Origin of the sequence: Ectobacillus funiculus (genome assembly GCF_004138295.1) — a bacterium.
Classification (GTDB): Bacteria; Bacillota; Bacilli; order Bacillales; family Bacillaceae_G; genus Ectobacillus; species Ectobacillus funiculus.
The window spans coordinates 1-57671 of record NZ_SCFM01000012.1; the positions used below are offsets into that span (position 1 = coordinate 1).

Below are 57671 nucleotides of genomic sequence, written 5' to 3' on the forward strand. Positions count from 1 at the left end.
AATAAACAGCCATTGCCAGCCAGCTATATCGAACCAATGGATACCGAGTAAAAAAGTAGAGAGGGGAGCACCTAACGCATTCGCACCTGGTATTGCCAGCATGAATCCTGCGATTGCTTTCGCATGATGTTTTGTTTGATAAAAACCACTTAAGTAAAATACCATACACGGATAGAAACTCGCTTCCGCAACCCCTAACAGAAATCGCGCTGTATAAAATTGCAGGGGGGTTTGTACGAAAGCCATGCCCACAGCAAGGAGAGCCCATGTAACCATGATTCTACTAATCCATTTTCTTGCGCCAACTTTTATCATCATAGCACTTCCAGGTACTTCTAACAGGAAATAACCTAAGAAGAAGATCCCTGCCCCAAGTCCAAAAACAGCATTAGAGAAACCTAGGTCTTCGTTCATTTGCAGAGCAGCAAATCCAATATTCACCCGATCTAGTATGGCAATTATAAAACATAAAAATAAAAACGGAATTAATCGTAACGTAACTTTTCTCGTTGTGGAACGTTCTAATGCAAGTTGATTCAAAATACTTCCCCCTTATGCGTTTCCATGGCTGTCCTTTTTCAAAGCTTCATTTTCTCGAGCTTAAAGGTAAACCCTTACGTGAAGCGCTTTCAAAAATACTTTCATTCTGTAATATGAAAAATTCATGTTAATTAAGCCCTCAATACATTTCCCTCTTATGTTATCCATTTTTAATAATTACAAGTGTTCTATCAATCCTCTTCCTGCCATTGTACACCTTACATCTTGTATACTAAGTATACTTTAAATGTGAGTATAACTTTACTAGTATTGTTTGTCAATAACTGTATCCCTAAAATCTCCGACTATGTTGAAGGACTTCTATCTGGAAATTTATCCTTTCCTACAGTGTGAAAAAGAAAAAAATTCCCCTTCATTTTAGATGGGGAATTTTTTTATATAAGAATATATGTATTCTTTCAAATTTCAGAATGTGTGGCAACAAAATACTATCTTGTTTTTATTAATTATTTACAGGGACTTGGGAAGGCTTAACTTCTATGTTAGCTATTTTTTCATAGTATTGGATAATGCCTCCATGGTCGTCCTGTAATTTGCCATCTGCCTTAAGTACATGAAATATTTCTAAAAGCTGACTTGTTAATGGAAGTGGAACATCAATTTCATGTGCTGTATTCATTACATTTGTAATATCCTTCATATTGATGGCTATCGTACCACCAGGGACAAAGTTTCTATTCATAATCTTAGGAAGCTTCTCTTCAAGTACAGCACTTCCAGCAAATCCTCCTCTTATCGCTTGAAACATTTTCTCAATATCAATTCCAGCTTTTGCAGCCAAAATAAGAGCTTCGGACATTGCAGCGATATTAAGATTCACAATAATCTGGTTTGCTAATTTAGCTGTAACTCCACAGCCAACGTCTCCAACTAATGTAACATGTTGCCCTAACACGTATAGAATAGGACTAACTTTTTCAAATACTTCTTTCTTACCGCCAACCATAATCGCTAATGAACTGTTAATTGCTCCAATTTCCCCACCACTAACAGGGGCATCTAAAAAATCAACATCTTTTTTGGCTGCCTCTTCTGCAAGTTGCTTTGAGACAGTAGCTGTGATAGAGCTCATATCGACAATGATTGATCCCTTTTTTGCACCTGCTAAAACTCCCTTTTCACCTAGAACAACTTGTTGTACATGTGTTGATGCAGGAAGCATTGTGATAATCAGCTCACAATTTTCAGCTACTTCCTTCGCCGTATGTTTTGCAGTTGCACCAGCTTCCCCTAAAATTCTCACTGCTTGTTGATCCAAATCATTTACCAAAAGCGTATATCCAGCCTTAATAAGATTTAAAGCCATCGGTCTTCCCATAATACCTAATCCTATAAATCCAATTTTTCTTGTCATTATTCTTTCCTCCCAGCACAATTCTCTGTCCTAGAAAATCGATAGTCACTGCTATTCAGCTAAATATATTATGTCAAACTGATCAATGAACGCTTTTAACATTTTTTACAAGCTTATCAACTTGTCTACTAATATATTTTAGTAGCTAGCTGGATCTCTATTATGAGCTGTGTTTCCATACGAAGTGATTCATATGCTGAACAAGGGATAAGGCTATCCAAAGCGAGATCGAATTAATACATACATGAATTGGAATAGTGTCATTGGAGTCTCTATATCGCTAAGAAATCATATTTGCACCAAAACCATTAAAGGTTTTAATGGTTGATAAGGAAATTCCAGCAGCTAGATAAACGTAGCCACTGGAATCTTATTTAAGATTACTTTTTGGATTAGCTAGATTTTTCTAGTTTTTTTTCGCTATCCTGACTTAGGGCCTTTCCTGATTGTTTGACTAAGACAAGAATAATGAAAGAACCTAAGATCATGCTGCTTCCCATGAAAATCATACTAGTCGTAAAGGATCCTGTTATATCCTTAATGTACCCTACAATGTATGGTCCAAAGAATCCCCCAAGATTTCCAATACTGTTAATGAGTGCAATCGCACCGCCAGCGGCAGCCCCTGTTAAGAAAGAAGGCGGAATTGCCCAAAATGGAGAGTATGCACCAAATGCTCCGCATAAAGCGATAGTCAGAAATACAAACGATAATACAATGCTTGTACTCGCCACATAGCTGCTAATCATCATGGCAATCGCACTTACTATTAAACATACCGCCACATGCCAGCGTCTTTCATTCTTCTTGTCAGAATGGTTCCCAACTAGGAACAACGCTGCCATCGCACACACATACATAAGTCCTAAAATCCAGCCCATATTTTGGGTACTAAGGCCTGTTGTCTCAGATAAGCCTTTCGAAATGGTTGGTAAAAACATGTTGATTCCGTAATAACCTACCATCCAACAGAAATATCCTGCAGATAGTATGAGAACATCACGATCCTTTAAAGCCTGCGCAAATGTATAGTGTTTTACTTGTTGTTTTTCAAGGGCTTCTTTTGTTGTAACATCAATTAACCATTGTTTCTCATCCTTGTTCAACCATTTTACAGCTTCAATCGTGTCATCAAGATAAAAATAACATACAACGCCCAAGATAAGGGATGGAATCGCTTCCAAAACAAACAACCATTGCCAACCTTCCATACCCAACCAGTGAACACTTAGCAAGAAAGTGGAGAGTGGAGCACCTAATGCATTCGCACCTGGTATCGCTAACATAAATCCTGCAATCGCTTTCGCATGATGTTTCGTTTGATAAAAACCGCTTAAATAAGCGACCATACATGGGTAAAAACTAGCTTCGGCAACCCCTAACAAAAATCGCGCTGTATAAAATTGCATAGGGGTTTTTACGAAGGCCATTGCAACAGCAATAAGAGCCCATGTAACCATGATTCTACTAATCCATTTTCTTGCACCAATTTTCGTCATCATAGCACTTCCAGGTACTTCTAACAGGAAGTAGCCAAGGAAGAAGATCCCTGCTCCAAACCCAAAAACGGCATTAGAGAAACCCAAATCTTCGTTCATTTGCAGAGCTGCAAAGCCAATATTTACCCTATCTAGTATAGCGATTACAAAACATAGAAATAAAAACGGAATTAATCGTAACGTAACTTTTCTCGTAGTGGAACGTTCTAACGCGAGTTGATTCAAAATAACTCCTCCTTATGCACTAGCATGCCTTTCTTTTTCCAAGCCTTTGTTTCATTAAGGTTGAAGGTAACTTCTTTCGTTAAACGCTTACATTAAACGCTTACAAAAAATTCTAAGTATTTCGGTTAAATAAAAGATGAGTTCTACCAATAAGATCCTTAATGACTTTCATTGTCATAGCCACCTCTTTTTGAACTCCTACAATCTTTCTATTTACCCTCCCTTTATTTTTGTATTCTTGTTAACTTGTATACTAAGTTACCTTACAATTTAAGTATATCTTTGCTAGTTTTGTTTGTCAACACGATTATAGAATTATTCTAAATCTTATCGAAAACTCTTGATTCTTAAACTGCTGTCACAGCTTAGTATCGGAAATTCACCGACTGGTAAGCCGTTAGACGAAGATAGAGGCGTGTTTGCACTTACACTGTATACTTGTACCTTCTTCTATTAAACTTATAACTAGAGACCGTTTAACAGCATTCTTTAAAGAGATTACAGAAAGATACCTCTATACTGTATTCCTAAAATTTCTCGCTACGTCGAATGGTCTTCCAGCTAGAAATTTATACTTTCTTACAGTGATAAAAAGTTTATAGCACCCTTAGAAAGCGGAATAGGGCCCCCTAATCCACTCACTCGTGAGAGACTAGCGGGCCACTCATTTAACATATGGAAAAACAATATAAAGAGGATTTAAAAGGCCGATATCATAAGAGACGTTATATTTGAGAAAAAAACACCTCATAATTTAATCTCTCCAATACCGATCATATAAGTTTTGCATATGGTTCGTCATGATTTCGACTGCTTCTTGTTCATCGTGATTTGCAATGGCTTGAATGAGTAATTGATGCTCCTTGAAGTTAACATCTCTATAATCTGGTCGAGTTACGGTGCGATCCCGAATAAATGTCCACATTTCCTGTTGTTTCATTGCATTACTAATAGCCGCCATGAGGTTAATAAATAGATCATTGCGGGAAGCCTTCGCAATGCCGCAGTGCAATTTTTCATCTGTTTCTGGCACATATACACCAGCCTTTGTTTCTTCCTCCATCTGTTTGATGGTTGCACGAAGATCCTCTATATCTTCATCTGTAGCTCTTTGGGCGGCAAATCTTACAATAACAGGCTCTATATTCATCCTTACCTCTACGATATCCTCTGGGGATATTGAATCAAAAAAGATGGCCGCTTGGGATGTATCGGATGCAATCTGATTGCTCCTCACAAAAACCCCTTCTCCTTGACGGGAATAAATCATGCCATTTAATTCTAATGCGCTAAGGGCTTGGCGAATAGGCGCACGGCTTACACCAAACTGCTCGCATAGCTCTCTTTCAGCTGGCAGCTTATCACCTACTTGAAATGAACCCGATTGAATTTGCGAAAGAATTTGATTATATATTTGTATATGCAACTTTTTACTAGATACTGGGCTAAAACTAATAATAGTAATCACTTCTCCCCATATTGTTTATAATGTTTCAAGTAATTAAAGATAAAAATTTACATAAAAAACAGTAAGTGTAAGGCTTTAAAAGAAGCATTGTTCAGTGGGAAGACGGCAACAAAAATCTCTATTTATCCATTATCCCTTTAATAATAATATACAGGCATACCGAATCGGGATGCCTGTATATTAAGATGCAATATAAATTAGTCCATGTGTGAACCACCGTTAATATCGATTTCTTCACCTGTAATATAAGATGCTTCTTCTGAAGCCAAGAATGCAATCGCCGAGGCAATTTCTTCTGTTTCTCCTGGTCTTCCCATAGGGATTCCTGCAATCACGTTCTTCGCCTGCTCTTCAGGAAGGGATTTCCAAATATCTGTATTCACAAGTCCTGGCGCTATACAGTTTACCGTGATTCCATCAAGTGCAACCTCACGAGCAAGGTTTTTAGAGAAGCCCAATACAGCAGCCTTTGAAGCAGAATAATGCGGTCCTCCAAATACGCCTCCTCCTCGTTTCGCTGAAACGGAAGAAAGACTAATGATTCTGCCATACTTTTGTTTTTTCATTGTTTCCAATACAGCTTGCGTGCATAGGAATAACCCAAACATATTTACATTAAATACTCTTGTAATGTCTTCAAGCGTCATATCTTCAACAGTTACTTTTTGTGAAATCCCTGCATTATTGACAAGGATATCAATTCTTCCATATTCCTGAAGAATTTTTTCAACCATAGCCTCATTTGATTCTTTGCTCGTTACGTTTAATTCTACGCCTAAAGCTTTTCCACCAGCTTCAGTAATCGCATTCACTGTATCCTGAATGCCATCCATATTCAAATCAGCTACAACAACTGCCGCTCCCTGTTTTGCAAGTGTTAACGCGATTGTGCGTCCAATCCCCCTTTTAGAACCACTGCCAGTAACAATTGCTACTTTATTATCTAATCTAAACATATTCTATTCTCTCCCTTTGCTCTTTTTATTTCAGCATTTCTTTCGCTGTTTTAACTATGTTTTCAATCGTAATTCCATTCATCTCTAACAATTTTTCATATGGCGCAGATTCTCCAAACTTATCTTGCACCCCGATTCTTCTTACAAGCCCTTTGCCTTCTTCTGCTACTACTTCACAAACTGCACTTCCCAAACCATTTAAAATATTGTGGTCTTCAACCGTAATGATTTTGCCAATGTTTAAACATTCAACCACAGCGTCTCGATCTAGCGGTTTAATCGTATGCATATCTAACAGCTTTACAGAAATTCCTTCTTGTTCTAATTGCTTAGCCGCTTCTAAAGCAAGATACACTGTATCACCATTTGCAATAATCGCGATATCTTTGCCGTCTTGAACTTGTTTTGCTTTTCCAATTGTAAATTCTTCATTTTCATCATAGATAAACGGAATTGTATCACGAGTAAAACGAAGGTATACTGGCCCATAGATTTCTGCTGCTTGTGCTACTAATTTTCTAGTAGAATGATAGTCAGCACCCATAATAACAGTCATATTTGGAATCGTTCTTAATACTCCCATATCCTCGATACTTTGATGGCTTCCCCCGTCATTCGCTGGTGTAAGCCCGCCATGAGAACAAGCAATCTTTACGTTTAGGTTCGGATAACAAATTTCTTGTCGGATCTGTTCCGCCATTCGCAATGAGCCAAATACTGCGTAAGTGCTTACAAAAGGGATCTTACCAGTTGTCGCAAGTCCTGCAGCTAAGCCAGCACCATTTTGCTCCGCTATCCCAACATTCACATGCTGATTCGGCAATTGTTGTGAAAATGCTGTAGTTTTACATGACTTACCGATATCAATATCCACTACATAAATATTTTTATTCTTTTTGCCCAATTCGACAATTTCATCACCAAAGGCTTCTCTCGTAGCTTTTTTCATTACAACTTTGTTTGCCGTTACGCTCATTATTTTAACCCCCCGGATACTTCTTCTAGTGCCTGAGCATACTCCTTATCATTTGGAGCAACACCGTGCCAGTTGACTACGTCTTCCATGAAAGATACTCCCTTGCCTTTTACCGTATTACATACGATACACTTCGGCTTTCCGTTCTTTGCTTCTCTCACATCGTCTAATGTTGCAACAATCTCTTCCATAGAGTGCCCATCAATTCTTTTCGTTTCAAAGCCAAATGCCGCAAATTTCTTTTCTAAATCTTGATTTGGCATAATTTCTTCTGTTGTACCATCAATCTGCAAGCCATTATCGTCAACAAAGACAACTAAATTGTCTAATTGATATTTCACTGCACTTTGCGCCGCTTCCCAAATTTGGCCTTCTTGACATTCGCCGTCTCCTACCATAGCGAACACTCGATATGCTTTTTCATCTCTTTTGCCTGCTAATGCCATTCCAACTGCGCAAGAAAGTCCCTGTCCTAAGGACCCTGTAGAAATATCAATACCAGGACACTTTTTCATATCAGGATGTCCTTGGAATGGAGATCCATACTGTCTTAACGTGTAAATCGTTTCATATGGTACATATCCTCGTAAAGCTAATGCTGCATATTGGATGGGACAAACATGTCCTTTTGATAAAACAAATCGGTCACGGTCTTCCCATTTAGGATTATTAGGATCAATATTCATTTCTCTAAAGTAAAGTGCTGCCATTACATCAGCTGCGGATAGAGAACCTCCCGGATGTCCAGATTGCGCCTTGTGAATCATTGTAAGCGCTGTCTTTCGGAGCTCAATTGCTTTTTGCTTTAACTCTTCAATATTAGTAGCTTTCATATCAGTCACCTCATTAAATTATGACTTGCCGTTTTATATTTTAGTTAAAGACTTCTTAGCATTGTTATGTTGTTTACTTGTCTACTAAGTTGCCTTATGAGTTTAGTATAGCACCGATCTAGCATTTGTCAACTTAGTTTTTATCGAAATCAATTTCTTAATTGTAAAAAACTCAATTCTTGCCCCTCAAGATGTTGCTCTCTCTTTTGGATGATCACGGAGAAGAGCTTATGCCATCCAAATGCGATATTACAGTGAAACCTTAGTTATTCTACATCATAGAAACAAAAACAATCCTGTTTTCGGACTGTTAGAAGAGATCGTACAAAGGAAAAAATATTGTTATCGGCTGTAGAAAGATAAAAATATTTTTGTTGCATTCTGTTTTTGTTCTCTCTATTATTGGCACTGTACGTAATTTCTTGTAAAAATAAGGAGGAGTTGTAATGGCAAACGTTACATTTTTAGGGGATTCTGTTACATTACTTGGTAACGAAGTAAAGGTAGGAGAGCAAGCACCGAATTTTACAGTGTTAGCGAATGATTTATCTCCTGTAACATTAGATACTTATAAAGGTGCAGTGAAATTAATTAGTGTAGTACCTTCTGTAGATACAGGCGTATGCGCTGCACAAACACGTAAATTCAATGAAGAAGCTGCAGGTCTTGAGAATGTGAAGGTATTGACGATTAGCGTGGATCTTCCATTTGCCCAAAATCGTTATTGTGCGACAGAAGGTCTTGAGAATGCGGTAACGCTTTCTGACCACCGTGATCTTTCCTTCGGCCAAGCATACGGCGTTGCGATTGAAGAATTGCGTTTATTAGCTCGTGCTGTATTTGTAATCAACAGTGAAAACCAAGTAACATATGCAGAATATGTAGATGAGGTAACAAATCATCCAAACTACGAAGCTGCACTGGAAGCTGCAAAAGCTGCGAAATAAGCAGCACATAAACAAAGAGACTTCTGATTTGAAGTCTCAAACTATCGACAATCCTCTATTCAAAATAAAAATTTAGATAGGGGGTTGTCTCATATATTTTAAATGCAGGATACATATAATTCTCTAACCTTATGATTTAATGCTTCTCTGACACCTCATATAATTCTACACGTGCTGGTTCCCGTAAAAGACCCTCGATACCTACAAAAAACTTCTTGAAATGAGACGTTTCTTCGTGCTGCTTAATAGCTGTTTGATCTTTCCATTTCTCTACAAACACAAAATTTCCATTTTGTTCAGGGTCTTCATAACAATAGTAGCTAATATTCCCCTCTTCGGCTTGAGATGGTGCTGTAACCTGTTTAGCTAATTCAAGAAACTCCTTGCGCTGTTCAGATTTCACATTAATAAATGCATGAATGATAATCATTAAATCTTCCTCCTCAGATCATTTTATAAAAGTAGGTTATGGATAAATTTACTATATTAATTTAGTCACATTACTTACATATGGTCAAATTTTATGGCTAACTGACTAACAAACAAATAAATAAACAGCAGGAAGCACTTTACTTAGAATTTATAAGGTCAGATATTTGAAATTTTTCTAATCTAACTCTTAAGAAAAATAATAAGGAACTGTATTGAAAATTCAAGGATATCGATAAATTTAAGAGTAGATTTATTTTAAAGATGAATGATATACTAAATTTACAAGTTATCTTAGTATACAAGTAGTTAATACAACAACATTAAGAGCCTTTTAACTAAAATCTAAAAATGACTTGTTTTAAGTTTGATTTTGTACACTTGTAAATTTTCTAACAGACCAAAGTTTGTCTCAAACTCTTGAGTTCTTTGGAGTTTTATAAGGAGTAGGTTTTATCTCACCCATGAATGTAAGCGATTTTTTCAAAAGGAGAATTGGATATGTTAGGAACAATGACTCAAACAAAAGCAGAACAAGCATCACCCAACTTATTTGCTGACCTGGAACAACTTGATGTGCTAGATCAATTACTAAAACCAGAGGTTCAGCAATCACTCACTATCTTAGTAGAGCAATTGCCAAAATTGACTGAACTTGTAGGGATATTGACTAAGTCTTATGAGTTTGCCCAATCAGTTGCCACTGATGAAGTATTAAAGAGTGATACTGTTGGGGCGATTCAGGAAATCATGAATCCTTTAACACATTCTGTAAAAAGCATTGCAGCTACTGCTCTTGAAGCAAAAGATCGTGCTGAGGAAAGCAATGAAGTAATCGGTTTGTTTGGCATTCTAAAGATGTTAAAAGATCCGCAAGTACAAAAGCTTTTCCGTTTCGTAAACGCCTATCTTCAAGTTAGTAAGTAAAGAAAGCTCGCCGACTGGCGAGCCCTGCCTTTGGGCGAAGACAGAGGCGTAGTTGCACTTATACTTTGTTCCTAAAATTTCTAATTACGTCGAATTGCCCTTCAGCTAGAAATTTATACTTTCTTAAAGTGGAACAAAATAGTAACCAATAGTTTTTTTGCACTTCAATTCAGTAAGGACGGGGAATAAATTATGTCAAAACATATTGTTATCTTGGGCGCCGGTTATGGCGGACTCCTAGCCGCTTTAAATATTCGCGAATACGTAAGCAAGGCTGACGCACACGTTACTGTAGTAAACCAGTATCCAACACATCAAATTATCACGGAGCTGCACAGATTGGCAGCAGGAAGCATTGCTGAACCAGCCGTGTCTATCTCACTAGAGAAGCTTTTCAAAGGAAAGGATATTAATCTTAAAATTGCAAAGGTTGATTCTTTTTCAGTAGACAAAAAAGAAGTCAAGCTTTCAGACGGTTCCACTTTAACATACGATGCTCTTGTTGTTGGTTTGGGAAGCAAAACTGCTTATTTTGGTATTCCAGGGCTGGAAGAGCATAGCCTAGTATTGAAATCTGTAGAGGATGCTAACAAAATCTATCAACACATTGAAGATCGCATTCGTGAATACGCAAATACCAAAAATGAAGCCGATGCTACCATTTTAATCGGCGGCGGCGGATTAACCGGTGTTGAACTTGTCGGGGAAATTGCTGATAAGCTTCCTAAGCTTACAAAAGGCTATGGAGTAGACCCAAAGGAAATCAAACTATTGCTTGTCGAAGCAGGTCCAAAAATTCTTCCTGTTCTACCGGACACACTCATTGAACGTGCACAGACTAGCTTAGAAGCACGCGGTGTTCAATTCCTATTAGGTCTTCCTGTAACCAATGTTGCAGGTAATGTCGTTGATTTAAAAGATGGTCAGAAGATTATCACGAATACTTTCGTTTGGACAGGCGGCGTACAAGGCAACCCTCTTGTAGGTGAATCTGGCCTTGAGGTCAATCGCGGACGGGCAACTGTTAACAATTACCTGCAATCTATCTCCCATCCGAATGTGTTTATTGCAGGTGACTCTGCTGTTCTTTTCGCTCCGGACGGCCGCCCATACCCGCCTACGGCCCAAATTGCTTGGCAAATGGGAGAGCTAATTGGATATAATGTATTCGCATACTTAGAAAACAAAACATTTAAAGAGTTTAGTCCAGTCAACTCAGGAACACTTGCAAGCTTAGGCCGCAAGGATGCTGTTGCAACAATTGGAGCAAACTCCACTCAGCTTAAAGGTCTGCCAGCAACTCTAATGAAGGAAGCTAGTAACGTTCGTTACTTATCACATATTAAAGCATTGTTCAGCCTAGTTCATTAAACGTCTATTTGAATAATAGGTAGTACAACTGTTACCTTTCCCCAAAAATTATCTCCTTGGTTACTAGCCAAGGAGATAATTTTTGAGAGTAAAATCAAAATTCGTACTGTTATACATCATTCTGTATATCTTCTTTTTTACATTACATCATTTATATTCATGCTTACCGGGATAAAATGTTTAAAGCTTGTAGTGAAGAATATCAAGTCTGAGGTGATACATATGCGTTATAAAAAACTAGGAGAAACCGGCTTAGAGGTCTCTTCTCTATGTTTAGGGACAATGGCGTTTGGAAGATGGATCAACGAAGAAGCATCTATTTCTATTCTAGATACTGCACTTGATTATGGAATCAATTTTATTGATACAGCAAACTTTTATGGGAAGGGCCAGGATCAGGAATTTAAATATGGGACAGGAGAATCCGAAGAGATTCTTGGACGAGCACTTAAAGGAAAGAGGGATAAAGTTGTATTAGCCACTAAGGTTGGACTGCCAGTAGGACCGAAAAGAAATGAACAAGGGCTTTCGCGGATTCATATCATGCAGGAAATTGAGAATCAATTGTGCCGATTACAAACAGATTATATCGATCTCTATCAAGTACACACCTTTGATCCCCATACTCCATTAGAAGAAACATTGCGTACACTGGATGACCTTGTACGTCAAGGGAAAGTGCGTTATATCGGGTGTTCCAACTACGCAGCTTGGCAAATTGCAAAATCTCACGCAATTAGCAAGAAGATGAATCTTGAAAAATTTATTTCTGTTCAACCTCAATATAACTTACTCTCTAGAGAGATTGAACAAGAATTATTACCATTCTGTGAGTCTGAAGGTGTGGGTGTTATAGTATATAGTCCGCTGGCAAGAGGAATGCTGTCAGGAAAATATAAGAGTCCGAAAGATGTCCCTCTTGAGAGTCGCGCTGCACGCGGAGAAAAGTTGCTTGAAAATTATTTTACAGATCAGAATTTTCATTTGGTAGACCATTATCGCATATTAGCTGAACAGAATAAAGTAAGTTTATCTCAATTCTCCCTTTCATGGGTACTAAATCAACCAAGAGTAACTTCTGCTATTATTGGCGCTAGTAAGGTCCATCATGTGACAGATGCGGTAGCAATTAGTGACTGGGAGTGGCCGAAGGAGCTACTATATGACGTGAAGACTGTTACCGCAGAATAAAGAACGTATTTCATCACAAAAATGCTATTTGGTTTAACTTAAAAAACACCTTGAAAATCTCAAGGTGTTTTTTATTCATGTTCAGTAACATAATCACTCACTGATAAGAAAACAAGAATGACAAAGCCCTCTTGTTCCTCCTATTCGCGGGATGTATTATTGCATCCGCCGTATTTGAAGCGAGAATGTAATCAATACATTGTTTAACAGAGCGGACATCAAATCCACTGTGCTTTACATGCCTATACTTTGAAAGGGAGAATAGAGATATCTCATAAACAAAACCATAGTTGCAATACATTAATATTTTTGAACATACAATGTAGATTTCTTTTTCTTCCATTCTGCCAATAACACTTCTGAATACTTCCGAATCCCTTGTTTATCAAGCTCTTGTTGCAGCCATGTTTCATTCATGCCGCTGCGCTGTAGGTTCTCCCTGATTAATCGCCCATCACTAATGAGAGTAACAGGAAGGTTGGGCGGCTGATTGGGCATGTTATGATCAGATTTTGTTGGAGCAGCATAATCCGATTTCTTCAAAATGCTTAGTGAGCCATCTGTCTCTAAAATGGCATACTCCACCTCGCTAACAGAAAAAGAATCTTTTGCACGCAGCATGTGCTGGAGCTGACTTAAATCTAAACGATTCTTTTTTAACTCATTGTAGCAAATCTTACCTTCATGAATGACAATAGAAGGTCTTCCCTCTAGCAATGTTCGCAATCGGAAGCTCTTTTGTGTGATAAATTGAACGATGTATACTAAAAATCCCCAAAAAAAGACGGTGAATATAATTTCTTTTATTTTAATATGTTCATTATAGAGAGCATTTCCGACAAGGTCGCCTAGTACAAGAGCAGAAATAAAATCAAATAACGTGATTTGTGTAATGGTCATCTTTCCTAATAACTTCGTCACAATAAATAAGCTAATATAACCAACTGTCAATTCTATAGCCGTGTGTACAAATGGCATATGTTTTCCTCCTCTAGCATGTAACTATTATTAGAATTTTACACACGTGCCAATTTTATCAAAAAATAGAAGTTGAAAATCTATCCATGTTCTAATGTACTTCCTAATATCAAAAACAAAGTAAATGTGATTCCAAACTGATGCATAGAAGTCTCGAAAGAAAGCTCATCGATTGGTGAGCCCTGCCTTTGGGCGAAGACAGAGGCGTAGTTAGTTGCACTGTATTCCTAACATTTCCGGCTACGTCGGCTTCTCTTCTAGCTGGAAATTTATACGTTTTTACAGTGTAAAATAGTTATAAATAACTTAAATTCTTCTAAACTGTGTATAAACTATAAGAGTACGGGAAACATAAGCAAAAAAACACCCGTTATGTGGAGGTTTTGCTATGAAAACGCGTCAAGATGCATGGACAACAGAAGATGATTTACTGCTTGCCGAAACCGTGCTTCGGCATATTCGGGAAGGCAGCACACAGCTCAAAGCATTTGATGAAGTAGGAGATAAGTTAGACCGTACCTCAGCCGCCTGCGGCTTTCGCTGGAACGCAGAGGTCCGGCAAAACTATGAGGAAGCGGTGCAAATCGCAAAACGGCAGCGCAAGGAAATGAAACGGGCACTGGCGAATCAATCGCAAAGCGCAGTTGCAGCGAAGCCGGCACGTTCACCCCAGTTAGTCATTGACGCAGAGTTTTCGGAGGAGTTACTGCCGATAAAGCAAACGTCTCTATCGATGGACGATGTGATTGCATATTTACGAAGCTATCAGCAGCAGACTGCTGATACCGCAAATCTAGAAGCTGAAAATCAACTATTACGAAGACAAAATGAAGAGCTAAAGCAGCAAAATGAAGCATTAGAGAAACGATTACAAAAGCTAACGCAACAACAGGATGCGGTGCAGGAAGATTATCAAACACTCGTCCGCATTATGGATCGGGCCCGTAAACTTGTTCTATTTGATGAGCCTGAAGATCGGATGGCACCTATTTTTAAGATGGATAAAAACGGAAATCTTGATATTGTATCAAAATAAGAAAGCGGACAAGGCCCGCCTTTTATGGCAGCGTAGGAGTAGGCCAGAATCTGCCATTTTGGGCCTTGGGAGCTAGACATCGCCCTGAACAGTTATACTTTCTTATCTTGTAAAGAAAACTCGCCGATTGGCTAGCCCTACTTATACTGTATTCTTAAAATTTCCGACTACGCCGAATTCACTTCTAGCTAGAAATTTATACTTTCCTACATTGTAAAGAAAGAGGGCTAACCGAGAAGCCACATGAGCGCCTTTCGATTAGCCCTTTCTTCTCTTGCTTTATCACTTTCCAACAGAAGTCCCCTTGTGGGAAAGGATCGTTAGCGATGAGGTGGTGAGCAGTTCACTCCTGCCCTACCCGATCTAGCTTTACACCCTTCAGCCTCTCGCGCACGACATAGCTTGCTGTAATGAGACCAGCGACAGACGGTACAAACGCATTTGAGGAAGGCGGCATTTTCGCCTTGCGAATTTTCGTTGTATCATCCGGCACAATTTCCTGACGAACCTCCTCCCGAATAACAATCGGGCTTTCATCCGAGAACACAACCTTCACACCCTTTTTAATACCTTCTTTTCGAAGTCTCGTGCGCACAACCTTCGCAATTGGATCGGTATGTGTTTTGGAAATATCGGCAATTTGGAAGCGCGTTGGATCCATTTTGTTTGCTGCTCCCATACTTGAGATAATTGGAATTTTTCGGCGCAAGCATTGTTTGATAAGATGAATCTTATAAGAAATCGTGTCAGATGCATCGATAACAAAATCAAGACCATATGAGAAAAACTGCTCGTACGTTTCATCAGTATAAAACATACGCAGTGCATGAACCTCACATTCTGGGTTGATGTCAGCAATACGCGCTTTCATTAAATCAGCTTTTGGCTGTCCCACTGTTGATAAGAGCGCATGTATTTGACGATTCACATTCGTGATATCTACTACGTCTTTATCAACTAAAATCAAACGTCCCACACCAGAACGTGCTAACGCTTCTGCGGCAAAGGAGCCGACACCACCAATACCAAGGACTGCAACGGTTGTATTTCGTAATATCTCTAAGCCTTCTTTTCCAAAGGCAAGCTCATTGCGTGAAAATTGATGCAGCATATTACACACTCCTAATGAAAAAGTCATTTCTTATGTATTCAATTGCTATATAGAAAAATGCTATATATTTCCCAAAAAAATCCTATGTGAGTCTAGTATACCCACATAGGATTCTTCTCATAGCTTATTACTTCAGCTTCAGCTGTAAATGAAGCTCATTTAACTGTGCTGTTGCAACTTCGCCTGGTGCATCTGTTAACAAGCAGCTTGCGCTTGCTGTTTTCGGGAATGCAATCGTATCACGAAGATTTGTGCGGCCTGCAAGCAGCATAACTAAGCGGTCTAGTCCTAACGCAATTCCGCCGTGCGGAGGCGTGCCGTAGTCAAATGCTTCAAGCAAGAAGCCGAATTGCTCCTGTGCTTCTTCCTGTGTAAACCCTAGCATTTGGAACATTTTTTCTTGCACATCACGCTCGTAAATACGCAGTGAACCACCGCCAAGTTCATAACCATTAAGCACAAGGTCATATGCCTGCGCACGTACCTTACCTGGGTTGCTGTCAAGAAGCGGAAGGTCTTCACGTACTGGCATTGTAAAAGGATGATGCGCCGCAAAGTAACGTCCTGCCTCCTCATCAAATTCAAGAAGCGGCCAATCTGTCACCCAAAGGAAGTTAAATTTGCTTTCGTCGATTAAACCAAGCTCTTTTCCTAGCTTCACGCGAAGTGCTCCTAAGCTGTCAGCTACGATGTTCTTCTTGTCGCCTACGAAGAAGAATACGTCGCCTACTTCTCCTTCTAGCAATTGAACCATTGTTGCACTTTCTTCTTCGTTAAAGAATTTTGCAATTGGTCCTACCAAGCCGCTCTCTTCCACCTTCAGCCATGCAAGACCCTTTGCACCGTAAATTTTTACAAAGTCCGTTAACGCATCAATATCTTTACGGGAATATTTATCTGCTGCTCCTTTTGCGTTTAACGCTTTTACTTGTCCTCCGCTTTGTACTGCACTCGAGAACACTTTAAATCCGCAGTTAGCTGCAAATTCTGATAGGTCTGTCAGCTCTAAAGCAAAGCGCGTATCCGGTTTGTCTGAACCAAAACGATTCATCGCCTCGTCATAGGTCATGCGCGGGAATGGCGTTTGAATATCAAGTCCCTTCGCCTCTTGCATCACAAGCGTCATCATCTGCTCCATCATGCCAAGAAGCTCATCCTGTGTTAAGAAAGACATTTCAATATCGACTTGCGTAAACTCAGGCTGGCGATCCGCACGCAAATCTTCGTCACGGAAACAGCGCGCTACTTGATAATAGCGCTCGAAGCCGCCTACCATCAGAAGCTGCTTAAAGATTTGCGGTGATTGCGGCAATGCGTAAAACTCACCTGGATGTACACGGCTCGGCACTAAATAGTCGCGAGCTCCCTCTGGTGTGCTTTTCGTTAAAATTGGCGTTTCTACATCAAGGAAGCCCTCTTTGTCTAAGAAATTACGCATCGTCGTTGTAACTCGATGGCGCATTTTAAGCGTCTCGAACATAACAGGGCGACGCAGGTCAAGATAACGATATTTTAAACGTACATCCTCCGCCACATCTACTTGATCAGAAATCGCAAACGGTGGTGTTTTTGCGCTATTTAATACATTTAGCTCTGTAACCTTTACTTCAATTTTACCTGTCGCTATGTTAGGATTGATTGTTTCTGGGTCACGTTCTACCACAAGACCTTTTACATCCAAAACATATTCGTTACGCACCGCATCTGCTAATTGCAGTGCTTCCTTTGAGCTTTCTGGCGTAAAGACAATTTGCACAATCCCCGTACGGTCACGAAGATCGATAAAGATCAAATCACCGAAGTCTCTGCGTTTTTGTACCCAACCTTTTAGCTGTACTTGCTTACCAACATCTTGTAATGTTACTTCTCCGCAATGATGCGTTCTTTCAGACATTTCTTTCTCCTCCTATAACACCTTTTCTGCTACGTATGAAACAAATGTATCGAGAGCGGCTTCCTCTTGTTCGCCGGTGCTCATATCTTTAATATTAATTACGCTGCGCTCAAGTTCATTTTCACCAAGCACAGCCACATATTTCGCTTGCACACGGTCAGCTGCCTTAAACTGCGCTTTTACTTTACGGTCAAGATAATCCTTCTCGGCCGTTACCCCTGCCTTCCGCAGCTCAAACACAAGCTTTGCTGCATAATCCTTCGCTTGCTCTCCAAGCGCGACTACATAGCAATCAATGCTTTGTGAAACCGGGAGCGTAATGCTCTCAGCCTCAAGCGCCATCAATAAGCGCTCAATACTTAACGCAAAACCAATCCCTGGTGTTTCCGGACCGCCAACCTCCTGAACAAGGCCATTGTAGCGCCCGCCGCCGCTTAATGTTGTGATAGCGCCAAAGCCCTCTGCCTCGCTCATAATCTCGAATACTGTATGCTGATAGTAATCTAAACCCCGCACAAGATTCGGATCCTTTTCAAACGGAATATTCATCATTGTCAGAAGCTGCTGCACCTTCTCATAGTATTGCTGTGAACCTTCGTTTAAGTATTCCGTGATGGACGGTGCTGTACTCATCAATTCATGGCCGCGATCCTTTTTGCAATCTAAAATGCGAAGCGGATTCTTTTCTAGGCGGGCTTGACAATCTGAGCAAAATTCATGAATGCGCGGCGCAAAATGGTTTACCAATGCCTCACGATGAGCTTTTCTGCTCTCCTGATCGCCTAAGGAATTGAGCACAAGCTTGACATGTTTTAAGCCTAAGCTCTTATAAAATTCCATTGCAAGCGCAATAACCTCGGCATCAATCGCCGGATCATTGCTGCCGAGCGCTTCAATCCCGAACTGTACAAACTGACGGTATCTGCCTGATTGCGGTCTTTCGTAACGAAACATCGGTCCGATATAAAACAGCTTTGTCGGCTGCGCTGCATCGCCATACATTTTATGTTCCACATACGAGCGAACAACTGCTGCCGTACCCTCAGGGCGCAGCGTTAGACTTCTCTCGCCGCGATCTGTGAATGTGTACATTTCCTTTTGAACGATATCTGTCGTATCTCCCACGCTGCGTAAAAATAATTCCGTATGCTCAAAAATCGGAGTCCGAATTTCTTTATAGTTATAACGGCGGCAAATCTCCCGCGCTTGCGTTTCGATATATTGCCACAGCTCGACCGTACCTGGAAGAATGTCTTGCGTTCCTCTTGGAATTTGAATCGACATGCTGATAGTCCTCCTATTTTCAAAATAAAAAAGACCCCCCTCCCTACATAACGTAGGGACGAGAGTCTTATACCCGTGGTGCCACCCTAATTGAAGCTTTTACGCTTCCACTTTTTGTTAACGCCTCAAACGTTCAGCTCCTACTGAGCCCTTGGCTGTTCAGAGTGAAACCTACGGAGTGTTCCTTCAATAAGTCATCATGAGAAATGCTCCCAGCCAAGGCATTTCCTCTCTGTTCATGTGTACTCTTACCTACTTTTCTCCATCATCGGTTTTTTCCATATGTAGTTATGAAAAATCAATTTGCTTATAAATATACGTGTTCTTCTGTGCTATTGTCAAGACCTTTAGCGACGATTAAAATGCTTCTTCAGTTTTTTTACATCCTGTAAGGAGACGCCAAATTCTGAAGCAAGCTCCATAGAAACTGTATTCTGTTCCTTAGAGGAAAAATCCTGGAAATTCATATGCAGCATTTGATTGGCACTATTTGCTGCATTCCTCCCGCTTTCATTCATACGCATATAGTTTTTCTCCTTTTTCGTGGGTTTTCTTACTTCAGTTTACCCACAAAAAAGGGACATTTATCCCTTAAATTAAAGAAAACTCGCCGATTGGCGAGCCGTGCCCTTCGGCGAAGACAGAGGCGTAGTTGCACTTATACTGTACTCCTAAAATTTCCCACTACATCGAATTCACCCCTAGCTGGAAATTTATACTGTCTTACAGTGTAAAGAAAACTCGCCGATTGGCGAGCCACGCCCTTCGGCGAAGACAGAGGCGTAGCCCTACTTACACTGTATTTCTAAAATTTCCAACTGCGTCAAATTCACCCCTAGCTGGAAATTTATACTTTCTTACAGTGTAAAGAAAAATACGACCTGTCTTAGCTCACAAGGGACATTTCTTTTATTTACTTTCCATAATCAGTGTAACTGGTCCATCATTGAGCAAACGCACGTCCATCATGGCACCAAATATACCTGTCTCGACATGCAGGCCTTGCTTACGAAGCTCCTCATTAAAGGCTTCGTACATAATCTGCGCATGCTCCGGCCTTGCTGCTTCTATGAAATTCGGGCGACGCCCCTTTCTGCAGTCCCCATATAACGTAAATTGTGAAACTGATAAAATGTAGCCGCCAATATCCCGAACCGAGACGTTCATCTTTCCGCTCTCATCCTCAAAAATACGCAAATTTGCAATCTTGTCAGCAAGATAAGCACAATCTGTCTCTGTATCCTCATGCGTAATGCCAACAAGCAGAGTCAAGCCGAAAGGAATTTGTCCAACAACTTGACCATCTACTGTTACGGAAGCTTCTTTTGATCTTTGTACTACTACTCTCATATTACATACTCCTTTAATGCATCAATCTTCGCACTGCGTACACATCGCGCACCTGCTTAATCCGTTCCACAATCTTTTGCAGATGATTTACGTTATGAATAGCGATGGACATATGAATAATGGCCATTTTATTACGGTCGCTCCGTCCTGAGACAGCAGAAATATTTGTTTTCATCTCATTTACCGCTTGCAGCACTTCATTTAAAAGCCCTCTTCTATCAAAGCCTGAAATTTCAAGATCAACATTATATTCAAGCTCTCTCTGCGGGCTGATTTCCCATTCTACCTCAAGCAATCGATCCTTTGCCTCATCCGTCTGCGTATTTACACAGTCGGCTCGATGAACTGATACACCACGGCCCTTTGTAATATAACCGATAATATCGTCTCCTGGCACTGGGTTACAGCATTTCGATACACGGATAAGAAGATTGTCTACCCCGCTTACCTTAATACCCGTATCACGACGCTTAATCTTCATCGGCTGCGTTTTCGCATCAGCCACCGCATCATCGAGAAGCTGTGCTTCTTCCTTCTTCTTACGGAATTTATCGGTTAAGCGCGTAACAATTTGTGCTGCGGTAATGCCGTTATATCCCACGGCCGCATACATTTCTTCTTCATTGGGGAAATTGAATTTCTCGGCAACTCGCTTGAGATTTTCAGAGCTAAGTACTTCCTTCATATCGTAATCTAAGCCTCTAAGCTCCTTTTCAATTAACTCTTTCCCTTTTTCAACATTTTCATCCCGGCGCTGCTTTTTGAAAAATTGACGAATTTTATTTTTCGCATGTGACGTTTGCGCAAGCTTCACCCAGTCCTGACTTGGACCATACGAATGCTTGGACGTCATAATTTCGATAATATCACCCGTCTTCAGCTTATAATCAAGCGGAACCATCTTTCCGTTTACCTTCGCGCCAATTGTTTTATTACCGATTTCCGAGTGAATGCGATACGCAAAGTCGATTGGCACCGATCCAAGCGGCAGTTCCAGCACATCCCCTTTTGGTGTAAAGACGAACACCATATCCGAGAAAAGGTCGAGCTTTAACGACTCCATAAACTCCTCAGCATTGGATGCATCCTTTTGCCATTCTAAGATTTGCGGGAACCAAGACAGCTTTTTCTCCAGTGTCTCGTGGTCAGCCTGAAGGGTTTTTCCTTCCTTGTATGCCCAATGGGCGGCAATCCCAAATTCCGCAATTTCGTGCATTTCCTTTGTTCGGATTTGCACCTCCAGCGGATCCCCCTTCGGTCCGATGACCGTCGTATGAAGTGATTGGTAGAAATTTGCCTTAGGCATCGCAATATAATCCTTAAACCTTCCTGGCATTGGCTTCCAGCAAGTATGAATAATTCCTAGCACCGCATAGCAATCTTTAATGCTATTTACAATAACACGAACCGCCAGCAAGTCATAAATCTCATTAAATTGCTTGTTCTGCATGACCATCTTGCGATAAATGCTATAAATATGCTTTGGACGTCCAGAGAGTTCTGCACTGATTGTCACATCGCTGAGCTTTTCACGGATTTCGTCCATAACCTCTCCTAAATACTCTTCCCGTTCGGCGCGCTTACGCTTCATTAAATTCACGATACGGTAGTATTGTTGTGGGTTTAAATAGCGAAGAGATGTGTCCTCAAGCTCCCATTTGATTGTGCTAATCCCAAGGCGGTGTGCGAGCGGCGCAAAAATCTCTAATGTTTCATTAGCAATACGCTGCTGCTTTTCCTGCGGCAAATGCTTCAGCGTCCGCATATTATGCAAGCGGTCAGCCAGCTTAATCAAAATTACGCGCATATCTTGCGCCATAGCAACAAACATTTTCCGATGATTTTCCGCCTGTTGCTCCTCTTGTGATTTATATTTAATTTTACCGAGCTTTGTAACGCCGTCTACAAGCATCGCAATCTCTTTTGTAAACGCACGTTCCATATCCTCTAATGTTACACTTGTATCCTCTACAACATCGTGCAAAAAGCCTGCAGATACAGTTGCCGGGTCCATTCTTAAATCCACGAGAATGCCAGCCACCTGAATAGGATGGATAATGTACGGCTCCCCTGATTTACGATATTGCTCACGATGGGCTTCCCGAGCAAACTCATATGCGCGCTCCACGATTCCCAAATCTTGGCCGCTTAAATATTGAGCAGCCTTGTGCAGTACTTGTTCAGCCGTTAGCACTTGTTCATTTGCCATGGAATCACCTTTATAGTATAAATTATTTATTTTTAAAGAAAACTCGCCGATTGGCGAGCCCCGCCTTTTGGGCGAAGACAGAGGCGTAGTTGCACTTATACTGTATTCCTAAAATTTCCGACTACGTCGAATTCACCTCGAGCTGGAAATTTATGCTTTTTTACAGTGTAAAGAAAACTCGCCGATTGGCGAGCTCCGCTCTTGGGCGAATTTCCCAGTTTCAATCTATTAAAAAGAATTATTCTATATTGTAACATTATAACTCACTTGTTGAAACAGGTGAAAAACAAGAGGATAGTAAATCCTTCCTGACTTCCTATATAGAAAAAGGAGGTGACCCAAAAAAGGGGGAACTATCCCTCTTTTGGGCCACCTCGCGAAAGGAACCATCATACTGCATGGTATAAAACAAAAGCTTTTGCAACGTTTCCTTCTGCAAATTTATAAAAACGGGCACAAGCCGCTATACAATTAATATTGCATCAATGTTAATACATCGTAGCCATCTAATTTATCACGGCCATCTAAATACGTAAGCTCTACAAGGAATGCAATCCCTGCTACTACGCCGCCCAGCTCTTCAACAAGCTTAATTGTTGCTTCAATTGTTCCACCTGTCGCAAGCAAATCATCCGTGATCAGAATACGTTGTCCTGGCTGAATAGCATCTTTGTGAATCGTTAATACATCTTTGCCATATTCTTTTCCGTATTCTACTTTTACCACTTCACGTGGAAGCTTCCCTTCCTTACGAACTGGCGCGAAACCAATTCCAAGCGCATAAGCAACAGGGCAACCGATGATGAAACCACGCGCCTCCGGTCCAACAATCAAGTCGATTTCCTTTTCCTTCGCAAACTCAACAATCGCATCTGTTGCCGCCTTGTACGCTTCACCATCATTCATTAAAGGAGAAATGTCCTTAAACACAATTCCTTCCTTCGGATAATCAGGGACGATTGCAATATACTTCTTAAAATCCATACTAAGCCTCCTTGTGTACAAAAGAATCGTTCCGAATCGTTTCCAACATTTCTTTTAACTGCTGATAAGCAGAATATACTAATTCTTTTTCCACCTGTAATTGTTCGAATTTCTTCCGATATGTTTTAGACTCTGTTAAGTCGCGTTTCTCAGTCAAATGAGATAGAAAAATGACACCATCTTTTATTGTAACAAATTCAAGTTCAAAAAACACCTGTGTCATAAAATTTACTGTGTCTTTTGACCAACCCTTGTACCGGCATAGCTCCTCTCCGTGTTGCACGAGAGAAAATGGAGATTTCTGCCGAAGAAAAGCATAAAACCATTTAAAATGATCACGGGTTGGGACCGTGCTGAACGTATGATCCGCATCGCTGAGCAACACTGCATAAACGCGGGCCGGAAAGCCATATGCTAGTACATTACGCAACTGCTCAAGCGAGGAGGGCAAGTCTAAGAGCACCACGTACTGCCCTTGTAAAATACCTGACTGGATGTCGGGTGCATCAGCAGATATAGCATAGCGCTTATAGTCCTGAGGCAGCTTTTCCAAGGACAGTTCATCAAAATACAAGATGTTAAGACACTGGCTTGGCAGCGTTGCAAGCTGCTTCTCAAACCCGCGCATGCTGCGCCAGTCAAATAGCTGCCACTCTGTAACCGCAATATCCTGAATGATCACTTGCGGCTTTCGGAAATTATTCCATTCATTAATCGACAGCTCCCCAATGGCAGAAACGCGTGCCGCCGGCGAGATGTGCTCCGCCAATGGACCTAAGCCAAAACCAATGCCATCGAGACGAGCCTGGCCATTTGTAAACATAACCTTTAGATGAGAACCGTCCGAACCAATTGGTTTTATGCTCTCAAGTGATACATTCTCCACTTGGATACGCGGCTTCGGATTGCCAGCCCCAAACGGCGCCAGCTGCTGTATCTCCTCTATCACAGGCAGCGTAATGTCTTCAAGACGACACACCGCATCAACAGTCTTAACGGGCATCAAATCCTGCATTGAAAGCTGCTCTGCTGCCAGTTCATTAAGCCGTCTTCTTAGCTCATCCACATGGTCCATATCAAGTGTCATCCCTGCTGCCATAGGGTGCCCGCCAAAGTGTGGCAGAATATCGCGGCAATCAGATAGATTGGCAAATAAGTCAAAGCCTTCAATGCTGCGTGCTGAGCCCTTCGCAATTTTCTTTACGCTATCGACACCAAGAATAATGACCGGTCGGTAAAAACGTTCTACAAGCCGTGATGCAACAATGCCAATAACGCCAACATTCCATCCTTCTTTTGCGAGAACAAGTACATGGTTTGTTTCCGGAGGATAGTGCTCCTCCACCATTTCAATAGCCTCTGCCGCAATTTCCTGTACAATATCCTGACGCAGCTTGTTCAAGCTATCAATCTCTTGTGCGAGCTCCAACGCTTCTTCCCTATCCTCTGATAGGAGAAGGTGAACAGCTGGAGCTGCGTCCTCTAGCCGGCCGACTGCGTTAATACGAGGGGCAATTGAAAATCCGACGCTTTCCTCATTCGCCGCATGCTGTTGGACATTGGCCACCTGAAATAAAGCAAGCAATCCAGGGCGCTTCGTATGCTGCAGCTTTTCCAAACCGCGAATCACAAGCAAACGGTTTTCATCATGCAGTGGAACAAGATCGGCAATTGTACCAATCACCGCAATATCCAGTAAGTGCTCTGGAACCCTGCCAAGCAAAGCGTGCGCCACCTTAAACGCAACTCCGACACCGGCCAATTCGCCAAATGGATACATGCCCCCTCCAAGTCTTGGATGAATAATCGCGTATGCATCAGGAAGCTCTGGCGGCGGCTCATGGTGATCAGTAATAATCAAATCAATACCAAGCTCCTTTGCGAGCCTTGCCTCATTAACAGCAGAAATACCTGTATCAACTGTAATAATTAATGAAAAACCAGCTTGCTGCGCCCAGCGAAACGCCCCCTCATTTGGTCCGTATCCCTCGGTAAATCGGTTGGGGATATAAAATTCCACATCAGCACCAAGCTCAAGAAGCGCAAGCATTAAAACTGTTGTACTGCTAACACCGTCAGCATCGTAATCACCGTATACGAGAATTTGCTCTCCGTTCTGGACAGCTAGATGGATTCTCTCTACAGCTCGTTCCATATCTTTAAGCAGAAACGGATCATAAAATGATTGCCGTTCACTATGTAAAAAGCTTGTAATCTCTTCTTCTGTATGAAGTCCCCTATGAACTAATAAAGAGGTAATAACGGGTGATAGCTGCAGCTTATGCGCTAACTGCTGAGCCAACTCCTCGTTCCCTCTTATATGTTTCCAACGCGTTTTCGGTTGTAACAACGAAATCACCCCTCAATTCATTCATTATACTAAACCGGTTATAAGGTGACAATGAAATGCCAAATACCCTTATTTAACAGCAGTAAGAAAAGCAGACAAGGCCCGCCTTTTATGGCAGCGTAGGGGTGAGCCAGAGTAAAAGGCGCTTTTTGCCTTTTGCGGAGGTTCAGCCTGGAGTCTGACATTTTGGGCCTTGGGAGCTAGACATCACCCCGAACAGTCATCCTTTCTTATCTTGTAAAGAAAACTCGCCGATTGGCGAGCCCTGTTCTTAGGCGTAGTTGCCCCTATACTGTATTCCTAACATTTCTCGCCACGTCGAATTGTCTTCCAGCTAGAAACTTATACTGTCTTAAAGTGCAAAAAAGACGAGGCTCTCTACCTATCGCAGATACACCTCGTCTTTTTAAAACAGTTATAGCCACCCTGTTTTCCTTTTTGCTACACCTGTATGTCTGATGTTGGCTCCGGTTCTCTTTTCGTTCTGCCCTTCTTCAGACGGTTCTTCTCAAGAATCAGCCAAATTTGCGAAGCAACGAAGACCGAGGAATATGTTCCAACAACTAGTCCGATTAACAAAGCTAATGAGAAGTTACGAAGAGATTCACTTCCGAAAATCAATAACGCGATAACCGGTAAAAGAACCGTTAATACCGTGTTGATCGAACGTCCAAGCGTTTGACGGATACTCATATTCACAATATCCTCTAGGTCAGCTGCAGACCGAATCTTCTTTTTCTCTTTATACAGTTGTCGATTTCGGTCAAATGTTACGATAGAATCATTAATCGAATAACCTACAATTGTTAGTACAGCTGCAATAAACGGTAAATCTACTTCCAAGCGCAATATGCTGAACACCATAATGATGAAAAAGGCATCATGCAAGAGTGCTAACACAGCAGATATTGCATACGTAAAACGAAAACGGAAGCTCACGTATAAAATGATACCAACCGATGCGATGAGCACGGAAATTAACGCATTGCGTGCAATCTCCTTCCCGATTGTTGGTGAAACAGTACTCACATTCGGCTCATTTCCATACTTGCTTTTTATTGCATCTTTCAGTCCCGCAATCTCTTCCTTCGAAAGAACCCCGTGCGTCCGCACAGCTGCTCCTTCGTTTTTCGTACCTGTTAGTACGATATCCTCAGGATCAATATTCAGCTTTTGGAGGTCCGCTTTCAGTTCAGAAGCAACAATTGTTTTGTTACTTGTCACATCAATACGCGTTCCGCTTGAAAAGTCGATACTAAGATTTAAACGGAACAATGATACAGCAATAATCCCTACGACAACTGCTACAATCGAGAAAATCAAAAAGCGATTTCCTACTTTTACAAAGTCTATACGATCAAATTTAGTCGGTGCATACTCTACACCTTTTGAAAGAGAAATAACATCCCGGCGTTTTACACCAAAATACCCTATCTTCTTATCAAATAAACGGCTCTTTACAAGGAGACCTAATAATAGGCGTGTTCCCCCAACATTTGTAACGAATCCAATAATAAGGCTGACAATTAAACTCGTCGCAAAGCCTTTTACCGAGCTTGTGCCGTATACGAATAAAACGACAGCAGCTAGCAATGTTGTAATATGCGCATCCAAAATCGTAAGAAAAGAATGCTTATTTCCAGCCCGATACGCGGCCATCACTGATTTTCCGATTTTCAGCTCTTCTTTAAAACGCTCATCCGTAATGACGTTCGCGTCAACAGCGATACCGACACCGAGTATAAGAGCCGCGATACCCGGAAGCGTCAAAACGGCATGCATCCAATGAAAAGTAACGAGCGTAATATATGTATACAATGTTAACATAATCACCGCAACGAGTCCTGGAAGACGGTAATAGGCAATCATAAACAAGAAAACAAGAGCAATCCCAATTGCACCGGCAACGATTGTTTTTTGCAACGCAGTTTCTCCATACTTGGCTCCAACAGATGTAGAATACAACTCTTTGAGCTCAACTGGCAACGCTCCAGCATTTAACAAGTTTGCAAGTTCCTTCGCTTCGGCTGCCGTAAAGTTTCCGACGATTGATACATCCGTTTGGGTAAATACTTGATTAACAGATGCTGCAGATAAGTATTTCGGCTTTACTTTTGCCGCCTCTGCTTTATAGGAATCCTTTCCTTCCTCAAAATCAAGCCAAATGACCATTAAATTATCCGGCTTCATCGCAAGCACTTGCTCCGTTACACTTTTAAACTTATCCGCATCCTTTAAAGTAAGAGCTACGCTTGGCTTTCCTTGCTCGTCAAATGTTTGACTCGCACCGCCCGCCTTTAAATCAGCTCCGTCCATCAATACCTTGTCATTTATGTCACGGAATGTCAGCTTGGCTTGGGTTGCCAGAATCGATCTTGCCTTTGCTTGATCCTTCACGCCAGCAAGCTGTACCCGGATGCGGTCATTCCCTTCAATTTGAATGTTCGGCTCGCTTACACCAAGAACGTTAACACGCTTTTCAAGTGCCTCTACCGTACTTAACAATGTCTTGCGCGTCAGCTTCTCGCCTTCCTTCGCTGGCTTTACCTCATATAAAACCTCAAAGCCACCGCGCAAATCGAGTCCCAGATTGATACCTTGTGTAATATTCTTTGTTGTCGCTCCGATGATGCCGCCAATGAGCAACACAATTAAAAAGAAAGCCACAATTCTGCTTTGTTTTGCCATTTCTGTCGATTGCCTCCTCATTCTCATACGAAACCATTATAGAAAGAAGCCTAGATACCTGTCAAATGAATGGTTATTTGTTTTCATACTCCTCAAACGACGAAAGCGGCGCCTTATATGCCTGCATCGTTAAATATGTCATGTAGTCACTTGTAGAGAGCGTCAAAACATCATTAACAAGCTGATGGATTTTAATTTCTTCTGGTAACTTTTTCCACTTTTTACTCTTCAAACATGTCCATATTTCCTGCTCTGTTACGCGATCATACCCGAGCATGTGAAATTCCTCCACCTTACTTTGCAGCACAACGGTAAGCTCCTGCCGATAAGCATCAATTCCAACTTCCTTATCAGTCATCAAAAGTCCTCCTTTCGGGTATCATCCCCATTACCATGTCAACCAGAGATTCTGTTATACACCTGTTTGTTCCCTTGACCTAGGGAACGGTTACAACGCATCACTCACAGCAGAGCGGCGGGCTAGGGTAGAACCCGGCAGCGTGTCTTCACCTAACTGATCAACGGACTGTATCATGCTAAGACAATTCCTTCTGCACTCACTCGTACCAAAAAGTAATGAACCACACTCTCTCAAATCTACAGGTTATAATTCGAAGGGGTTAGCTAAGAAATCATATTAGCCTAGCTCCTCTCTAGACCCCCAACGCCATATATACAGGCAATCATTTGCTAAGTAAAGGGCAATAAAAAAGCTTGTACATATACACCTTGTCATGCTTGACCCCACCGAGCGCATATAAATTATTGTAAATCATTCTATGGCTTTTGAGAAGGTGGGAAACAAATGACGAAGCAAAGCTTTTTACGCGGAACGTTAATCTTAATTATTGCTGGTCTTGTCACAAGGGTGCTCGGCTTCGTAAATCGGATTGTGATGGCAAGGATTTTGGGAGAAGAAGGAGTCGGGCTGTATATGATGGCCGTTCCAACTTTTATTTTAGCGATCACCGTTACACAAATCGGTCTGCCTGTCGCAATCGCTAAACTCGTTGCCGAAGCCGAAGCGATAGGAGACCAGCAAAAGGTTAAAAAGGTGTTAACCGTATCCCTTGCAGTGACGCTTACCTTAAGTGTCGTCATTACGGCAGCTCTCATGGTTGCGGCACCGATTCTTTCTAAAACCGTTCTAACAGATTCTCGGACCTACTATCCGCTCATAGCCATTTTGCCGGTTGTACCAATTATTGCCGTATCCTCCGTACTGCGCGGCTATTTCCAAGGAAAACAAAACATGAAGCCAGGCGCGTTTGCACAAGTAATTGAACAGATTGTCCGCATTACCTTAATTGCTGTCTGTACACGCGCTTTCTTGCATCTTGGTGTAGAGTACGCAGCGGCTGGCGCAATGGTTTCAGCTGTAATCGGCGAGCTAGCTTCCCTCTTGTATATGCTGTTTATGTTTCACCGTGAAAAACACGTTGCCGTTCGTTCTCACTTTTTCCGTACGGTGAAAAACGGCAAGGATACACTCAGCTCACTGATGTCCGTCGCCCTCCCGACAACTGGGAGCCGCTTTATCGGTTCTGTTTCCTATTTTTTAGAGCCCATTGTTGTCGCTCGAAGCTTGGCGATGGCAGGCGTCACCGCCGAGGTTGCAACAAGGCAATATGGGGAATTAAACGGCTATGCGCTGCCACTTTTATTTTTGCCGTCCTTTATCACATATGCCCTATCCACATCGCTTGTCCCCTCTATTAGTGAGGCGGCGGCAAAACAACAGCACCAGCTTGTCGAGTATCGGCTTCAGCAAGCACTCCGCTTGTCGTTTATTTCTGGGGGCTGGTCAGTCATTATTTTGTACGTATTTGCTTCTCCCATTATGACGCTTATGTATCACTCCGATCATGCAGCGGTGTTTGTAAAGGTGCTCGCTCCTTGTTTTATCTTTTACTACTTTCAAGGACCGCTCGCTTCTGTTTTACAAGCATTAAACATGGCAAAAACAGCAATGATCAACAGTCTAATCGGCTCAGTAGTAAAAATCATTGTTATCTTTGTTCTTGCCTCGCGTCCGGATTTTCAAATCATGGGCTTCGCGTTAGCCATTGTAGCCGGGCTTACAACCGTAACAATTCTGCACTATGCAACCTTGCTCAAACGCATTACCTTTACCATCTATGCAAAGGATTATATCTACGGTATGCTTGCGATTTTCTTAGCCGGATTTACTGGATTTTACTGCCATGAGCAGCTGACTTTTTCCGATTCACTTGGTATGCAGACACTGTGCTCCATTGTTGTCACAACAGCAGTATACATTGTGCTGCTCATGATATTTCGTTTAATCCGAAAAGATGAACTGCGCCGAATTCCAGTACTCCGCAACCTATCCTTTCTAAAATGAAACAGCCTCCGCGCATGGAGGCTGTTTCATTTATCTATTAAATCCACAAAAAACTCTCCATCCTGAAAGCTGCAATACGAAATTTCCCCAATATCCGGATAACCAAGCTCCTGCAGCTGTTGCCGGAGCCATACCTCCGTTTTTTTCATTTCGGATAAATTATCATACTGAACAAGCCCATCTAAGATAAGCGGAAATGTAAAGACCGGATTTTGTTTTTGGCTTTTTGGGTTGGGTTGCTTTTGAAACACTGACAAACGTCCGGATGGTTCCAAAATGGCGTATTCAACGTCGCGTAGATCTCCAATGTCTTTTTCGCGAAGCTGCACAAGCAAATCCTCAAAGTTATAGCGATTTTTGCGCATTTTCCGTTCATCTATTTTTCCGTCTCGAATTAAAATCACGGGCTCTCCGTCAAGAAGTTTGCGCAATTTTTGACTTTTTATTGACACTAACGCCAGAGTGATTTGAATGAGCATTAAGGTCACCATCGGAATAATTTGATCCACAAGGGGCTTCTCCCTATCCTCAATCGCGATGATCGCAATCTCACCAAGCATAATAAAGACGACCAAATCCAACACACTCAGTTCACCAATTTCCCGTTTGCCCATCAGGCGAAAAATTACTAAAATAACACCGTATAATAAGATAGTCCTCCAGACAATTTCAAGCTCTTGCCATCCCATACTCTCATTCTCCTCTTCTGCCATACTCCATTATTATCTTTCCCGAGGCTTGCAGAACTATCACGCAATTTTTCATTCCTCATTCACTAGAAATTAGTCTATCTCAGCAGGTTATTCAATATGCTTGTATTATAAGGAGGGATCCACATGTCATCGACAAAACGATTAGGAGTAGCTGTCCTGTTTGGTTTAGGAACACTTCTTGCGTTAGCTGCGCTCACAAGTCTCATTATAGCTATGCTGCTGAAAATGACAGAGCTAGATGAGGCCAATTTGGCAATTACTATTATGATTCTTGCAATTATCTCTATGATTATTGCCGGCTTCATCTCGGGATTAAAAGCAAAAGTCAGAGGCTGGTTTGCTGGGGGGGCAACAGGCGTTGCCTACTCTGTTCTTGTTTTTCTTTTCAACTATCTGGGCCATTCACAAGGGCTTTCAAGTGAGAATATGCTGTACCAGCTTGGTCTCATCGCCGCAAGCATGATCGGGGGCATTTTCGGAGTAAATGCCGCAAAGAAGGAGTAAGGAAAGCTCACCGATTGGCGATTCGTTATTTACGCCGAGAGCCCCTTTCTCTACAACAGACATCTTATGAAGGCTAAATAGCGCCCCAAACATATATTTGGAAACAAAAAAACTTGGCACTTTATATGCCAAGTTTTTTTATTATGCTTGCTGCTTTTTCACTTCACGTACCGCATTGCGATCAAACGTTAAACGAGATCCGTCACTTCCTACTAGAACAAGCGTCGTATCAGTAACAGAATCAACGATGCCATGCATTCCGCCGATTGTAATGACTTGATCACCCTTTTGCAAGCTGCTTTGCATTTGCGCTACTGACTTTTGACGCTTTTGCTGCGGACGGATTAATAGAAAATAAAACACCGCAAACATTAAGACAAGTGGCAACACCTGCGTTACTAAACTGTTCATGCCTTACTCCTCCTTTTTAAGTCTCGTATGTATGACTTAGAAATTTTTTGCATTCGGTTTGTTAAAGCCGTATTGCTCGAAGAACTCTTCACGGAAATCGCCAAGACGATCTTCTCGAATGGCTTGTCTCACCTGCTCCATTAATTTTAACAGAAAATGAAGATTATGATAAGACGTTAAACGAATTCCAAACGTTTCGTCGCATCGAATTAGATGACGGATGTACGCGCGTGAATAATTGCGGCACGTATAGCAATCGCATTTCGGATCAAGCGGTCCGAAATCTCGTGCAAACTTTGCATTTTTAATAACGAGACGGCCTTCGCTCGTCATGCAAGTTCCGTTTCGGGCAATGCGCGTCGGCAGCACACAATCAAACATATCGATACCACGAATTGCGCCATCAATTAATGAGTCGGGCGATCCCACTCCCATTAAGTAACGCGGTTTGTTTTCTGGAAGAAGCGGCGCTGTAAAGTCAAGCACACGATTCATCACATCCTTTGGCTCCCCAACAGATAATCCACCGATTGCGTAGCCTGGGAAGTCGAGCGAAATTAAATCCCGCGCACTTTGACGACGCAGTTCCTCGTACTCGCCACCTTGTACAATACCAAACAACGCTTGGTCATGCGGACGCTCATGCGCCGTTAGACACCGTTCCGCCCAGCGGCTTGTCCGCTCTACAGAACGCTTCATATATTCATATTCAGCCGGGTACGGTGGACATTCATCAAATGCCATCATGATATCCGCACCGAGTGCATTTTGGATCTGCATCGCTTTTTCCGGAGACAAGAACAATTTATCTCCATTCAAGTGATTGCGAAAATGCACACCCTCTTCTTCAATTTTACGAAACTCGCTTAAGCTAAATACTTGAAAGCCGCCAGAATCTGTTAAAATGGCACGATCCCAGTTCATAAACTTGTGCAATCCGCCTGCCTCGCGCACAATTTCATGCCCAGGACGAAGCCATAGATGATACGTATTACTCAAAATAATACCTGCCTGCATTTCTTTCAGTTCTTCCGGCGACATCGTTTTTACAGTAGCTAATGTGCCAACAGGCATAAAAATGGGCGTTTCAAATGAACCGTGCGGCGTGTGCACGCGTCCTAGTCTTGCACCTGTTTGCTTACATTTCTTAATAAGTTCATACTTTACTGCCATAAAATAGCTCCTTCCTGTTCACATACAAAAGAAAAACAATTCGTACTATATAGCAACTAACACCATCAAAAATTTCTCGCTACGTCGAAAGGTCTTCCAGCTAGAAATTTATACTTTCCTACAGTGTTAAATTAAAAGCATCGCATCTCCAAAGCTGAAGAAGCGATATTTTTCCTTCACCGCTTCCTCATACGCATGAATTACATGCTCTCTCCCTGCAAGCGCACTAACGAGCATAATAAGCGTCGATTTCGGCAAATGAAAATTTGTAATGAGTCCATCAATTGCTTTAAATTGATAACCCGGATAAATGAAAATATCCGTCCAGCCGGAAACAGCGCGGAATTCACCGAATTGAGATGCAATTGTTTCAAGCGTACGCGTGGACGTTGTCCCGACCGTAATAATGCGTCCGCCATCTTGCTTCACGCGGTTTAACAGCGCAGCTGTCTCTTTAGACATATGATAGTATTCCGAGTGCATCTCATGCTCTTCGATCGCACTAGCTGCTACTGGACGAAATGTTCCAAGTCCAACATGGAGCGTAATAAAAGCGATATGCACACCGCGATCGCGAATCAGCTGCAAAAGCTCTTCTGTGAAATGCAGACCCGCAGTTGGTGCTGCCGCTGAGCCAACCTCGCGCGCAAATACAGTTTGATAACGATCGCGATCCTCTAGGCGCTCTTTAATATAAGGAGGAAGCGGCATTTCGCCAAGTTCATCCAGAATTTCATAGAAAATGCCCTCATACGAAAATTGCAGCAATCGCCCGCCTTGCTCCCCTATACCAGTGCATATCGCCTTCAGTCTACCCTCGCCAAACGACAGTACAGTTCCTTCCTTCACACGCTTTGCCGGCTTAACAAGCGTTTCCCAGCAATCATTCTCTTCCTGCTTTAGAAGTAAAACTTCAATATGCGCACCTGTATCCTCTTTTACACCGTAAAGACGTGCAGGCATTACTTTTGTTTCATTTAGTACAAGACAATCTCCTGGATTTAAGTATGAAAGAACATCAGCAAAATGCTTATGCTCAATCTCACCGCTTTGCCGATGCAGTACCATTAGGCGGGAGCTTTCACGTTTTTCTAGCGGTGTTTGAGCAATAAGCTCCTCCGGCAATTCAAAATCAAATAAACTAATATCCATAATTCCACCTATTCCTATTTAAATCTTCCTATTACATACAAAATAAGCGACAATACAATACTAATTAAAATGGATGTTACAATGGGAAAGTAAAAAGTAACATTTCCTTTTTTAACTAAAATATCCCCCGGAAGCTTGCCGATAAGCCTCCAAACAAGACCGATCACAATAAACAAAACACCGAGAGTCAAAAATAATTTTGAAAAATCCATCATTGCTTCGGTGCCTCTCGCTGAAAATGCTCATATGCCAAAGAGGTAGCGATGCGTCCACGCGGCGTACGCTGCAGAAAACCGATTTGTAATAAGTACGGCTCGTATACGTCCTCAATTGTATGCGCCTCTTCACCGATTGTCGCTGCTACTGTATCCAAACCAACTGGACCACCCCGAAATTTATCAATAATGCCAAGTAATAACTTATGGTCAATATGATCCAAACCAAGCTTGTCGACCTGAAGCAGTTCTAGCGCTGTTTGGGTAATTTCAAAGGTAATAATGCCGTTTCCGCGCACCTGAGCAAAATCCCGTACACGGCGCAGCAAACGGTTAGCGATACGCGGGGTTCCGCGTGATCTTCTTCCGATTTCATGAGCAGCCGATGCTTCAATTTCAATCGTAAACACATCTGCTGTTCGTTCAACGATATGGGACAACTGATTCACGTCATAATATTCCAAGCGGCTTAACACACCGAAACGATCACGCAGCGGGGCGCTGAGCGCGCCAGCACGCGTCGTTGCACCTACGAGAGTAAATGGCGGCAAATCCAAGCGGACTGATCGGGCAGAAGGACCTTTTCCAATCACAATATCAAGACAAAAATCCTCCATTGCCGGATAGAGTACTTCCTCTACTGTACGCGGCAAACGATGAATTTCGTCAATAAACAAAACGTCTCCTGGCTCAAGAGCCGTTAGCACTGCCGCCAGATCACCGGGACGCTCAATTGCCGGGCCTGATGTCGTGCGTATATGCACTCCCATCTCCACTGCTATAATATTTGCTAAAGTTGTTTTCCCTAATCCAGGTGGACCATATAATAAAACATGATCGAGTGTTTCCTCTCGCAATTTTGCAGCTTCAATGAAAATTTCCAAATTATGTTTTACTTTTTCCTGACCGATATATTGCTTTAACGTTTGCGGTCTGAGCGAGTATTCAGATTCAGTATCCTCAAATACCGCTTCCCCAGAAACGAGACGTTCGTCCACGATCCTCACCTCTTACCGTTTAATAGAAGACGAAGTGCCTTTTTAATATATTCCTCGGTTGAAAGGGACTCTTTTTGCAGATCGGGCACAACGCGATTGATTTCGCGCTCCGCATAGCCAAGCGCCTTCAGTGCCTCCAATGCCTCCTCTAGCTCGCGGGCATTCCCCTCCTCATCAGAACGGGACGAGGCTGAAAATAAATCTGGCATAAAATCAGCCAACACATCTCCAAGCTTCCCCTTTAAATCAAGAATCATTTGCCGAGCTGTTTTCTTGCCGACACCTGGAAATTTCACAAGAAATGTCTCATTTTCCTGCTCAATCGCCTGCACAACCTGCTCAATTTGACCAGCTGCCAAAATAGCTAGCCCCCCCTTTGGTCCGATGCCTGAAACGCCAAGCAGCTTCACAAACAAAGAACGCTCCTGTCTCGTCTGAAAGCCATATAAGGCCAATACATCTTCTCTAACGTACTGATATGTATAGACACGAACTGACTCCTTACTCGTTCGGAACGCATACGGATTTGGCGTCAAAATTTGGTATCCGATTCCGTTATGATCAATCACAACGTATTCCGGTCCCGTATATTCCACGCTTCCTGTAATATATTCAAACAAGGTACGACCTCTCCCTTTTTAGTCATGACTTTCATTGTATCATAAGTTACCGAAAAAAGTACAAACACAGCGAGAGGTCTTAAATTTATAAAGAAAACTCGCCGATTGGCGAGCCCTGCTCCCCGGGCGAAGACAGAGGCGTAGTTGCCCTTATACTTTATTCCTAAAATTTCTCCCTACGTCGGACGGGCTCTCTGCTAAAAATTTGTACTTTCCTAAGGTATAAGAAAGAGACTAGCGGTCAGCTAGTCTTGCAAATTGGAGTAGCTTTTCATTTCCTCTAGTACTTCTGCGAAACGCTCCTTTGACTGAATACGAATTCCCTTCTCAAGCTGCTGGCGGCGATCCGTCTTCAGCTTCTTCGTATCAATTTGAAAAAAGGATTGAATAACATGTTCACTATTTGGCATACCCTTAAAAATTTGCAAAATCCCTTCCTTTGAAACACCGAAATAACCGCTTGTTTTTAATAAGGGAGATATATCATTGATCCGCTTTTGTAAAACAATCTCTACATCATCACGATCAATAATTTGCCAATCCTTGTATTTACGCAGCACTTGTTCTATCTGCTGCGTTTTCTCTGTAAGCACCTCTTCACTCACTTCTCCATCTAAATATGTACGCTGCAAAATAACGGTTATGCGCGGCTCTTCATGAGAAGCATCCGGTCGCTTTGGGATTATCGGCTCCATTGGCGCAGCCCATACATTTCCCTCATTTAACATAATGAAACAGGCGATCACTATTGTAAATATAGCCTTCATTATGACATCCATACGAATCACCTCTTTGAAGAGAATCGGGAAATAGCGCAAATACATATGTATTTTTGCCGGAATGGGTTATTTTATCCCCCTCTATAGTTATTTTCTCTACACATAAGAAAATGTAAACAAACTCGTACGAAACACACCGTTTTGGTGAAGACAGAGGCATAGTTGCACCGAGGCCCTTGCTACGTCGAATCCACCTCTGGCTGGAAATTTATACTTTCTTACGGTGGAACAAAGAGGAAATGGTAGCTTTGCCATTCCCTCTTTGCCCTCATTAATCCACTACGCGATGATAATCCGTACGAATTGAACGAAATAAATTCGTCATATCACGATTCATTTCGTTTGTCATGGCACCATTTTTCATTTTATTGCTCATATTACGCACGCGATCATACATCGTTTTTGTTACTGTCACATGAATGGTGCGTCCCTTTGCATAGGGTTCAGCAACGCGCCGCACATCGTTTTCTATTGTTCCTGTTGCTGCGCCATTACGCGGTTTAATCGCAACCAGAATATCATCTCCATATGTGACAGCTGCAACGCGATCTACATCACGCAAACCCTTCACGCGATTTTGAATCTTTTCCGCCGCAGCGCCTCCTCCATCAACATTGTAATCACTGATCGTCATATTGCGTGTTGGGTACCCATCATTTGTTAGATGTCCGTGATAGTTACGGGAACCGTAGTAGTTGTAGTTAGGGCCTTTATCCCCAAGCTGTTTCATTTTTTGATTCACTTTAGAATATTTTACATTCCCGTAATCATCTGTTTTCGTTCCGCGATTTGTGACACGATTTGCATCATACGCTCGGTTATATTCCGTCATATCTGGATTGCTATAACGATTTGTGACGCGGTTCATATTGTAATCACGTGTTCCTGTCCCACCATCAATCTGACCGGAACGTGTCATGTCAATGTTAGTAACACCAGAACCGTTAGTTCTACCTACTCCAGCACCTGTACCGGTCATGCCGACTCCCGTGCCTGTTGCCCCAGCACCTGAGCGCGTTGTCCCAACATTTGTCATGCCAGCACCAGGATATGTGCCTGTACCAGTTATACCTGTCTGTTCCCTATTACGATTCGACTCGTTCGTTCCCGTTTTTCTGAGGTGATTTGTAATATCGTTATCGCCAATACCTGTAAGCTGGTTTCTTACATGTCTGCGCATTGCTGTCCCATCAGCCGTACCATCTGGGGTACCAGTCGCCTTGTTATAATAACCTACTCGGCTAGCATCCCAAGGATTAGCTCCTGGTATTACATCATTACCGTACACATTGCGGTTTGCTTCATTACGATATGTTACATTACGGTATTCACGTGTCGACATTTTATGTGCATTACGATTTTCCATAGCTGTGTCTTTATCAGTATTACAAGCAGTTAAAGCACCAACGACGAACAACGATGTTGTCAGCAGCTTCCATTTGTTGTTCAATACAAAGACCCCCTCTGCTAAGTGAACATCAATACGATGCTCGTTCTTATCATGACAAGCAGAGGGGGTTTTTAAACTGTAATTATTTAACTTAGAACTTTGGAGGAGCTGCTGCTAAATGACGTTTATGCTCGGAACGTGCATGCAGTCTTTCAATAACTGCACGATCTTGCTCAGGGACTTCTTCGCCCTTTAGGTACTTGTCAATCATATTATACGTAGTACCCATTTCATTTTCATCGGTTTGCCCTTCCCAAAGACCAGCTGTCGGTGCTTTATGTATCACTTCATCCGGTACTCCGAGCAGGCGAGCCATTTCGCCCACCTCTCCCTTGGTAAAGTGTACAAGCGGCACAAGATCAACACCGCCATCGCCGTATTTTGTGAAATAGCCTGTATGCCATTCTGCCGCATTGTCCGTTCCAACAACTAGATAGTTGAAATTATTCGCAACCGCATATAAAGTAGTCATACGCAAGCGTGCTCTCGTATTGCCGTCTCCAAGACGAGCTTTCTCCTCATTCCATTCACCTGTTGCCTGAAGCTGCTTTTCAACTTCACCAAACAATGCTTGATGTGTTTCTGTCAAGTTGATTACATAATGATCAATCCCAGAGCTTTCTACAACGCGTAACGCATCTTCCTGATCCTTTGGATTGCTTTTGCAAGGCATAATTAAGCCGAGGGATTGGTCTGGGAACGCACGTTTAATTAAGTGCGTTACAACAGCTGAATCGATTCCTCCGCTAATACCGACAATCGCACCGTTTGCATTTGCTTCCTTTACCTTTTGTTGGAGCCATTCCACTAGCTTCGCAATTTGATTTTCCATTTCCTGTTACCCCTTTTCTTAGACTGGTTACCTGTAGTTATGTTATCACATTATATAATTTCTCAACAAATGCGAAGCGTAATTCATAGTTATTTTTCGTAAATAAAATAAGCTGTCGGCGGAATTTCTCCTGTAAGAAGGACGGAAGCTCTAAAAAATAATCCCATTCCCTCATAATATCGCCTGGAAATATAAGAGCTAATAGAAAGGCTCTATTAAAAAGAAAGGGGTAAAGTTCCTTATATCGGGTCAATGCCGCAAATGACCAATTCAGAAAAGGAAGAATGCCATAGCAATATTTCACATAATCATACAAAATAGGCCCAAAGCTGACACAGTCAAAATCGATGAGATACGTATGCTCTCCTCTAACAAAGTTATGCTCAATAACATCACCATGAATAAACCCATATGGCTGCGAAGACCAGTCAAAAGAATTTAACCCAGCTAAAGAGAACTCTGCCCAGCGGAGCAACTCACTTGTTATCTCACTGCCAATACAAGCTGAAATCAATGACGTATAGCGCTGAAACTTAAGTATGCGCATCTGCCATTTTGCATTCCATTCAAGAAACGGCACTTGCGACAACAATTGGTTCGGCAGTTTAGCAGCGTAGCAATGATATTCATCAAGCGCTGCAGCGGCTTGCCGTCTGTTCTGTTCCTCATCAAAACGAAACACCCCTATATGCTGGATATATTGAAATAACAGCCAATACTTACCGTAAAAACAGCCATACTGTAGTCCGGACGGAAATGACCGTATATAAGAGGTAAGCCGGAAACCAGTTTGCTGCAGATGCTGCAGAAATATCATTTGCTTCCTTGCTTGTTCATACGTGCTGTACCCTTTCAATATATAAGATTCCACCTCACATCGAATCAAAAACACCGTCGGCCGCAACTGTACAATATACCGTACGCTTATCCCATGCCCCGTCAAGAAGAAAAAAAGGCGATCTGTTAATGCATCGCCTTTTTCCAGTTGGTGCTTATTCCGTTTCATCTTCATCATCAATGTCCGGTGTACCAAACATAGATGTTTGTTCAGGACGATAATAAGGCATACCCGGCTGCGGCGCATACGGTGTATACGGCGTTGGCTGATAATATGGCACTTGCGGATAAGACGGATAATACGGAGCTCCATACGGTCCTCCTGGCTGCGGTGCATATGGATAGGATGGCTGCGGATCACTGCAGCCGCAATCCTCTTGCGGAGCATAAGGACTCAGAGCTGGCGGCATATTCGGATCGTAAGCAGGACTCATTGCGGCTGCATTTGAATCATATGACGGCATTTGTAAAGAAGACGACTCATAAGGAGCATGGTGATAGGGCTGCATGAAAGCAGATGATTCAGGCTGCGTATAAGCTCCTTGCACATATCCAGGATTCATAGGCGGATATGGCGACTGATATGGCATTCCTCCATAATATGGAGGCTGCGGCTGATATGCTGGTACGTATTGTGGATATGGCGGATATGGTATATATTGCGGCGGCTGGACATAAGTTGGCATTGGCATCGCCCCATACGGATTCATTTCGTACGCTGGTGAAACAACTGGAGCAGCGTACGGATCGTATGACGGCATATAAGGCTGACTCGGCATCGCTGCCATATGATCTGGTGCTGCATTCCCGTATGGCATACTCGCTGAAGGAGATACCATCCCCGGATTCGATAAATGCGGCATGTCTCCTAATGGTGACACCATTCCTGGATTTGACGCGTTTGGCATGGCTCCTAATGGTGACACCATTCCTGGATTTGACATGTTTGGCATGTCTCCTAATGGTGATACCATTCCTGGATTTGACATGTTTGGCATGTCTCCTAACGGTGATACCATTCCTGGATTTGGCATGGCTCCTAATGGCGACACCATTCCTGGATTTGGTGCAGGCATTGCACCCATGCCCGGCATACCTGTCATTTGAGGCATAAAGCCCGTTAATGGCAGCGTTGGGAAGGCTCCAGCACCTTTATCCGCAGCAGGAAGAATCGGATTTGGCATTTCTGCCTGCACAGGACTGAGGCCTGGAATACTTATCGCTTGAGAAGGTGCTGCCGTTTTTCCTTTATCCGCAACAGGAAAAATCGGATTTGGTATTTCTGCCTGCACGGGACTGAGGCCTGGAATACTTATAGTTTGAGAAGGTGCTGCCGTTTTTCCTTTATCCGCAACAGGAAGAATCGGATTTGGCATTTCTGCCTGCACGGGACTGAGGCCCGGTATACTTATCGCTTGAGAAGGTGTTGCCGTTTTTCCTTTATTAGCAATAGGAGGGACGGGCACATTCACATTCTCCTTCTGTGCTACCGGTGCTGTAAAGCTTGGCAGCGGTACTGTAGGTATTGGATTAGCTTTTGCTTTGTCGGCAGCAGGATTCACGTTCGTTTTTCCTGCAGCTGGGGATACAGCCATATTTACATTTGCTTTTTCAGCATTAGGAGCAGTGAATTGGAGGCCCTCATTTCCTTTGTTTGCTATCGGCGAAACAGCTTCTGTATTAGATTTGCCTGCCCCAGGAACAATGATTGGCTTTTCCGCCTTTTTCTCTGCTCCTCCGACCTTGAATTCATTAGCGACATGAAAATTCTTCGTTGGCGGCTGCGGCGGCTGCGGTAAAATGTTGATTGAAAATTTTGTTGTTTCTTTTTGCGGAGCGGCTGTTTTTGTAATTGGTGCCTCTTTTTGAATTGGCTTTTCCTTTTGAATTGGCGCCTCTTTTTGAATCGATATTTGCTTTTGAATCGGCGCTTCCTTTTGAATCGGCACTTCTTTTTGGATCGGTATCTCTTTTTGAATCGGTATCTCTTTTTGAATCGGCACTTCTTTTTGGATCGGTATCTCTTTTTGAATCGGTATCTCTTTTTGAATCGGTATCTCTTTTTGAATCGGTATCTCTTTTTGAATCGGTATCTCTTTTTGAATCGGTATCTCTTTTTGAATCGGTATCTCTTTTTGAATCGGTATCTCTTTTTGAATCGGTATCTCTTTTTGAATCGGTATCTCTTTTTGAATCGGTATCTCTTTTTGAATCGGTATCTCTTTTTGAATCGGTATCTCTTTTTGAATCGGTATCTCTTTTTGAATCGGTATCTCTTTTTGAATCGGTATCTCTTTTTGAATCGGTATCTCTTTTTGAATCGGTATCTCTTTTTGAATCGGTATCTCTTTTTGAATCGGTATCTCTTTTTGAATCGGTATCTCTTTTTGAATCGGTATCTCTTTTTGAATCGGTATCTCTTTTTGAATCGGTATCTCTTTTTGAATCGGTATCTCTTTTTGAATCGGTATCTCTTTTTGAATCGGTATCTCTTTTTGAATCGGTATCTCTTTTTGAATCGGTATCTCTTTTTGAATCGGTATCTCTTTTTGAATCGGTATCTCTTTTTGAATCGGTATCTCTTTTTGAATCGGTATCTCTTTTTGAATCGGTATCTCTTTTTGAATCGGTGTTTCCTTCTGAATCGGTATCTCTTTTTGAATCGGTGTTTCCTTCTGAATCGGCGTCTCTTTTGGAATTGGCATTTCCTTTTGCTTCATTATAGGCAACGGATATTCCTTTTGCTGCTGCACCATTTCCTGCTGCATCGCAGGCTGCTGGGTAGCTGGAGCAGCTCCTGGTAGAGCCTCTTCTTCCTCTTCGATCGAGAGCGTCTTAATTTCTGAAGCAGGCTGCTTCATTTGTACCTCTTTGACATACTCTTTCGGCGACACGGCCCCTGCTCCGGGATTTTTCTTAGCTGCCGTGCTGGCGGATGGTATCTTTATCTTCATGCCCGGCATAATTAACTCGGGGTTACTCAGCTGTGCATTCGCGCTTTTTAATGCGTTAAGCTCCACTCCATACTTATTTGCAATTTTATACAAAGTGTCCCCTTTTTGTACAATATGAATTTTCACCTTTTCCCCCTCCTGTATAACATCTCTATAATTAGTAATGTAAGTTTGAGTGCCATGTGACTTCATCACAATCTATGCGCTAGAAAAGGACTTTATGTACAAAATTTATGGGCAACCCTGTGTAAAACATAGAAGCTTATAGAGGCTCTTACCTATCAATACACAATGCCCAAAAAGATTTATTTTAAAGAAACTCGCCGATTGGCGAGCTCTGCCTTTGGGCGAAGACAGAGGCGTAGCCCTACTTATACTGTATTCCTAAAATCTCCGGCTACGTCGAAGACGCTTCTCGCTGGAATTTTATACTTTCTTCAACTGCAAGTATAAAAAAAGAAACAAAGAGAGATCTCCTTGCTTCTTCCTAGCCTCATTCTATTATGCCAAAGCGAGCATGCGATTTAATGCAAGCAATGCGTCCTTTGCAACTTCCTTATCTACTTCAATCACGTTCACTACTTCGCCCTGCTCCAATGACTCTAATGTCCAGAGCAGATGCGGTAAATCAATGCGATTCATCGTTAAGCACGGACACATATACGGATTTACCGATACAATGTGCTTATCTGGATGCTGTGCAATAATGCGTTGCACGAGATTCATTTCCGTTCCAATTGCCCATTCACTTCCTGCCGGTGCTTGTTCAATCGTATCAATGATATATTTTGTAGATCCCGCATAATCGGAAACTGCAACAACTTCACGGCAGCACTCTGGATGTACGATTACATTCATATTCGGGTAGTTCTTTCTTATATTTTCTACATTTTTCACTGTGAAGTTTTGGTGAACGGAGCAATGTCCTTTCCATAGAATGACCTTAATATCTTCTAAATTGCCTTCATACTCAAGCTGATCTGTTTGCGGATCCCAAACTGCCATGTGCTCAAGAGGCACACCTAGGTCATACGCTGTATTTCTGCCTAAATGCTGATCCGGTAAAAACAGAATGCGTTCTTTTTGGGTAAATGCCCATGCTACCATTTGCTTTGCATTTGATGATGTAACAGTTGCCCCGCCATTTCGGCCGCAAAATGCCTTAATTGCAGCTGTAGAGTTTACGTAAGTGAGCGGTAAAATTGTATCCCCAAATAACTCGTGCAGCTTCGGCCACGCACGTTCCGTCTGCTCAATGTCCGCCATATCTGCCATGGAACAGCCAGCACGCATATCCGGTAAAATAACAACCTGTTCATCAGTCGTCAAAATGTCTGCTGTTTCCGCCATAAAGTGCACACCGCAAAATACAATATATTTTGCTTTCGTATTTTTTGCTGCTACCTGTGCAAGCTGTAAAGAATCTCCTGTTGAATCAGAGAATTTTACAACTTCATCCTTTTGATAATGGTGTCCGGGAAGGAATAATTCCTCGCCAAACTTTTCTTTAATTTCACGAACGCGTTTCTCCATTTCTTCTACAGACATGTTCGCATATCGTTCTGGAAGTGCTACTTGACCATGTTGTTCTACCATTTCTAAAATGCTCATGCTTTTTCCCCCCAACATTCTTTATGCTATTCTTCAATATTAAAGCTAATATCAAGCGCCTTTGCCGAATGCGTTAGCATTCCAAGTGAAATATAATCAACCCCGGTTTTACCGTACTCATGCAAATTCGCTAAGGTGAGGCCGCCAGATGCCTCCGTTGTAATGCTGCTTGGCACAAGAGCCGCAAACTCCTTTACCTCTTCTGGTGTACGATTATCAAACATGATAATATCTGCGCCTGCTTCGATTGCCTCAAGCACCTGTTCTTTTGTTTCCGTCTCTACTTCAACCTTCACCATGTGGCCAAGCTGCTGTTTCACAGCCGCCACCGCCTTTGTAATGGAACCGGCAAACGCGATATGATTGTCTTTAATCATCACACCGTCATACAAACCAAAACGGTGATTATAGCCGCCGCCGCACGTTACAGCATATTTATCAAACATACGCAAACCTGGCATTGTTTTTCTTGTATCGCAAATGCGCGTATGCTCGCTATCAAGCCGTTCTACTGCTTCTCTCGTCAACGTGGCGATACCGCTCATGCGTTGGATGATATTTAAAATAACCCGTTCACCTGTTAACAGCTGTACAATTGGTCCGTACACTGCCCCAAGGATGTCCCCCTTCTCCACGCGATCGCCATCTTTTTTGTAAAGCTCAATTTTAATATCGGTGTCAAGCAGATGGAAGCCAGCCGTAATCACGTCTGTACCGGCAAATACACCGCTCTCCTTCGCAAGAAAAGTTCCCTTCGCCTGCATGTTTCCTGGAAAAATAAGCTGTGACGTTACATCACGCTCTCCGATATCCTCCATAAAAAATTGCTGCAATGCGTGTTTCAATTTTAACGAATTCATGTTATCCCCCTTATCATGCAAACGACAGCATGGTCTCTTTTGACAATACAATCGGCTTTGGTGCCTCACTTCTATTTGGAAAATCGCTTCGATAATGTCCGCCTATACTTTCTCTTCGTTCTAACGCAGCTGTCACTATAAGCCATGCGGCTGTCATCATGTTATACACTATTACTTGCTCGTTTGTTAACACCTCGTACGGAAGCGCTTCACCGGCTGCTGCAGACAAATAGCATTCAATCCACTGCTTGACTTCCTGCAGAGATTGCTCCGTTCGGACGATACCAGCATGCTTCATCATCATTTCCTGCAAATCTCCCTTAGATGGAAGCATAATATCTGGGAAAGCAGCTTGATGATTTTGCGTTCTTGGCTGTATCCTTGTAGTCGGCTTTGTAAGCAAATACTCTCCAAGCCGTTTACCGAACACAAGGCATTCTAACAAGGAGTTACTTGCAAGACGGTTTGCGCCATGTACTCCATTACATGCAGCTTCTCCGACAGCATATAATCCTGGCACTGTTGTTTCACCGTCCAAATTTGTACGAATGCCCCCCATATGAAAATGAGCGCCCGGCACGACAGGAATACGACCTTCCTCTAAAGAAATTCCGTTGCTTTCACACAAAGAGGCAATGGTCGGAAAGCGTGAGGCAAAACAATCAATCATTGTGATGTCCAAATACACCTTTTCGCCCCTTAAGATTTGCTCATGAATCGCGCGTGCTACAACATCTCTTGGCGCAAGCTCCTTTTGCTCATGGATATCTTCCATGAAACGCTCACCCCGGGAATTATAAAGGAGTGCTCCTTCTCCGCGCACCGCCTCCGAGATAAGACCACGGCACTCTCCATCTACATACAGCATTGTCGGATGAAACTGCACGAACTCTAAATCGACCAGTTCCGCACCAGCTCGGTATGCCATCGCTAGTCCGTCTCCTGTTATCGTACCGTTGTTAGAGCTGAATGAATAAAGTGAGCCGCTTCCGCCTGTTGCAAGTACGGTATGAGAAGCATAGTAATGTTTCACGCTACCCTCTTCGTCTCTCGTTATTACCCCGAGGCATCTGCCGTCTTCAACAATTAAATCTAGCACCATTTCATTTTCAATGACCTGCACTCGATCAGAAAGATGCTGCAATGTATGCTGCATAATCTTTGCCCCGGTAGCATCTCCACCCGCATGAAGAATTCTCCTCATACTGTGCGCCCCTTCTTGCCCAAGACTTGGACCTCTCCCATCTCCATCAAATACCATACCATCTTGAATTAAACGATGGATTTCCTGCGATCCTTCCTGAACCAAATACTGTACTGCAGCTTTATTGTTATAGTGGCAACCGGCAAGGAGTGTATCTTTGTAATGCGATGTCCAGTGATCTTCTGGTGCAAAAACCGCAGCAACCCCGCCTTGTGCCATATTTGAATTGTTATGATATTTCGTTTTTTTTGTGATAAGCATCACATTCTTTGAGCGACTAAGCCTATTCGCTGTCTGCAACGCAGCCAACCCGCTTCCAACAATTAAGACGTCCATTTTGTACGCCTCCTGTTTCCACTTTTTTTACTGTCTTGACACCTATATTTACATATATTTAAACTAATGACAAGACCTTTTTATGAAAAGGTAAAAGAAAGCAAGTATTCTTCTATAGAGAGGGGCTACAATTATGATATACATGGACTACGCAGCAACAACCCCAATGAGCGAGGAAGCCTTGCAGACTTTCATACAGGCCTCCCAGCAATACTTTGGCAATGAACAAAGCTTGCATGATACAGGAACATCTGCAGCAGCCTTGCTGCAAGCCTGCCGGAAAGACTTCGCAAGTATGATTGGCGGTAAAGAGCAGGGTGTATATTTTACAAGCGGCGGCTCAGAATCGAACTATTTAGCCCTTCAATCTTTGTTGGCTGTGCACGGACCGGGAAGTCATATTATTACAACCGAGATAGAGCACGCTTCCATTCGAAACTATTTTCGAGAATTAGAAAAGCAAGGATATCATGTTACGTATTTACCTGTTGACCAATACGGGATGATTGATCCACAGATATTAGAAAATTCCATAACAGAGCAAACTGTATTGGCAAGCATTCAGCACGCGAACTCAGAAATCGGAACAATTCAAAATATTGAAAAAATCGGATTGATATTGAAAAAGTATAATGTAGTGTTTCATACCGATTGTGTACAAACATTTGGAAAAATCCCGATTGATGTTCAGAGTATGCATATCGACAGCTTGTCTGTTTCTGCGCATAAACTGTACGGACCAAAAGGAGTCGGTGCTTGCTATATAAATCCTCAGATCCGTTGGCAGCCTGCATTTGAAGGCACATCTCATGAAAGTGGATTTCGTCCCGGTACTGTTAATGTACCCGGTATAGCCTCCTTCATTACAGCAGCTCGCCATATGACAGAAAAAATGGAGGAGGAAGCGGCTCGCTTACAGCAGCTGCGCCGTTTGTTTGTGGACGGATTACACTCTATGGGCTACTCAATTTCGGTGGAGGGTCATCCAACGTCTTGTTTGCCCAACATTGTAGGCATTACTATCAAAGGAATAGAAGGGCAGTATACAATGCTCGAATGTAATCGTCACGGTATCGCTGTTTCCGTAGGAAGTGCCTGCCAAATCGGAAAGCAAGAACCTTCCAAGACGATGCTCGCTATTGGCAAGGAAGTAGAAGAAGCAAAGCAATATGTCCGCTTTTCTTTTGGCGTCCATACAACAGAAGAACATATTTATAAAACGCTAGAGGTACTCAGAACAATGCTTCAGCAATTTTTTAAAGGAGTCAGCTTGACATGAGTGAAAACGAACAAAAAAAAATATTGGGTGAGGAACGAAGACAGCTTATTTTACACTGGTTGATGGAAACGGAAAAACCGTTATCTGGCGGAGAATTATCAAAGAAAACAAATGTTAGCCGACAGGTGATTGTACAGGATATTTCTCTCCTTAAGGCACGGAACGAACCGATTATCGCAACAGCACAAGGATATATGTATGTAAGGCCCCTCGCTCCAAAGCAGCGCTTCGAGCGAGTCATCGCCTGCATGCACCGACCTGAGCAGGTTGAGCAAGAGCTGACCATTCTTGTCGACCACGGCGTTACAATTCGGGATGTAAAGGTTGAACATCCGGTTTATGGAGACTTAACAGCACCTATCTTTGTTAGCACGCGCAACGAGGCAGCGGAGTATTTAAAAAAAATAAAAGAAACAAACGCAGCCTATCTATCACAATTAACCGGCGGCATTCATCTTCACACGATCGAAGCCGATTCCATCCGTAAACTAGATGACGCATGCCGGGCTCTTGACGCAGCAGGATTTCTCGTAGAAGATTAAGAAAAACTGAGCACGGGAAAATTATACTTTAAGAAAGCATAAAAAGCGCAAAGTCTTATGACTTAGCGCTTTCGTTTTGTTTAAAGGAATAACACGGATAGCTTCCAAGAAAGCTCACCGAACAACCAAGTGCTTCCAGCTCCGCTTTCGCTCCTGATAAAAGGATGCTATCGTGCTCCCCTTCAACATCAATTAAAAAGAAATAGTTTCCAAGCCCGGTTTTCATCGGACGAGACTCAATCTTGGAAAGGTTAATTTTACGCCATGCAAATGCGGCAAGCACCTGATACAACGCACCGGCATAATCAGACGGCAACGTTACCATCAGCGTTGCCTTTTCCCCGCAATAATCCTCGTTTTTTTGGAATTTTCTTTCTGGCGTTTGATGCAAAACGATAAATTTTGTATGGTTATTTTGATGCGTATGAATGCTGCGCTGTACAATTGCCAGACCATATTTCTCAGCTGCTGCCTCATTCGCAATCGCTGCAATATTCTCCTCTGGATGCTGCGCCACAAGCCGTGCTGCTGCGCTTGTCGATGTTACATCCTCAACTGGCGTTCCCTTTAAATGCTGACTTAAAAATTTGTGACATTGCGCAATCGCGTGTGGATGAGAGTATACCATCTTCGCCTCTCGCCATGCATCGGCATGGCTTGGATGAACGAGAAGGTGCTGCTGAATCGGCACTGTAATCTCTCCCACAATCGGGACCGGCTGCTCGTGCACGAGATAGTCAATGGTAATATTGACTGAGCCCTCAATCGCATTCTCAAGTGGTACAACCGCATAATCAATTTCTCCAGCTGCAACCGCATCAATGCAATCAGGGATTGTGACATAGGGAATGCTTACTTCTCCCGGAAAGAAACGCGTTACAGCCATGTTGGTAAACGTTGCCTCCGGTCCTAAATATCCAATTCGATAACCCAATGATGTTCGCTCCTTTTTCACTCATTATGCTCTTAGTTATACCATGGATACACTTTTCCTTCTATATATTTTTCTAACATTCATCTAAGGAAAAAAGCTCTAAGGCTAAATATGCTTCATATATTCTCGCTGTGCCAGTAAAAAATATAGAAATGCTGCCGTGCAGTATATCCCAATCACAACAAGGCTTGTTTGTAATAAATTAATATCCAGCATATGGCTTAATGAATACAGAGCAAACACACTATGCAGCACACCCGTAAGAATTGGAATAAAAAATACGATTCCCATTTGCCAGATAGCAACCCGATTGATTTCCTTCCCCGTCATCCCGATGCGCAGCAACGAATGAAACTGGGAACGATCCTGTTCAATATCTGTGAACCATTTGAAATATGTCATACTGCATGACGAAAGGAAAAATAAAACACTAATGAAGCCGCCGATAAACAGCGTCAGCGCACCAGATTGCTTAACCTCTAGAAACGGCAATATCCTCGTGTCAAATATCTGAACAGGTCCGGTTCTTCCCTCAAAGCTGCGAGACTCTCCTCCTGTTCCCGTCACCTGCTGCTGTAACTCTCGCGCAAGTTCCTCTGTTTTTTCCCAATTCTTAATCTCATAGGCGTAATAGACATATCGCTCACCTTCTGGTACAGACATAGCAAATTTTTTATAGTCCTCATCATTCACCAAAAAGCACAGCTCGGATGCAAAAATAGAATCTGCCTCCTGTATATTTAGCTTCATCTCGTGCTTTGCTCCCATGAGCGTAAAAACAAACTGGGAGCCTTCATAAAAACGGAATTCACCGTACGCATCCGGGTACAGGAGCACACCGCTTCCCGGCTGGCTATGCCACTCCCGTTTGCCAAGCCGCTTCGCTTCAGTATTATACAATGCTTCTGACACAATCATAATATCCATTTCTTTCCCTTTTATAGAAGAGAACTTTGCGGGAAGCTGTTCAATACTCATTTCCCTCGCATCGGAAAATCCGTACTTTTGCAGCGTTTCCTGCAATCGCTCAGGCTGCAAAACGGTATGCAAACCAATTCCCTTCTCTGTATACGAAAATGCATACGGCCGACCTTCTGTTACCTTATGCTTCAAATCCGCATAATACGTCAGCATCGCTCCTGTCGCCGAGACAACAAGCGCGGTTAAAATTGAGATCGTAAACAAAAACCTTGCATTGTCTGTCATTTTATATATAAGATTGCTAATGACAAACAAGTTTGGATATTGGTAAAATAAGCTCTTTTTACGTTGAAGTGCCTTTAAACATGCTACGCTTCCTTGCGTAAAGAGAAAGTATGTGCCAATCGTCACAAGACCAATGACTGGATAGAAAAATTTCCCGAAATTTACTAGCGTTACACGAATGGATAAAACATAACCAACTGTAATACATACTATCCCTAATACAAGCAGCCATCTGGAGTAAAACGGTTCAGTCCGCTCTTTCCGAGCATCCTTCAATAGCTCTACTACTTCTAGCCTTCGAATAGCCCCCACTCCCAATGACGATAGTACAAAGAATAATAGAAAATACGTTACAGAAGTTAATAGAATCGCTTTTCCATTCCAAACAAATGGGATAGGGTTTTTGACCTCAAGCAGTGTACTCATCATCATAAAAAATAACTTTGAAAACACCATCCCTATACCTACACCTATGACAATCGATAAAAGCCCTATCATCATTTGCTCTAGTATAACCATGCGGGCAATTTGCCTTCTTGTAGTGCCGATGAGCGTTAACAGTCCCAGTTCTTTCTTCCGTGAACGCAGAAATGTTGTATTGGAGTATAAAATAAAGAGCGCAGAAAAGACAACAATTAAACAGTTACAAGCGCCAAGCCCCTTTTGTACACGCGGATTAATCACGCCGTTTGCCACATCAGGATGGTAAATAAACGATGCGTACATAAAGAAAATAATAATGGAAAAGCAACTGCTATATAAAAAGGCTTTATAGCTGCGCCAATTCCCTTTTATATTTTTAAAGGCGAGATGACGAAGGTTCATGATAATCCCCTCCTATCATTGCCAATACATCTAAAATTTCCTGAAAAAATGAATGCTGATTCTGTCCCTTACAGATTTCAGAAAAAATTTCTCCATCGCGGATAAATAAAATCCGCTCACAATGGCTAGCAGCAACCGGATCATGCGTTACCATCACAATGGTCGCTTGCTTTTGCTCATGCAGCTGCCCAAGTGCTGTCATAAGAGATTTTGCTGACTTAGAGTCTAAGTTTCCGGTCGGTTCATCAGCAAGCAGCAAGGAAGGCTCATGAATCATCGCGCGACCGGCTGCTGCTCGTTGCTGCTGTCCGCCCGATACCTCATACACCTTTTTGTGTAAAACGCCTGTAATGCCAAGAAAGTTGGCAATTTCCCCTACTCGTTTTTCAATTTCTGTAACAGAACGACGATCCATCACAAGCGGTAAAATCATATTCTCCTGAATGGTTAAGGTATCAAGCAAATTAAAATCTTGAAAAATAAAGCCAAGATGCTTTCGGCGAAAACCTGCAAGCTTATCCTTTCTTAGTTCACTCACATCCTGGGTATTGATAAGGATTTTTCCAGAGGTTGGCTTATCGATTGTGGCAAGCAGATTAAGAAGCGTTGTTTTCCCGCTTCCTGACGGTCCCATAATCCCGACAAACTCTCCCTTCTCAATCTTTAAGTCAATTCCTTTTAAAGCAGTTGTTACTACTGCTCCCTTTGTGCTATATACCTTTGTAAGTCCCTTTGTTTCTAATACACTCATATTTCATACCCCTTTCTCTACCCTTACTATAAGGGAATATAGAAAGTGAAACGAGTGATTCTCCTTACAAATTCGCGAGTTATCTTACATTTTTGTCACCTGGGATAGCATATTATAGTAAGCCTCATCCTTAGTAAATGCAAAGCTTACCGTTGTTCCTGCACCAACCTCGGACCTAATAGTAAGCCGATGGCCCAGCCTATCACAGGCATGCTTAGCGATATACAAGCCCATCCCTGTTGCTTCTCTTGTCTTTCTTCCGTTCACTCCTGTAAAAAAAGGCTCAAACACCCTCCGAATATCCTGTTTTGGAATCCCAATGCCGTTATCAATAATATGTAATTCACTCTTATTGTCTTTGTTTTCAATGCGTAGCTCTATGTATTTCTGCTGCTTGCCGCTAATACTCGTATACTTTAGCGCATTCCCGACAATCTGCCATAATGCCGCTGTCAACCACTTACGGTCTGTTTGAATGACAGACTCCTGTTCCGCCCCTTGTAGTCGCGGATATACACCATGCTGAATAAAAAGTCTCTTATGCTCATTAATAAATGCCCGGACAAATTCTCGTAAATCGAGATTTTCAATTTTATAGTCCTTTTCAAATCTTTCTAGCCTAGCCAGCTGCAGCGCCAAATCCAGCCCTTGTAAAATTCGTTCATTTTCCTCGCGAATTTGCTTGAGGAGTTCAGCATCACCACTATCGGCAAGCCCCTTTTGCACAAGCAGCTCAATAACAGAAACAGGGGTCTTCATTTGATGAATCCATTGATTCAGGAAAATAACCTGTTGCTGCTCCTTTGCTTCCTTTTTCTGCATGCTGTCCATATATTGCTGTCTCATAGAAGTTAACGCCTCTAGCAGCAGCCTCTGCTCATGATAAGGCGGCTCTTGAATAGCAAAAGAATCCGTGAGTTCCGTTCCCGCTGCAACATAGTGCTCAAGCTGCCTAATAAATCGTCTTCGTTTCCAATAGACTTGTCCTAGCAGCAGCAAAAGCAGAAAAGCTGATAACGAGATTCCATATAGAGTTGTTGACGTCTCAAGTGACTTCCTATGAACATATAAATCGAGCTGCACAACTAGAATAAACAGTACATGACTAAGAATGTATATAAGGAGAAAAGGAAACCAGTCGCGCATATATTTCACTGCTCTTCCCCCCACTCACTTGTAAAAGAATATCCATAACCCCTCTTTGTCACAATTGCACCGATAATCCCAAGTTCCTCCAATTTATTGCGAACACGCTTTACATTAACCGTAAGCGTATTATCATCAACAAACGCACTTTCGTCCCAAAGCGCTTCTAACAGTTCTTCTCTTGCGACGTACTGATTGGCTTTTTTCACTAGGCATGACAGTAAATTATATTCGTTTTTTGTTAGTTCTACTTTTCGATCGTTCCATTGCACCATATGCTGGGCAGGAAAAAGTAAAAGCCCATTAACGCCATAGGAATCCTGCTCATTTCTCGCCGCATATTCCCCATATACTCTCCGCAGTGCTCCCTTTATTTTTGCCATTACAACATCAAGATGGAATGGCTTTGTAATATAGTCATCACCGCCATACTCAATTGCTATTACCTGATCCATATCTCCCGTTCGCGCAGAAATAAATAAAACGGGTACATTTGACACTGTACGAATTTGCCGGCACCAATAAAAGCCATCAAAATATGGCAAATTCACATCAAGAAGTACTAGATGTGGACTATACATCAAAAACTCCTGCTTAATCTCCTGAAAGTTTTGCACTACATATGAGCTATAGCCATATTTTTGCACATGCTCCTCTAAAATACGTGCAATTTTCTCATCATCTTCTACAATTAGGATTTTGTACATGAGAAGCACCCCCCTCTTTTATTATAATAAAGAAAACTCGCTGACGTTAGATGAAAACAGGGGTGTTGTTACATGCCTATCAGGTTAAGAGACAGTCATCCCTCAAAAACGTGCTAGAGGCGGAGGAGAAGATAAATTTTGGAAGAGAATATTACGGTGCAAACTTTGCAAGACTTCGAGAAGTAAAGGCGAAATATGATCCCGAAAATTTCTTTCATTTTCCACAGAGTATACCACCAGCTTATTAAATAGTTTATTCGTTTTGTAAAACAAAATAAAGAAAACTCGCCGATTGGCGAGCCCTGCTCTTGGGCGAAGACAGAGGCGTAGTTGCCCTTATATTGTATTCCTAAAATTTCCGACTACGTCTAATTCGCGTCTAGCTGGAAATTGATACTTTCTTACAGTGTAAAATGAACTGTAAGAAAGTATCAATTCCCATAGCACAAAAAAGCTGCCTATGTTTGGCAGCTCTACTCAATAAATTCAAACTCATATTTCATAATTCGCACGGTATCTCCATCTTTTGCTCCGCGCTCGCGCAGCGCTTCATCAATGCCCATACCGCGCATTTGACGAGAGAAACGGCGAATCGACTCATCACGGGAGAAGTCTGTCATCTTAAACAGCTTTTCCAGCTCCGCACCAGACAGTACCCAAGCACCATCACTATCGCGTGTAATCGTAAACGGCTTCTCTTCTTTTTGGAACTTGTACATCACATTTGTTGCTTCCTGCCCAATTTCTTCAAGCGGGAATTCAGGTGTTGTTTCAAGAAGATCAGCAATTGTAAATAACAAGTCACGCAATCCTTGGCGAGAAACAGCCGAAATCGGGAAAATTTTCACATCATCCCCTACCTGCTCTTTAAAAATACGCAGGTTTTCTTCCGCTTCTGGAATGTCCATTTTATTCGCTACGATAATTTGTGGACGTTCAGTGAGTCGCAGATTGTACTCCTTCAACTCGTTATTGATCGTCACATAGTCCTCGTATGGATCGCGTCCTTCCATTCCAGACATATCAATGATGTGTACAATTACACGCGTACGCTCGATATGCCTTAAAAATTGATGTCCAAGTCCGACTCCCTCGTGTGCGCCTTCAATCAATCCCGGCAAATCAGCCATAACAAAGCTGCGACTATCCTCAGTCTCAACCACACCTAGATTCGGAACGATCGTTGTGAAATGATATGCTGCAATTTTTGGACGTGCTGCTGATACAACAGATAGCAGAGTAGACTTCCCAACGCTTGGAAAACCGACAAGTCCTACATCAGCCAACACCTTTAATTCCAACGTCAAATTACGCTCTTGCCCCGGCTCACCGTTTTCTGCGATTTCTGGCGCAGGATTTGCCGGTGTTGCAAAACGAGTATTACCGCGACCGCCTCGTCCACCCTTGGCGACAACAGCCTTTTGGCCATGCGTGACCAAATCAGCGATCGTCTGACCTGTATCCTCATCCATTACCACTGTTCCCGGCGGTACCTTGACAACCATATCCTGAGCATTCTTACCATGCTGGCCTTTACTCATACCGTGCTCACCGCGCGGTGCCTTAAAATGCCTTTGATAACGGAAGTCCATCAACGTGCGTAATCCTTCATCGACGATAAATACAACGTCAGCACCCTTGCCGCCGTCACCGCCTGCTGGACCACCCTCTGGTACATATTTCTCGCGGCGGAATGCTACCATTCCATTCCCACCATCGCCGCCTTTTACATAAATCTTGACCTGATCGACGAACATAATTTCACCACTCTTTATTTTTCTTTCAGCTGCAGCGCAACTGATCCTTCTTCGTTGTCTAATGAATATGAAACAGAAAACACACTGCTTTCCTGCTTTGCAAGCCATTGTGTCATCTTCTCTATAGAGGTTAGCTTTCCACGAAAATCAAAAAAGAAACGAATATCTTCCTCCTCCTGATCAACCGTTACGCAAAGGTGATTTTCTTTACGCTGATCTAAGCAAGGATGCAATACAGAGAGGAATCGTTTCGTCCAAGCTGTTAGTTCTTCATCTAAATGGGATAAGGTATGTATGTCACTTAGTATTTCGTATTCCAAGGAGCATGGTTGAGGTTCCCAGCTATAGGTAAGCAAAAGCTCGGCAAACAGAGGTGTTTTCAAATTCATCAGACGCGCTTCCTGCTGCGATTCACCTACGAATTCTTCGATAAGCTCATGCACGCGCTCTGTACTACCAAGTGAAAGATGCGCTTTGACCAGCTGCAATCGATTCAGCCAATCGTGACGCGAATGTCGCAAAGCATCTAGAACCGTCCACTTTTTATCCATCGGTTTACCCCTCTTTAATATAGAAAAACTCTAACCTGCACTCAGGTTAGAGTTTTCCGTGAGTTTATTATGCTTCTTGAGCAACAGGATATACGCTCACTTGTTTGCGGTCACGGCCAAGACGCTCGAAGCGTACAACGCCGTCAACCTTCGCGAATAGAGTGTCGTCGCCGCCACGGCCAACGTTTACACCTGGATAAATCTTAGTACCGCGTTGACGGTAAAGGATAGATCCGCCTGTTACCAACTGACCGTCTGCACGCTTAGCGCCAAGACGCTTAGAGATGGAGTCACGACCGTTCTTTGTGCTACCTACACCCTTCTTAGATGCGAAAAAC

The 57671-nt window shown here is 42.4% G+C and carries 52 protein-coding genes and 1 other annotated feature (1 of these 53 running past the window's edge); of the genes, 10 read left to right on the top strand and 42 right to left on the bottom strand.

Annotated features, from left to right (window positions below; translation table 11 throughout):
• From EP737_RS09090 to EP737_RS09120, 7 genes are all read right to left on the bottom strand, one after another.
• Positions 1-540, bottom strand: a 540-nt coding sequence (locus EP737_RS09090; protein ID WP_129727661.1) for an MFS transporter, incomplete at its 3' end; no start/stop codon positions are given.
• Between the two features lie 463 nt (positions 541-1003).
• On the bottom strand, positions 1004-1915 hold the full coding sequence (gene garR, locus EP737_RS09095; protein WP_129727662.1) for a 2-hydroxy-3-oxopropionate reductase: 912 nt from the start codon (positions 1913-1915) through the stop codon (positions 1004-1006).
• Positions 1916-2307: 392 nt separating this feature from the next.
• On the bottom strand, positions 2308-3639 hold the full coding sequence (locus tag EP737_RS09100) for an MFS transporter (protein ID WP_129727663.1): 1332 nt from the start codon (positions 3637-3639) through the stop codon (positions 2308-2310).
• A 754-nt stretch (positions 3640-4393) separates the two neighbouring features.
• Entirely contained in the window at positions 4394-5119 is a 726-nt protein-coding gene (locus EP737_RS09105) for a FadR/GntR family transcriptional regulator (RefSeq protein WP_425455875.1), read from the bottom strand.
• A 185-nt stretch (positions 5120-5304) separates the two neighbouring features.
• On the bottom strand, positions 5305-6063 hold the full coding sequence (locus tag EP737_RS09110; RefSeq protein ID WP_129727664.1) for an SDR family NAD(P)-dependent oxidoreductase: 759 nt from the start codon (positions 6061-6063) through the stop codon (positions 5305-5307).
• A 25-nt stretch (positions 6064-6088) separates the two neighbouring features.
• Positions 6089-7039, bottom strand: coding sequence for a transketolase family protein (locus EP737_RS09115; RefSeq protein ID WP_129727665.1), 951 nt, complete (start codon positions 7037-7039; stop codon positions 6089-6091).
• Positions 7039-7881, bottom strand: a complete 843-nt coding sequence (locus tag EP737_RS09120) for a transketolase (RefSeq protein ID WP_342772897.1) — start codon at positions 7879-7881, stop codon at positions 7039-7041. Before EP737_RS09120 ends, EP737_RS09115 begins: the two co-directional genes overlap by 1 nt.
• Before the next feature lie 437 nt (positions 7882-8318).
• On the opposite strand from EP737_RS09120, the gene tpx reads away from it, so the two are divergent.
• Entirely contained in the window at positions 8319-8819 is a 501-nt protein-coding gene (gene tpx / locus EP737_RS09125) for a thiol peroxidase (RefSeq protein ID WP_129727667.1), read from the top strand.
• A gap of 136 nt (positions 8820-8955) precedes the next feature.
• Here the strand turns inward: tpx and EP737_RS09130 are convergent, their stop codons facing one another.
• On the bottom strand, positions 8956-9249 hold the full coding sequence (locus tag EP737_RS09130; RefSeq protein ID WP_129727668.1) for a putative quinol monooxygenase: 294 nt from the start codon (positions 9247-9249) through the stop codon (positions 8956-8958).
• Positions 9250-9749: 500 nt separating this feature from the next.
• Here EP737_RS09130 and EP737_RS09135 point away from each other — a divergent pair, with 500 nt between their 5' ends.
• The 3 genes from EP737_RS09135 (at position 9750) to EP737_RS09145 (ending at position 12737) form a co-directional block, all read left to right on the top strand.
• Positions 9750-10175 (top strand): helical membrane plugin domain-containing protein, encoded by a 426-nt coding sequence (locus EP737_RS09135; RefSeq protein ID WP_129727669.1) that lies wholly within the window; start codon positions 9750-9752, stop codon positions 10173-10175.
• Positions 10176-10367: 192 nt separating this feature from the next.
• The gene (locus EP737_RS09140; protein WP_129727670.1) at positions 10368-11546 is read left to right on the top strand and encodes an NAD(P)/FAD-dependent oxidoreductase; all 1179 of its coding nucleotides are present in this window, start codon (positions 10368-10370) and stop codon (positions 11544-11546) included.
• Positions 11547-11768: 222 nt separating this feature from the next.
• Positions 11769-12737 carry an aldo/keto reductase gene (locus EP737_RS09145; protein WP_129727671.1) on the top strand — a complete coding sequence of 323 codons (969 nt, stop codon included), beginning with the start codon at positions 11769-11771 and terminating at the stop codon, positions 12735-12737.
• 300 nt (positions 12738-13037) lie between these two features.
• Here the strand turns inward: EP737_RS09145 and EP737_RS09150 are convergent, their stop codons facing one another.
• The gene (locus tag EP737_RS09150; protein ID WP_129727672.1) at positions 13038-13715 is read right to left on the bottom strand and encodes a DUF421 domain-containing protein; all 678 of its coding nucleotides are present in this window, start codon (positions 13713-13715) and stop codon (positions 13038-13040) included.
• A 388-nt stretch (positions 13716-14103) separates the two neighbouring features.
• On the opposite strand from EP737_RS09150, the gene EP737_RS09155 reads away from it, so the two are divergent.
• The gene (locus EP737_RS09155) at positions 14104-14751 is read left to right on the top strand and encodes an RsfA family transcriptional regulator (RefSeq protein ID WP_129727673.1); all 648 of its coding nucleotides are present in this window, start codon (positions 14104-14106) and stop codon (positions 14749-14751) included.
• A 343-nt stretch (positions 14752-15094) separates the two neighbouring features.
• Here the strand turns inward: EP737_RS09155 and EP737_RS09160 are convergent, their stop codons facing one another.
• From EP737_RS09160 to EP737_RS09200, 10 genes are all read right to left on the bottom strand, one after another.
• On the bottom strand, positions 15095-15862 hold the full coding sequence (locus EP737_RS09160) for a tRNA threonylcarbamoyladenosine dehydratase (RefSeq protein WP_129727674.1): 768 nt from the start codon (positions 15860-15862) through the stop codon (positions 15095-15097).
• Positions 15863-15989: 127 nt separating this feature from the next.
• Complete coding sequence (gene aspS / locus EP737_RS09165; protein WP_129727675.1) at positions 15990-17756, bottom strand: aspartate--tRNA ligase; 1767 nt, start codon at positions 17754-17756, stop codon at positions 15990-15992.
• A 12-nt stretch (positions 17757-17768) separates the two neighbouring features.
• The gene (hisS, locus tag EP737_RS09170) at positions 17769-19040 is read right to left on the bottom strand and encodes a histidine--tRNA ligase (protein ID WP_129727676.1); all 1272 of its coding nucleotides are present in this window, start codon (positions 19038-19040) and stop codon (positions 17769-17771) included.
• Between the two features lie 51 nt (positions 19041-19091).
• Positions 19092-19318, bottom strand: a binding site (T-box leader).
• Positions 19319-19387: 69 nt separating this feature from the next.
• Complete coding sequence (locus EP737_RS25500) at positions 19388-19564, bottom strand: hypothetical protein (protein WP_165350734.1); 177 nt, start codon at positions 19562-19564, stop codon at positions 19388-19390.
• A gap of 385 nt (positions 19565-19949) precedes the next feature.
• Positions 19950-20390, bottom strand: a complete 441-nt coding sequence (gene dtd, locus EP737_RS09175; protein ID WP_129727677.1) for a D-aminoacyl-tRNA deacylase — start codon at positions 20388-20390, stop codon at positions 19950-19952.
• A gap of 13 nt (positions 20391-20403) precedes the next feature.
• Positions 20404-22599: a RelA/SpoT family protein gene (locus EP737_RS09180; protein WP_129727678.1), complete on the bottom strand. Its 2196-nt coding sequence runs from the start codon at positions 22597-22599 to the stop codon at positions 20404-20406.
• A 471-nt stretch (positions 22600-23070) separates the two neighbouring features.
• Positions 23071-23583 carry an adenine phosphoribosyltransferase gene (locus EP737_RS09185; protein WP_129727679.1) on the bottom strand — a complete coding sequence of 171 codons (513 nt, stop codon included), beginning with the start codon at positions 23581-23583 and terminating at the stop codon, positions 23071-23073.
• 1 nt (position 23584) lies between these two features.
• Positions 23585-25933 carry a single-stranded-DNA-specific exonuclease RecJ gene (gene recJ / locus EP737_RS09190; RefSeq protein ID WP_129727680.1) on the bottom strand — a complete coding sequence of 783 codons (2349 nt, stop codon included), beginning with the start codon at positions 25931-25933 and terminating at the stop codon, positions 23585-23587.
• Between the two features lie 441 nt (positions 25934-26374).
• Positions 26375-28621, bottom strand: coding sequence for a protein translocase subunit SecDF (gene secDF, locus EP737_RS09195; RefSeq protein ID WP_129727681.1), 2247 nt, complete (start codon positions 28619-28621; stop codon positions 26375-26377).
• Between the two features lie 73 nt (positions 28622-28694).
• Positions 28695-28979: a post-transcriptional regulator gene (locus EP737_RS09200; RefSeq protein ID WP_129727682.1), complete on the bottom strand. Its 285-nt coding sequence runs from the start codon at positions 28977-28979 to the stop codon at positions 28695-28697.
• Between the two features lie 447 nt (positions 28980-29426).
• Here EP737_RS09200 and spoVB point away from each other — a divergent pair, with 447 nt between their 5' ends.
• On the top strand, positions 29427-30986 hold the full coding sequence (gene spoVB / locus EP737_RS09205) for a stage V sporulation protein B (protein WP_129727683.1): 1560 nt from the start codon (positions 29427-29429) through the stop codon (positions 30984-30986).
• 26 nt (positions 30987-31012) lie between these two features.
• Here the strand turns inward: spoVB and EP737_RS09210 are convergent, their stop codons facing one another.
• Positions 31013-31675 (bottom strand): DUF421 domain-containing protein, encoded by a 663-nt coding sequence (locus tag EP737_RS09210; RefSeq protein ID WP_246040213.1) that lies wholly within the window; start codon positions 31673-31675, stop codon positions 31013-31015.
• Positions 31676-31822: 147 nt separating this feature from the next.
• Between EP737_RS09210 and EP737_RS09215 the strand changes: the two genes are divergently transcribed.
• On the top strand, positions 31823-32203 hold the full coding sequence (locus EP737_RS09215) for a TIGR04086 family membrane protein (protein ID WP_129727685.1): 381 nt from the start codon (positions 31823-31825) through the stop codon (positions 32201-32203).
• A 141-nt stretch (positions 32204-32344) separates the two neighbouring features.
• Here EP737_RS09215 and yajC read toward each other — a convergent pair whose 3' ends face one another.
• The 14 genes from yajC to nadB all read right to left on the bottom strand — a co-directional run bounded on the left by yajC (position 32345) and on the right by nadB (position 47635).
• The gene (gene yajC, locus EP737_RS09220; protein ID WP_129727686.1) at positions 32345-32614 is read right to left on the bottom strand and encodes a preprotein translocase subunit YajC; all 270 of its coding nucleotides are present in this window, start codon (positions 32612-32614) and stop codon (positions 32345-32347) included.
• A gap of 36 nt (positions 32615-32650) precedes the next feature.
• Positions 32651-33787, bottom strand: coding sequence for a tRNA guanosine(34) transglycosylase Tgt (gene tgt, locus EP737_RS09225; protein ID WP_129727687.1), 1137 nt, complete (start codon positions 33785-33787; stop codon positions 32651-32653).
• Positions 33788-33913: 126 nt separating this feature from the next.
• The gene (queA, locus tag EP737_RS09230) at positions 33914-34939 is read right to left on the bottom strand and encodes a tRNA preQ1(34) S-adenosylmethionine ribosyltransferase-isomerase QueA (protein ID WP_129727688.1); all 1026 of its coding nucleotides are present in this window, start codon (positions 34937-34939) and stop codon (positions 33914-33916) included.
• Positions 34940-34953: 14 nt separating this feature from the next.
• The gene (locus EP737_RS09235) at positions 34954-35154 is read right to left on the bottom strand and encodes a DUF2905 domain-containing protein (protein ID WP_129727689.1); all 201 of its coding nucleotides are present in this window, start codon (positions 35152-35154) and stop codon (positions 34954-34956) included.
• Entirely contained in the window at positions 35151-36152 is a 1002-nt protein-coding gene (gene ruvB / locus EP737_RS09240; RefSeq protein ID WP_129727690.1) for a Holliday junction branch migration DNA helicase RuvB, read from the bottom strand. Before ruvB ends, EP737_RS09235 begins: the two co-directional genes overlap by 4 nt.
• 5 nt (positions 36153-36157) lie before the next feature.
• Positions 36158-36772 carry a Holliday junction branch migration protein RuvA gene (gene ruvA, locus EP737_RS09245; protein ID WP_129727691.1) on the bottom strand — a complete coding sequence of 205 codons (615 nt, stop codon included), beginning with the start codon at positions 36770-36772 and terminating at the stop codon, positions 36158-36160.
• A gap of 245 nt (positions 36773-37017) precedes the next feature.
• Positions 37018-37500 carry a BofC C-terminal domain-containing protein gene (locus EP737_RS09250; RefSeq protein ID WP_246040216.1) on the bottom strand — a complete coding sequence of 161 codons (483 nt, stop codon included), beginning with the start codon at positions 37498-37500 and terminating at the stop codon, positions 37018-37020.
• A 322-nt stretch (positions 37501-37822) separates the two neighbouring features.
• Complete coding sequence (locus EP737_RS09255) at positions 37823-39001, bottom strand: YhcN/YlaJ family sporulation lipoprotein (RefSeq protein ID WP_129727693.1); 1179 nt, start codon at positions 38999-39001, stop codon at positions 37823-37825.
• Positions 39002-39092: 91 nt separating this feature from the next.
• Positions 39093-39833, bottom strand: a complete 741-nt coding sequence (nadE, locus tag EP737_RS09260) for an NAD(+) synthase (RefSeq protein WP_129727694.1) — start codon at positions 39831-39833, stop codon at positions 39093-39095.
• 37 nt (positions 39834-39870) lie between these two features.
• Positions 39871-40839, bottom strand: coding sequence for an aminoglycoside phosphotransferase family protein (locus tag EP737_RS09265; RefSeq protein WP_165350735.1), 969 nt, complete (start codon positions 40837-40839; stop codon positions 39871-39873).
• Positions 40826-43750 (bottom strand): SafA/ExsA family spore coat assembly protein, encoded by a 2925-nt coding sequence (gene safA, locus EP737_RS26860; RefSeq protein WP_205650915.1) that lies wholly within the window; start codon positions 43748-43750, stop codon positions 40826-40828. Before safA ends, EP737_RS09265 begins: the two co-directional genes overlap by 14 nt.
• 375 nt (positions 43751-44125) lie before the next feature.
• Positions 44126-45235: a quinolinate synthase NadA gene (gene nadA, locus EP737_RS09285; RefSeq protein ID WP_129727696.1), complete on the bottom strand. Its 1110-nt coding sequence runs from the start codon at positions 45233-45235 to the stop codon at positions 44126-44128.
• Positions 45236-45261: 26 nt separating this feature from the next.
• Complete coding sequence (gene nadC / locus EP737_RS09290) at positions 45262-46095, bottom strand: carboxylating nicotinate-nucleotide diphosphorylase (RefSeq protein WP_129727697.1); 834 nt, start codon at positions 46093-46095, stop codon at positions 45262-45264.
• A gap of 13 nt (positions 46096-46108) precedes the next feature.
• Positions 46109-47635 (bottom strand): L-aspartate oxidase, encoded by a 1527-nt coding sequence (gene nadB, locus EP737_RS09295; RefSeq protein ID WP_129727698.1) that lies wholly within the window; start codon positions 47633-47635, stop codon positions 46109-46111.
• Positions 47636-47765: 130 nt separating this feature from the next.
• Between nadB and EP737_RS09300 the strand changes: the two genes are divergently transcribed.
• Together EP737_RS09300 and EP737_RS09305 are read left to right on the top strand one after the other, a co-directional pair.
• On the top strand, positions 47766-48914 hold the full coding sequence (locus EP737_RS09300; protein ID WP_129727699.1) for an IscS subfamily cysteine desulfurase: 1149 nt from the start codon (positions 47766-47768) through the stop codon (positions 48912-48914).
• On the top strand, positions 48911-49456 hold the full coding sequence (locus EP737_RS09305; RefSeq protein WP_129727700.1) for a transcription repressor NadR: 546 nt from the start codon (positions 48911-48913) through the stop codon (positions 49454-49456). The genes EP737_RS09300 and EP737_RS09305 overlap by 4 nt, the downstream gene beginning before the upstream one ends.
• A 55-nt stretch (positions 49457-49511) precedes the next feature.
• Here EP737_RS09305 and pheA read toward each other — a convergent pair whose 3' ends face one another.
• The 5 genes from pheA to EP737_RS09330 form a co-directional block, all read right to left on the bottom strand.
• The gene (gene pheA / locus EP737_RS09310; protein WP_129727701.1) at positions 49512-50390 is read right to left on the bottom strand and encodes a prephenate dehydratase; all 879 of its coding nucleotides are present in this window, start codon (positions 50388-50390) and stop codon (positions 49512-49514) included.
• 105 nt (positions 50391-50495) lie between these two features.
• Entirely contained in the window at positions 50496-52421 is a 1926-nt protein-coding gene (locus EP737_RS09315) for an ABC transporter permease (RefSeq protein WP_129727702.1), read from the bottom strand.
• Complete coding sequence (locus EP737_RS09320) at positions 52396-53172, bottom strand: ABC transporter ATP-binding protein (protein ID WP_129727703.1); 777 nt, start codon at positions 53170-53172, stop codon at positions 52396-52398. The genes EP737_RS09315 and EP737_RS09320 overlap by 26 nt, the downstream gene beginning before the upstream one ends.
• An 84-nt stretch (positions 53173-53256) precedes the next feature.
• On the bottom strand, positions 53257-54318 hold the full coding sequence (locus EP737_RS09325) for a sensor histidine kinase (protein WP_129727879.1): 1062 nt from the start codon (positions 54316-54318) through the stop codon (positions 53257-53259).
• A 5-nt stretch (positions 54319-54323) separates the two neighbouring features.
• Positions 54324-55025: a response regulator transcription factor gene (locus EP737_RS09330; protein ID WP_129727704.1), complete on the bottom strand. Its 702-nt coding sequence runs from the start codon at positions 55023-55025 to the stop codon at positions 54324-54326.
• Between the two features lie 50 nt (positions 55026-55075).
• Here EP737_RS09330 and EP737_RS26740 point away from each other — a divergent pair, with 50 nt between their 5' ends.
• Complete coding sequence (locus EP737_RS26740; RefSeq protein WP_342772898.1) at positions 55076-55273, top strand: BBE domain-containing protein; 198 nt, start codon at positions 55076-55078, stop codon at positions 55271-55273.
• A gap of 225 nt (positions 55274-55498) precedes the next feature.
• Here the strand turns inward: EP737_RS26740 and obgE are convergent, their stop codons facing one another.
• The 3 genes from obgE to rpmA form a co-directional block, all read right to left on the bottom strand.
• Positions 55499-56782: a GTPase ObgE gene (gene obgE / locus EP737_RS09340; protein ID WP_129727705.1), complete on the bottom strand. Its 1284-nt coding sequence runs from the start codon at positions 56780-56782 to the stop codon at positions 55499-55501.
• A 14-nt stretch (positions 56783-56796) separates the two neighbouring features.
• On the bottom strand, positions 56797-57333 hold the full coding sequence (locus tag EP737_RS09345) for a sporulation initiation phosphotransferase B (RefSeq protein WP_129727706.1): 537 nt from the start codon (positions 57331-57333) through the stop codon (positions 56797-56799).
• A gap of 67 nt (positions 57334-57400) precedes the next feature.
• On the bottom strand, positions 57401-57671 hold the 3' portion of the coding sequence (rpmA, locus tag EP737_RS09350; RefSeq protein ID WP_129727707.1) for a 50S ribosomal protein L27. 20 nt of this gene lie beyond the right edge of the window; the window shows 271 of its 291 coding nt (coding positions 21-291); its start codon lies beyond the right edge, outside the window; its stop codon occupies positions 57401-57403.

Bases quoted from the DNA above. Each gene is read 5' to 3' on its own strand.
- EP737_RS09130 (WP_129727668.1), bottom strand. From the start codon at position 9,249: ATGATTATCATTCATGCATTTATTAATGTGAAATCTGAACAGCGCAAG.
- garR (WP_129727662.1), bottom strand. From the start codon at position 1,915: ATGACAAGAAAAATTGGATTTATAGGATTAGGTATTATGGGAAGACCG.
- aspS (WP_129727675.1), bottom strand. From the start codon at position 17,756: ATGTCTGAAAGAACGCATCATTGCGGAGAAGTAACATTACAAGATGTT.
- nadA (WP_129727696.1), bottom strand. From the start codon at position 45,235: ATGAGCATTTTAGAAATGGTAGAACAACATGGTCAAGTAGCACTTCCA.
- EP737_RS25500 (WP_165350734.1), bottom strand. From the start codon at position 19,564: ATGCGTATGAATGAAAGCGGGAGGAATGCAGCAAATAGTGCCAATCAA.
- EP737_RS09145 (WP_129727671.1), top strand. From the start codon at position 11,769: ATGCGTTATAAAAAACTAGGAGAAACCGGCTTAGAGGTCTCTTCTCTA.
- EP737_RS09250 (WP_246040216.1), bottom strand. From the start codon at position 37,500: ATGTTAAATGAGGGAAATGTATGGGCTGCGCCAATGGAGCCGATAATC.
- EP737_RS09325 (WP_129727879.1), bottom strand. From the start codon at position 54,318: ATGCGCGACTGGTTTCCTTTTCTCCTTATATACATTCTTAGTCATGTA.
- EP737_RS09320 (WP_129727703.1), bottom strand. From the start codon at position 53,172: ATGAGTGTATTAGAAACAAAGGGACTTACAAAGGTATATAGCACAAAG.
- secDF (WP_129727681.1), bottom strand. From the start codon at position 28,621: ATGGCAAAACAAAGCAGAATTGTGGCTTTCTTTTTAATTGTGTTGCTC.
- spoVB (WP_129727683.1), top strand. From the start codon at position 29,427: ATGACGAAGCAAAGCTTTTTACGCGGAACGTTAATCTTAATTATTGCT.
- queA (WP_129727688.1), bottom strand. From the start codon at position 34,939: ATGGATATTAGTTTATTTGATTTTGAATTGCCGGAGGAGCTTATTGCT.
- dtd (WP_129727677.1), bottom strand. From the start codon at position 20,390: ATGAGAGTAGTAGTACAAAGATCAAAAGAAGCTTCCGTAACAGTAGAT.
- EP737_RS09210 (WP_246040213.1), bottom strand. From the start codon at position 31,675: ATGGGATGGCAAGAGCTTGAAATTGTCTGGAGGACTATCTTATTATAC.
- EP737_RS09140 (WP_129727670.1), top strand. From the start codon at position 10,368: ATGTCAAAACATATTGTTATCTTGGGCGCCGGTTATGGCGGACTCCTA.
- EP737_RS09200 (WP_129727682.1), bottom strand. From the start codon at position 28,979: ATGACTGATAAGGAAGTTGGAATTGATGCTTATCGGCAGGAGCTTACC.
- EP737_RS09305 (WP_129727700.1), top strand. From the start codon at position 48,911: ATGAGTGAAAACGAACAAAAAAAAATATTGGGTGAGGAACGAAGACAG.
- EP737_RS09345 (WP_129727706.1), bottom strand. From the start codon at position 57,333: ATGGATAAAAAGTGGACGGTTCTAGATGCTTTGCGACATTCGCGTCAC.
- nadE (WP_129727694.1), bottom strand. From the start codon at position 39,833: ATGGAAAATCAAATTGCGAAGCTAGTGGAATGGCTCCAACAAAAGGTA.
- EP737_RS09180 (WP_129727678.1), bottom strand. From the start codon at position 22,599: ATGGCAAATGAACAAGTGCTAACGGCTGAACAAGTACTGCACAAGGCT.
- EP737_RS09135 (WP_129727669.1), top strand. From the start codon at position 9,750: ATGTTAGGAACAATGACTCAAACAAAAGCAGAACAAGCATCACCCAAC.
- EP737_RS26740 (WP_342772898.1), top strand. From the start codon at position 55,076: ATGAAAACAGGGGTGTTGTTACATGCCTATCAGGTTAAGAGACAGTCA.
- obgE (WP_129727705.1), bottom strand. From the start codon at position 56,782: ATGTTCGTCGATCAGGTCAAGATTTATGTAAAAGGCGGCGATGGTGGG.
- EP737_RS09150 (WP_129727672.1), bottom strand. From the start codon at position 13,715: ATGCCATTTGTACACACGGCTATAGAATTGACAGTTGGTTATATTAGC.
- nadC (WP_129727697.1), bottom strand. From the start codon at position 46,095: ATGAATTCGTTAAAATTGAAACACGCATTGCAGCAATTTTTTATGGAG.
- EP737_RS09315 (WP_129727702.1), bottom strand. From the start codon at position 52,421: ATGAACCTTCGTCATCTCGCCTTTAAAAATATAAAAGGGAATTGGCGC.
- EP737_RS09110 (WP_129727664.1), bottom strand. From the start codon at position 6,063: ATGTTTAGATTAGATAATAAAGTAGCAATTGTTACTGGCAGTGGTTCT.
- hisS (WP_129727676.1), bottom strand. From the start codon at position 19,040: ATGTCGATTCAAATTCCAAGAGGAACGCAAGACATTCTTCCAGGTACG.
- EP737_RS09330 (WP_129727704.1), bottom strand. From the start codon at position 55,025: ATGTACAAAATCCTAATTGTAGAAGATGATGAGAAAATTGCACGTATT.
- tpx (WP_129727667.1), top strand. From the start codon at position 8,319: ATGGCAAACGTTACATTTTTAGGGGATTCTGTTACATTACTTGGTAAC.
- EP737_RS09215 (WP_129727685.1), top strand. From the start codon at position 31,823: ATGTCATCGACAAAACGATTAGGAGTAGCTGTCCTGTTTGGTTTAGGA.
- EP737_RS09235 (WP_129727689.1), bottom strand. From the start codon at position 35,154: ATGATGGATTTTTCAAAATTATTTTTGACTCTCGGTGTTTTGTTTATT.
- EP737_RS09115 (WP_129727665.1), bottom strand. From the start codon at position 7,039: ATGAGCGTAACGGCAAACAAAGTTGTAATGAAAAAAGCTACGAGAGAA.
- yajC (WP_129727686.1), bottom strand. From the start codon at position 32,614: ATGAACAGTTTAGTAACGCAGGTGTTGCCACTTGTCTTAATGTTTGCG.
- EP737_RS09155 (WP_129727673.1), top strand. From the start codon at position 14,104: ATGAAAACGCGTCAAGATGCATGGACAACAGAAGATGATTTACTGCTT.
- tgt (WP_129727687.1), bottom strand. From the start codon at position 33,787: ATGGCAGTAAAGTATGAACTTATTAAGAAATGTAAGCAAACAGGTGCA.
- EP737_RS09160 (WP_129727674.1), bottom strand. From the start codon at position 15,862: ATGCTGCATCAATTTTCACGCAATGAGCTTGCCTTTGGAAAAGAAGGC.
- nadB (WP_129727698.1), bottom strand. From the start codon at position 47,635: ATGGACGTCTTAATTGTTGGAAGCGGGTTGGCTGCGTTGCAGACAGCG.
- EP737_RS09185 (WP_129727679.1), bottom strand. From the start codon at position 23,583: ATGGATTTTAAGAAGTATATTGCAATCGTCCCTGATTATCCGAAGGAA.
- EP737_RS09265 (WP_165350735.1), bottom strand. From the start codon at position 40,839: ATGAAACGGAATAAGCACCAACTGGAAAAAGGCGATGCATTAACAGAT.